Origin of the sequence: Mesorhizobium sp. BE184, from assembly GCF_031457045.1 — a bacterium.
GTDB lineage: Bacteria > Pseudomonadota > Alphaproteobacteria > Rhizobiales > Rhizobiaceae > Mesorhizobium.
The window spans coordinates 1,179,241-1,234,696 of the sequence record NZ_JAVDVU010000001.1 but is presented as its reverse complement, the minus strand read 5'-3'; the positions used below and the strand labels follow the sequence as shown (position 1 = coordinate 1,234,696).

Genomic DNA, 55,456 nt, shown 5'->3' with positions numbered 1-55,456 from the left:
TTCCGGGTCGCATTCCGACTGCGAATCCGCAGTGCCCGCCGGGTTATAGCGGAGGCATGAGGGCGGTGCGACGAAAATACCGGTGGAAAGCCCGCCTATCCAGAGGCAGCGCTTGCGGGTCCTGCTTCTCGGCCCTATAGCAGCGCTTTGACATGACCGACACCGCGTCTCTGCCAATCTACCGCCACCGACATCTGCTCGGCATCCGCGATCTTTCCCCATCCGACATCGAACTTCTGCTGGAACGGGCCGACCGCGCGGTCGCCAATTCCCTGCAGGTCGAGAAGAAGACATCGACCCTGCGCGGCCGCACGCAGATCAATCTCTTCTATGAGGCGTCGACGCGCACGCAGTCGTCGTTCGAACTGGCCGGCAAGCGGCTGGGCGCCGACGTCATGAACATGTCGGTCGCCAGTTCCTCGGTGAAAAAAGGCGAAACGCTCATCGACACGGCGATGACGCTGAATGCCATGCACCCTGACATCCTCGTCATCCGCCACCAGTCGGCCGGCGCTGCGGCGCTTCTGGCGCAGAAGGTCGGGTGCGCGGTGGTCAATGCCGGCGACGGCACGCATGAGCATCCGACGCAGGCGCTGCTCGACGCGCTGACCATCCGGCGCGCAAAGGGGCCGCTGTCGAAACTGATCGTGGCGATCTGCGGCGACATCCTGCATTCGCGCGTCGCGCGCTCCAACATCCTCCTGCTCAATGCGCTCGGCGCGCAGGTGCGGGTCGTCGCGCCCTCGACGCTGCTGCCGACCGGCATCGAGCAGATGGGCGTCATCGTCCATCGCTCGATGGCGGAAGGGCTGAAGGACGCCGACGTGGTGATGATGCTGCGCCTGCAGCGCGAGCGCATGGCCGGCGCCTTCGTGCCTTCGGTGCGCGAATATTTCCGCTATTTCGGCCTCGACGCCGAAAAGCTCAGATACGCCAAGCCGGACGCGCTGGTGATGCATCCCGGCCCGATGAACCGCGGTGTGGAGATCGCCTCCGAGATCGCCGATGGCCCGCAAAGCGTCATCCAGGAACAGGTTGAGATGGGAGTCGCGGTGCGCATGGCCGTGATGGAAGCCCTGCTCGACTCACGGCGCGGTACGGAGGAGCGCAGCTGATGACAGCCACCGTCTTCCACCGCGCCCGCATCGTCGATCCTTCGCGCGGCCTCGATGAAACCGGCACCGTCATCGTCGATGGCGGCAAAATCCTCGCGTCTGGTGCCTCCGCATTCAACCAGGGCACGCCCGAGAGCGCCACGGTCGTCGATTGCGCCGGCAAGGCACTGCTGCCCGGTCTGGTCGACAGCCGCGTCTTCATCGGCGAACCAGGTGGCGAGCATCGCGAGACCATCGCGTCGGCAAGCGTCGCGGCCGCGGCGGGCGGCGTCACCTCCATCGTCATGATGCCTGATACAGATCCCGCGATCGACAATGTCGCGCTGGTCGAGTTCGTGCTGCGGACCGCGAAGGACACGGCAATCGTCAATGTGTTTCCGGCAGCGGCCATCACCAAGCAACTCGCCGGCCGCGAAATGACCGAGTTCGGCCTGCTGCGCGAGGCGGGCGCCGTCGGCTTTACCGATGGGCGGCACACCATCGCCAGTTCGCTGGTGATGCGCCGGGCGCTGACCTATGCGCGCGACTTCGGCGCCGTCATCGCGCATGAGACGCAGGATGCCGACCTTGCCTCGTCGGGCGTGATGAACGAAGGGCTTTACGCAAGCTGGCTCGGCCTTGCCGGCATTCCGCGCGAGGCCGAGGCCATCCCGCTGGAACGCGACCTGATGCTGGCGCGGCTGACCGGCGGCGCCTACCACGCCGCCAAGATATCGACCGCTCTTTCCATTGAAGCGATCCGGCGCGCCAAGGCCGATGGCGCCAGGGTCACGGCGGGCGTCGCCATCCACAATCTGGCGCTGAACGAGAACGATGTCGGCGAATACCGGACCTTTTTCCGGCTGATGCCGCCGCTGCGCGCCGAGGAAGACAGGCTTGCCATGATCGAGGCGCTGAAGGACGGTACGCTCGACGTCATCGTTTCCTCGCACGACCCGCAGGACGTCGATACCAAGCGCCTGCCCTTTGCCGATGCCGAGGCCGGCGCGATCGGACTTGAGACGCTGCTGGGCGTGGCGCTGCGGCTCTATCACAATGGCGACGCGCCCCTTCTGCGGCTGGTCGAAACCCTGTCCACCGCCCCTGCCCGGCTGTATGGGCTGGAGGGCGGCACGCTCAAACCCGGATCGCCGGCCGATATCGTTCTGGTCGATCTGGACGAGCCGTGGATTGTCAGCGAAAGTGCCATCCGCTCGCGTTCGAAGAACACCTGTTTCGAGGGAGCGCGGCTGCAAGGCCGGGTCTTGCAAACGATGGTCGCCGGCCACACTGTATTTTCGGTCTAGCCGGCTTCCAAGACCGGCAGCGCCTTGGGGGGATAATGTCGCTCTTTCCGGTTCTAGCCCTGGTTTTCGGCTATCTCTGTGGGTCGATCCCATTCGGCCTGCTGCTGACGCGTTTTGCCGGCCTGGGCGACGTGCGCCAGATCGGCTCCGGCAATATCGGCGCCACCAACGTGCTGCGCACGGGCAACAAGGGATTGGCCGCGGCCACCCTCATCCTCGACGCTCTCAAGGGAACCGTGCCGGCGCTGATCGCCCTGCGCTACGGCGCGGAGACGGGTGCGCTCGCCGGATTCGGCGCGTTTCTGGGCCACCTTTTCCCGGTCTGGCTCGGCTTCAAGGGCGGCAAGGGCGTCGCCACCTATCTCGGCGTGCTGATCGGGCTTGTCTGGCCGGTCGCGCTGGGCTTCATGGCGGTCTGGATCGCCGTAGCGCTTGTATCCCGCTATTCCTCGCTTGCCGCGCTCACGGCCTGTGTCGTGGTGCCGGTCGCGCTCTATTTGTTCGGCTGGCATGAATACGCCGCCTATTTCGCCGTCATGAGCGTGCTGATCTTCTACAAGCACAAGACCAACATAGCGCGGCTGACGGCCGGCACCGAAGGCCGGATCGGGGCCAAGGGCTGATGGTTGCCAGCGCCTCGCCGCTGCTCAGCGACCGGCAACGGCTCAACTGGCTGCGCCTGATCCGCACCGCCAATGTAGGCCCGGCCAGCTTTCGCGATCTCATCAATCGTTTCGGCTCGGCCGAGGCCGCGCTGGAAATCCTGCCGGAACTGATGATCTCCGGCGGCGCCAGCCGGCTGCCGCGCATTCCGGCCGTCAGCGAGATCGAAGCGGAATTGGAACTGGCCCGGAAAGCCGGAGCACGATTCGTCTGCATCGGCGAACCGGACTATCCGGCGCCGCTGAAGGAAATCGACAATCCGCCGCCGGTGCTGGCCGTCAAAGGCGACGGCGCGGTGCTGCGGATGCCGGCCATATCCATCGTTGGCTCCCGCAACGCTTCGCTCACCGGCATGAAGATGGCGCGGATGCTTGCCGCAGAACTCGGCCGCGACGGCTATGCGGTGGTCTCGGGTCTTGCGCGCGGCATCGACACGGCCGTGCATCAGGGCAGCCTCGACACCGGCACCATCGGGATTTTGGCTGGTGGGGTCGATCAGCCCTACCCGCCCGAGAACATCGAGCTTTGCACGGAAATCGCCCGCCGTGGCGGCGCCATTGTTTCGGAAATGCCGTTCGGCTGGCAGCCGAGGGCGCAGGATTTTCCCCGTCGCAACCGGCTGGTCGCCGGCATGGCCATGGGCCTCGTGGTGGTCGAGGCGGCGCAGCGGTCAGGGTCGCTCATCAGCGCCAGGCTGGCCGGCGAAATGGGTCGGCTTGTCTTTGCCGTGCCGGGCTCGCCGCTGGACCCGCGCGCCGGCGGCACCAACGGCCTGCTCAAGGACGGCGCCATTCTGGTGACGGAAACCGCCGACATCACCGGCGCCATCCAACCCATGGCCGGCTCGCAACCTTCGTTCCGGGCTTCGCTGGAAGAACCGCCGGATTTTTCCGCGATCCAGCCACCTGGCGACACCGAACGGGACCGCGTGGTCGAGGCGCTGGGACCTGCGCCGGTCGCCATCGACGACATCATCGTCCATACCAGCCTGCATCCCGCGCAGGTGTTCATGGTGCTTCTGGAACTGGATCTTGCCGGACGCCTGGAGCGCCATTCGGGCGGACAGGTATCCCTGCTCTTCAATGCCGGGTGACGCAATCAACAGGAAATGGTGAGCCGGGTGGGGATCGAACCCACGACCACATGATTAAAAGTCACGTGCTCTACCGCTGAGCTACCGGCCCATCCCTGATGTTTGCCACGAAGGGAAATCTTCCCGCGCCTCAACATCGTTGCATCGATGCCAGTACGCATCTGGCGGCGCTGCGTTCGGGAAAACAGCCCCCGAAAATTGCGCCGGAACATAGGGAGAGTGCGGGGGCCGGTCAACCGGAAAAACCCATAAAGTCCTGTGTATTGCGCTTATGGGCGGGCGCGCCCGCAATCGGTATCTTCCAGCATTTAGCGGCCTGTCTCGACCGCGGGCATCGGCCGTATGCGCGGAACAAATTCCCGTCCTGGCCGTTTCTAGCGCAAAGGGACTTCCATCAACCCCTTCCGAGGAGAATCTCCATGACAAAGTTCATGTCTACGCTACTGGCGACGACACTGTCTGTTTCGTTCGCCTTCGCAGCAGCGGTGCCGGTCAATGCCGCGCCTGTCATGCCGACAGTCAATGCGCCCGCGGCGTCATCCGATGTCCAGCAGGTGCAGGAACGGCGGCTCCTTCGCCGTCATATCATTCGCCGCGGCAACGGCACCGTCATAAGACGTGACGTCATCCGACGCGGCGACGGTCACTACTGGCGCGGCCATCGCGGATACCGCTACCATCGCCCGGGATACCGTCGCCACGGGGACTTGTGGTTCCCGCTTGCCGCCTTTGCCACGGGCGCCATAATCTCCGGCGCGATCGCCAACGACCGGCCCCCGGCCTATCGCGGCGGCAGCGCGCACGTGCAGTGGTGCTATGACCGCTACCGGTCGTACCGGGCATCCGACAACACGTTCCAGCCATATAACGGTCCGCGTCAGCAGTGCTATTCGCCCTACTGACAGCGCACTGTCGAGCAATCCCGATCTGGAAAGAACCCGCGCTTGACCGCGCGGGTTCTTTCATGCGCTGAGGGTGCGGCGCACCGCGTCATGCCAACCCTTCAGCTTGGCCGAGCGCGTCGCCTTGTCCATGTCCGGCTCGAAGCGCCGGTCGAGCGACCACGCCCTGGCGAACTCCGCCATTTTCGGCCAGACACCGGCCTGCGAGCCCGCGAGCCAGGCCGCACCCAACGCGGTGGTCTCGAGAATTGTCGGCCTGTCGACGGGCGCGTCCAGCACATCGGCAAGGCGCTGCATCGTCCAGTCCGAAGCGACCATGCCGCCATCGACCCGCAGAACGGTCCTGGCGGCTCCGGACTTCCAGTCCTTGCGCATCGCGTCGAGCAGATCGCGGGTCTGGTAGGCGACCGATTCCAGCGCCGCGCGCGCGAATTCGGCCGGGCCGGAATTGCGCGTCAGGCCGAAGATCGCGCCCCGCGCCTCCGCATCCCAATGCGGCGCGCCGAGGCCGACAAAGGCCGGCACCAGATAGACATTCTGCGTCGGATCGGCCTGCGCGGCGAGTTCGCCGCTTTTCGCCGCCTTGTCGATCATCCTGGCTCCGTCGCGGAGCCATTGTACGGCCGCGCCGGCAATAAAGATCGACCCCTCGAGCGCATAGGTGGTCTTGCCGCCCAGCCGATAGGCAATGGTCGTCAGCAGGCGGTTTTTCGAACGCACGATGTCGGCGCCCGTGTTGAGGATGGCGAAGCAGCCGGTGCCGTAGGTCGATTTCATCATTCCCGGCTTGAAGCAGGCCTGGCCTATGGTGGCCGCCTGCTGATCGCCGGCGACCCCGAGGATTTTTATCTCGGCGCCGAACAGGTTTTTCTCCGTGATTCCAAAATCATCGGCGCAATCTTTGACTTCCGGCAGCAGCGATGCGGGAATGCGAAGAATCTTGAGCAGTTCCTCGTCCCAGGCATTGGTCGCGATGTTGTACACCAGCGTTCGCGAGGCGTTGGTGGCATCGGTGGCGTGAACCTTGCCGCCCGTCAGCCGCCAGATGAGGAATGTGTCGATCGTTCCGGCAAGCAGTTCGCCCTTCTCGGCGCGCTTGCGGGCGCCCTTGACCTTGTCCAGGAGCCAGGCGATCTTGGTGCCGGAAAAATACGGGTCGAGCAGCAGGCCGGTCTTCTTGCTGAACTTCGGTTCCAGACCCTGCTTCTTCAGCCTGGCGCAGAGCGAGGCCGTGCGGCGGTCCTGCCAGACGATGGCGTTGTGGATGGGCGTGCCGGTGGCCTTGTCCCAGATCACCACCGTTTCACGCTGGTTGGTGATGCCGATGGCGGCGATATCCGAGGCGCTGCGCTTTGCCGATTTCAGCGCGGCCTTCACCGTTGCGACGACGCTCGACCAGATTTCCTCCGGATCGTGCTCCACCCATCCCGAAGCCGGATAGTGCTGGGTGAACTCCTTTTGACCGGAGCCTGCCGGCTTCATCTGGCCGTCGAAGACGATGGCGCGTGAGGATGTGGTGCCCTGGTCTATCGCGAGGATGTAGCCGCTCATGGTGTCTCCCTGTTCCATATGAATGAGGGAGACGGCCATGTGCCGCCTCCCCCATGTCACGACGTCGCCACTTTGGCGCGGCGGACCTTACTTCTGCCAGCTCTTGACCAGTTCGTCGTAGTTGACGGTCATCGGCTTTTCTTTCTCGTTCTCGATCTTCAACTGCGGGGCAAGGTTGCCTTTGGAAACGGCGTCCTTGTTCCAGTATTCGAGATCGTGCTCCTCGGCCATCTTCGGACCGATGTCGCCCTGGACGCCGGCGCGTTCCAGGCGCTCCATGACCTTCTCCTGCTCGGCGCAGAGGGAGTCCATGGCTTCCTGGGCCGTCTTGGCGCCCGACGAAGCGTCGCCGATCGCCTGCCACCACAACTGGGCGAGCTTCGGATAGTCCGGCACGTTGGTGCCGGTCGGCGACCACTGCTTGCGGGCCGGCGAGCGATAGAACTCGACGAGGCCGCCGAGCTTGGGTGCGCGGTCGGTGAAGCTCTGATGGTCGATCGTCGACTGACGGATGAAGGTCAGACCCATATGGCTCTTCTTCACGTCGACAGTCTTGGAGGTCACGAACTGCGCATAGAGCCAGGCGGCCTTGGCGCGGTCGTCCGGCGTCGATTTCATCAGCGTCCAGGAGCCAACATCCTGGTAGCCAAGCTTCATGCCGTCCTTCCAGTAAACGCCGTGCGGCGACGGAGCGAAGCGCCACTTCGGCGTACCGTCCTCGTTGACCACCGGCAGACCCGGCTTGACGAAATCGGCCGTGAAGGCGGTGTAGGTGAACATCTGCTGGGCTACTTCGCCCTGCGATGGCACCGGCCCCGATTCGGAGAAGGTCATGCCTTGCGCCGCGGCTGGAGCGTAGGCCTTCAGCCAGTCGAGGTATTTCTGGATCGCATAGACCGAGGCCGGGCCGTTGGTGTCGCCGCCGCGGGCGACGCAGGAGCCGACCGGGCGCGAATTCTCGTCGACCTTGATGCCCCATTCATCGACTGGAAGGCCGTTGGGCAGGCCCTTGTCGCCGTTGCCGGCCATGGAAAGCCACGCGTCGGTGAAGCGCCAGCCGAGCGACGGGTCCTTCTTGCCGTAGTCCATGTGGCCATAGACCTTCTTGCCGCCCACCTCGCGGCCGGTGAAGAACTCGGCAATGTCCTCATAGGCCGACCAGTTGACCGGCACGCCGAGGTCGTAGCCGTATTTCGCCTTGAAATCGGCCTTGTTCTTTTCGTCGTTGAACCAGTCGTAACGGAACCAGTAGAGGTTCGCGAACTGCTGGTCGGGCAACTGGTAGAGCTTCTTGTCCGGCGCGGTGGTGAAAGACGTGCCGATGAAATCGGCGAGGTCGAGACCGGGATTGGTGACATCCTTGCCCTCGTTCGCCATCCAGTCGGTCAGATTTCGAACCTGCTGGTAGCGCCAATGCGTGCCGATCAGGTCGGAATCGTTGACCCAGCCGTCATACAGGTTCTCACCCGTCTGCATCTGGGTCTGGATCTTTTCGACAACGTCGCCTTCCTGGATCAGATCGTGCTTGAGTTTGATGCCGGTGATGGCGGAAAACGCCGGCGCGAGCACTTCGGATTCATAAGAATGCGTGGTGATGGTTTCCGACACCACCTTGATTTCCATGCCGGCGAAAGGCTTCGCGGCATCGATGAACCATTGCATTTCCTTTTCCTGGTCGGCGCGGGAGAGCGAGGATTGATCCCCGATCTCCTTGTCCAGGAAAGCCTTGGCTTCGTCCATGCCGGCATAGGCGTTAGTGGCGCCCAAAAGCAGGACAAGTGCGGTGGTCGATGTTAAAAATTGACGTCGCATGAGTCTCCTCCACATTGGTTTCAAGTGCGATGCGGAGCGGTCGCCTGCACGCGACCGCTCCAACGAATTCTCCCCCTATACGTAGCGAAATACGCCAATGGCGTAGACCACGGAGAGAGCGAGAGCCCACCACAGGCTGGGTCCGACAAGACCCAGCCAAGCGAGATGGATAAAGGCGCTGCCAAGCAGCGATATGAAAAGCCGGTCGCCGCGCGTCGTCTCGAAGCGCAGGACGCCAACGCGCGGATTGCCGCCGGGCGAGGCGTACTCCCAGACGGCCATCAGCGACAGCAGCGCGAAAATGGTCAGGAAAAACATCCCGGTCGGGAAGGTCCATGCCATCCAGCCGCCCTTGAGCAGGGGCGCGGTCCAGTCGCGCACTCCATCCTTGGCGGGAACGGCAGAAGCAAGCAGCCCCGCCAGAACGGCGTAGAAGACAAGCACGGAAATGAAGGGGACAGGCCAGCGGCGAGACCTAGTCATGGCGTCTCCTGTCATGCTGCCCTTCCAGAGGGGGTGCTTTCAATGCACTGGCAGCTAATGCCGAGCAGATGCCGGCAAGATGATTCAGGGCATGCCAAGGCAAACCGAGTGAAAGTGGTGAGTCGGAATCGCTCGATTCTGATCGCAGGTCTGTGAGATCGTCTTTTGCATCCGACAAGACAAGGTCCGGCTTCTCGATCGAGAAGACCTCAGTCGGAAACACGGACCAGTAAAATGGCCGATCTATATCAATCGTCTCGATCCCCGACGCCAAAACTTTGTCGAAAACTGACAGCGCGAGGTTACGCACCTCTTTCACGGAAATTGTCTGACGTCCGTCCATCAAACCCTCCCCAGGGCAAAGCCCTTGGCGATGTAGTTGCGCACGAACCAGATCACCAGCGCGCCGGGGATCAGAGTCAGCACACCGGCGGCGGCCAGCAGCCCCCAATCCATGCCGGAGGCCGACACGGTGCGGGTCATCACGGCTGCGATCGGCTTGGCGTCGGTCGTCGTCAGCGTGCGGGCCAGAAGCAGTTCCACCCACGAGAACATGAAGCAGAAGAAGCAGGCGACGCCGATGCCGCTGGCGATCAACGGCATGAATATCCTGATGAAGAAGCGCGGGAACGAATAGCCGTCGATATAGGCGGTCTCGTCGATCTCCTTCGGCACGCCGGACATGAAGCCTTCGAGGATCCACACCGCCAGAGGCACGTTGAACAGGCAGTGCGCCAGCGCCACGGCGATATGCGTGTCGATCAGCCCGAATGCCGAATAGAGCTGGAAGAACGGCAGCGCGAAAACCGCGGGCGGCGCCATGCGGTTGGTCAGCAGCCAGAAGAACAGGTGCTTGTCGCCGAGGAAGCGATAACGCGAGAACGCATAGGCCGCCGGCAGCGCCACGGCGACGGAAATCACCATGTTCATGACCACATAGGTGATCGAGTTGATGTAGCCCGAATACCAGGACGCATCGGTGAAGATGACCGCGTAATTGCGCAGCGTCGGCGCGTGCGGGTACAGCGTCATCGACGATATGATCTCGGTGTTCGTCTTGAAGCTCATGTTGATGAGCCAGTAGATCGGCAGCAGCAGGAAGACGATGTAGATCGTCGGCACCAGCCACCACCAGCGCGACTGGCCGCCGCGTTTGCGCATGCGCCGGGCGATGATGTCGGCGCCCGCGGCCGCAGGCGTCCCGGCCGCCGGTATCATGCCGGCGCGGCCACTGTCGGTCCTGTGTTCGACGCCCGACATTCTCAGCGCTCCGCGTCGTAGTTGGTCATCACGGTGTAGAACACCCATGACAACAGCAGGATAATGAGGAAGTAGACGATCGACATCGCCGCCGCCGGACCGAGGTCGAACTGTCCGAGCGCCGTCTTGACCAGGTCGATGGAGAGGAACGTCGTCGAATTGCCCGGCCCGCCGCCGGTGACGACGAAGGGTTCGGTGTAGATCATGAAACTGTCCATGAAGCGCAGCAGCACGGCGATCAAAAGCACGCGCTGCATTTTCGGCAGCTGGATGTAGCGGAAGACCGACCAGCGCGACGCGCCGTCGATCTTGGCGGCCTGGTAGAACGCGTCCGGTATCGACACGAGGCCGGCGTAGCACAGAAGGACGACGAGGCTCGTCCAGTGCCAGACATCCATGACGATGACCGTGACCCAGGCATCGAGCGAGTCGCGGACATAGTTGTAGTCGATGCCGATCGCGTTGACGTAGTAGCCCATGAGGCCGATGTCGCTGCGGCCGAAAACCTGCCAGATGGTGCCGACGACATTCCACGGAATGAGCAAGGGCAAGGCCATCAGCACGAGGCAGACCGGCACGCCCCAGCCGCTGCGCGGCATGTTGAGCGCGATGAAGATGCCGAGCGGCACTTCGATGGCCAGGATGATGAAGGAGAAGACAAGGTTGCGTCCCATCGCCGCCCAGAAGCGGTCGGAATGCAGCACTTCCTCGAACCATTCGGTGCCGGCCCAGAAGAAGACGTTGTTGCCGAACGTATCCTGGACCGAGTAGTTGACCACCGTCATCAGCGGGATGACGGCGGAAAACGCCACCAGCACCAGAACCGGCAGGACGAGGAACCAGGCCTTGTTGTTCCAGGGTTTGTCCACGGTCATGCGCCTCCGCTGCGGTCGAGATCGACACGCCAGGAGTCGGCGTAGATGTTGATGCCGGCGGGATCGAAACGGATGCGCGGCTCGGCCGGAACCTCGTCGTCCTCGCCGAGAATGGCTGCGATGTCCCGGCCTTCCAGCGTCGCATGGACCACTTTGTGCCGCCCGACATCCTCGACCTTGCTGACCGACACCGCCATGCCGTCCCTGCCAAGGCGGACATATTCGGGGCGGATGCCGAGTTCCATCGCGCCCGTTGCCTCTTTCGGCGCTCCAGGCAGTTCGATGGCCTGTTCTCCGAGCCGGGCGGTGTGGCCATCGACCGATACCGGCATGAAGTTCATGCCGGGCGAGCCGATGAAGTAGCCGACAAAAGTATGCCTGGGCCGTTCGAACAGTTCCGCCGGCGTGCCGATCTGGACGATCTCGCCGTCATACATGACCACGACATTGTCGGCGAAGGTCAGGGCCTCGGTCTGGTCATGGGTGACATAGACCATCGTGTAGCCGAAGCGCCGGTGCAACTGCTTCAGCTGCGAGCGCAGCACCCATTTCATGTGCGGGTCGATCACGGTCAGCGGTTCGTCGAACAGGATGGCGTTGACATCGGACCGCACCAGTCCACGGCCGAGCGAAATCTTCTGCTTCTGGTCGGCGGTGAGGCCCCGCGCCTTGCGGTTGGCCCAGTCCGTCAGGTCGATCATCTCCAGCGTCTCGCGGACTTTGCGGTCGACCTCGGCTTCCGGCACGCTGCGATTGCGCAGCGGGAACGCCAGATTGTCGTAGACGGTCATGGTGTCGTAGATGACCGGAAACTGGAACACCTGCGCGATGTTGCGTTCCTGGGTGGAAAGGCGCGTCACGTCGCGGCCGTCGAACAGAAGCTGGCCGTGTGAAGGATAGAGCAGGCCTGAAATGATGTTGAGCAAGGTGGTCTTGCCGCAGCCGGAGGGACCCAGCAGCGCATAGGCCCCGCCATCCTCGAAGGTGTGATGCACTTCCTTGAGCGCGAAATCCGAATCCTTCGCCGGGTTCGGCAGGTAGGAGTGACGGATGTGGTTGACTTCGATGAGCGCCATCGCCCTCTCCTCACGCCGCCAGTTTCGGCGCGGTCATCGCCCGGCCGACATCGTCGAAAACCATGATATGGCGCGTGTCGATGAAGACCTCGACCTGTTCGTCCGGTTCGAGCTTGTGGATGCCATGGGCCAGCATCACCCATCGCGCATCGGCGAAATTCAGATGCACGAAGCTTTCCGAACCGGTGATCTCGGTGATCGAAACTTTCGTCTGCACCGGAACAGCCGCGGCATTGCGCCGTTCGAACGACAGATGGTGCGGCTGGAAGCCGATCGTATAGGGGCCGTCAGCGATGCCGGCGAGGCTTTCCGGTACCGGCAGCTTCACGCCGCCTTCGAGCAGGAAGCTGTTGCCTTTCTTGGCCAGCACGATCGTGTTCAACGGCGGATCGGCAAACGTTTTGGCCGTCACGAGATCGACCGGACTGCGGAAAACGTCGATCGTCGGCCCGAACTGCGTCACCCGTCCCTGCGACAGCGTCGCCGTATTGCCGCCGAGCAGAAGCGCTTCATGCGGTTCGGTGGTCGCATAGACGAAGATGGTTCCGGCCTCGGCGAAGATGCGTGGCAGTTCCTCGCGCAGTTCCTCGCGCAGCTTGTAGTCGAGGTTGGCCAACGGCTCGTCGAGGAGAACCAGGCTCGCATTCTTGACGATGGCCCGCGCCAGCGCCGTGCGTTGCTGCTGGCCGCCGGAGAGGCTGAGCGGCGTGCGGTCGAGATAAGGCGTCAGCTTGAGCAGCGCCGCCGCCTTGCTCACTTCGCTGTCTATCGTGCCGCGGTCGATGCCGGCGACACGCAGCGGCGACGCGATGTTGTCATAGACGGTCATCGCCGGGTAGTTGATGAACTGCTGGTAGACCATGGCGACGTTGCGCTTCTGCACCGGACGACCGGTCACATCCTGGCCGTCGAAGAAGATCGAACCGGAGGTGGGGACATCAAGGCCTGCCATCAGCCGCATCAGGCTGGTCTTGCCTGACAGCGTCGGGCCGAGAAGGACATTCAGGGAGCCATGCCGAAAGGTCAACGACACATCCGAGATGTGGGTTGCGGCGCCGACGACCTTTGTCACATTCCTCAGTTCAAGCATGCCGTTCCTCCCCTGGTCCCGGCGCCCGTTTCTATTCTGCCGCTTCCGTCTTCTGACCGCCAGTCTTGCGCATATAGTCAGTCAAAGCCGTCACTTGCTCCCCGGTCAGGTGGAGCCCGCGCTTTGTCCGCCGCCACAGCACGTCCTCCGCCGTGACGGCCCATTCGTTTTCGATGAGATAGCGAACCTCGGCTTCGTAGAGGTCGCCGCCGAAATCGCGGCCAAGATCGGCGATGGACTTCGCCAGGCCGAGCAGATTGTGCGCACGCGTGCCGTAAAGGCGGGTCAGGCGCCGGGCCAGACGGGCGTCGAGAAAGGGATAAGCCTTCTTCAGCTTCGCCACCTGGGCATCGAAGCCGGTGGCCGGAAAGTCGCCACCGGGCAGCGGCGCGGCTTGCGTCCATGGCTTGCCGCGGGCTCCCAGAAACTCCTCAATCTTCTCCAGCATCGATTCCGACAGCCGGCGATAGGTGGTGATCTTGCCGCCAAAGGCATTGAGCAGTGGCGGTTCGCCGTGGCCGCCCTCAGCCTTGAGCACGTAGTCGCGCGTGGCTTCCTGTGCCTTCGAAGCACCGTCGTCATAGAGCGGACGCACCGCCGAATAGGTCCAGACAATATCTTCGCGGCGCACCGGCTCGGCGAAATATTCGCTCGCGGCGGCGCAGAGATAATCGATCTCGGCATCGCTGATACGCACATCGTGCGGGTCGCCGGGATAATCCTGGTCTGTGGTGCCGATCAGGGTGAAGTCTTCCTCATAAGGGATGGCGAAGATGATGCGGCCATCCTTGTTCTGGAAGAAATAGGCGCGCGAATCCTCGAATTTCTTGCGTATGACGATATGGCTGCCCTGCACGAGCCGGACGTTGTGGATGTCGTTTTGCCCGAGCGTCGCCGACAGCACATGATCCACCCACGGCCCGGCGGCGTTGACCAGCACGCGCGCCCTCACCTGCCCGGTCTCGCCCGTCTGCAAATCCTGAAGCGACAGCAGCCAGACATCGCCTTCGCGGTGGGCGCCGACGACCTTGGTGCGTGTGCGGATGGTGGCTCCGCGATCCGCTGCATCGCGGGCATTGAGCGTAACCAGGCGCGCATCGTTCACCCAGCCGTCCGAATATTCGAAAGCCTTGGCGAACAGCGGTTTGAGCGGCTTTCCCGCGGGGTCGCGCCTCATGTCCAGCGTGCGGGTCGGCGGCAGCAGCTTGCGGCCGCCGAGATGGTCGTAGAGGAACAGGCCGAGCCGGACCATCCAGGCGGGGCGAGGCCCGCCCTTGTGGAAGGGCAGAACGAAGCGCATCGGCCAGATAATGTGCGGCGCGTTGCGCCACAGCACCTCGCGCTCCATCAGCGCTTCCCGAACAAGGCGGAATTCAAAGAATTCGAGGTAACGCAGGCCGCCGTGAATGAGCTTGGTCGATCCCGACGAGGTGCCGCTGGCCAGATCGTTCATTTCGGCCAGAAAAACGGAAAAGCCACGCCCCACGGCGTCGCGGGCTATACCGCAACCGTTTATGCCGCCTCCGATGACAAAAATGTCATGGACCGGGGATGTGGCCAAGACGTCCTCCCTCGATTTCGCGATGCAGCATTTCCTGCATTTTCGAAACCATTTCGACGATAATTCGAAAAGAGAACGAATGTCAAACGCAAACTCAAAGCGTCACGCCGGGTGCTCCGAAGTGTGTCAGGAGCGCTGCGTTTCGATGAGTTCGACCTCCGATTCCTGGCAGATCTTGCGCACGGATGCGATGTTGCATTTGTCGGTGATGAACGTGTCGACCTGGCTCAGATGGCCGATGCGAACCGGCGCGGTGCGCTCGAACTTGGTCTGGTCCGACACCAGAATCACATGCCGGGCATTGGCGATGATCGCCTGCGCAACCTTCACTTCGCGGAAGTCGAAATCGAGGATGGCGCCGTCATGGTCGATAGCGGATGCGCCGATGACGGCATAGTCGACCTTGAACTGCTTGATGAAGTCGACGGCGGCCTCGCCGACAATGCCGCCATCCGAACCGCGAACGACGCCGCCCGCGATGACCACTTCGATCGAAGGATACACCCGCATCCTGTTGGCGACATTGATGTTATTGGTGATGACCATCAGGCCGGCATGATCCAGCAACGCCTTGCCAACGGCCTCTGTCGTGGTGCCGATATTGATGAAGAGTGAGGCGTTGTCGGGAATGAGCCGCGCAGCGGCGAGACCGATCGCTTCCTTCTCGTCGGCGGCGATCTTGCGGCGCGCCTCATACTCCATGTTTTCGATGCCCGACGGAAACAAAGCCCCGCCGTGGACGCGCGTCAGGAGCCGCTGATCGCAAAGATCGTTAAGGTCCTTGCGGATGGTCTGCGGTGTGACGCTGAAATGCGTCGCCAGGTCCTCCACCAGCACGCGCCCATTGTCCTTGGCCATCTGAATGATCTCGGAATGGCGCGGCGACAGAAACATGACAAATCCTCCCGTTTTCGTTTTTCTTTAGCTTAACCGAAAACGAAACCTCTGAAAAGAGCGAGAGCCGGCTAATGGAAAATGCCTGTTTGCAAATGTGAACTTGACGGGGGCTGATATTTCGACCGGTTCGCCGGTCGCGAAACGGTGCGCGCCTCCCGCTTAACCGCGTCTATTCGGAGAAATCCGGAAGGTTCTGGAAAGCGGCCTTCAGAGCGTTCGACCAGCCCTCCGAAATCGTGCGGTAGTAGGCATCGTCCTGAGCGAACCGTTTCCTGATACCGACCTTGAATGTGTCCTTTTCGTAGAACAGCAGGTCGATCGGCAGGCCGACCGACAGGTTCGACTTCAGCGTCGAATCGAAAGACACGACCAGCAGCTTGACCGTCTCGGCAAAGCTCATGGTCCTGTCATAGGCGCGGATGATGATCGGTTTGCCGTATTTGGTCTCACCGATCTGGAAGAAGGGCGTATCGTCGGTGGATTCAATGAAATTTCCCTCGGGATAGATCATGAACAGGCGCGGTTCGCTGCCACGGATTTGTCCGCCGAGGATGAAGGACGCGTTGAAATAGGCGTCCGCGGTTTCGCCGACCGGTATGGACTTGGCGATAACTTCCTTCACGATGTCGCCCACCATGCACGCGGTCTGGTACATCGAGGCGGTTTCCAGCAATGCCTGATGCCGGTCCACAACGGCTTTGCTGCGCTCGTCGAGCAGGCTGACAACGGCCTGCGTCGTCGCAAGATTGCCGGCGGACATGAGGACGATCACCCGCTCGCCGGGCTCTTCCCAGACATGCATCTTGCGAAAGGTCGAGATGGAATCCATCCCGGCATTGGTGCGCGTGTCCGACATGAACACGAGTCCGCGATCGATTTTGAGGCCGACGCAATAGGTCATGGAATCGGTTTCCCGCGTGAGTTTGCGGATTACTGCTCTACCGTGATGGTGACCGCAAGCTGTTCCTGCCCCTGCCCCAGCCTAATCCCCGACACAGGCATGGCGTCCCGGTAGTCGCGACCGGTTGCGATCCGCACATAGCGCTCGTCCGGCGAAATGCAATTGGACGTATCGAAGGCGACCCATCCCAGCCCCTGCACATGCGCTTCCGCCCAGGCGTGGCTGGCGACCTGCGTGGCAACGCCATCGAGCATCAGATAGCCGCTGACGTAGCGGGCGGGAAACCCCAGCAGTCGCGCCGATGCGATGAAGATGTGGCTGTGATCCTGACACACGCCTGCTTCCAGAGCCACGGCCTCTTCGGCGGTCGTTTCGGAGTTGGTGTCGCCGAGCGTGTATTTCACCCGCTCGCTGATCGCGTTCATCAGCCGGTGAAGCGGCTCGACATCCGTGCCTTCGCCCACGGAAGCAGCGAGATCGCGAATGCGTTTGCCGGGCGCGGTCAGCGGCGTTTCGGATGTGAAGAGCCATAGAGGCGCGAAACCCTGATGCGGGCCAAAAACGCCCGCCTTGTTGAAGGTCTCGACCTCGCCGGCTGTTTCTATGGCGATAATGCTCGATCCGCTCTCGACGCTCAGCAGGCGCGTGTCGTTGCCAAAATGGTCGAGAAAGCGGACTTCCTCGCGCGCACCTTCCACGTTCAGCGCCCATTTGCCCACTGTTTGCAGCGCACTGCTGGCAGGGAAGAGCCGCAGCCGCTGCAAGGCATACGGCACCGGCATTTCGTAGCTATATTCGGTCCTGTGGCTGATTTTCAGGCGCATCTCAGTAGAACCGGTAGTTCTGTGCGATTTCGTCGCCCACGCGGGTATTGTCCCGGATGAAATCCACCAGGAACTCGTGCAAGCCGGTGTCGAATATATCCTTGATCGAGCCGGTCCTCAGCATCGCGTGGGTTCGCTCCGCCGTCTGATGGCAGGCGTGGCGTTCGCCGTAGTCGTCGCTCAGGAATTTCAGATGTTCGGCGATGAAACGGTAGCAGAATGTCAGCGAGCGGGGCATCCGCACATTGAGGATCAGATAGTCGGCAATGTTGGTCGGCTTGTAGTCCGCATCGTAGACCCAACGGTACGAGCGATGCGCCGAGACCGATCGCAGGATCGATTCCCACTGGTAGTTGTCGAGCGTCGACCCCACCCACGAGATCGACGGCAGCAGGACGTAATATTTGACGTCGAGGATGCGGGCCGTGTTGTCGGCGCGCTCGACATAGGTACCAAGCTGGGAGAAGTCGAAAATCTCGTTGCGCAGCATGGTCCCGTAGAACGAGCCGCGGATAATCGCCGTCTCGCGCTTGATGGCGTCCAGAACCGTCGGCAGGTCGCGTTCGTCGATGGGTTTTGCCAGGATGCGCTTCAGCGACATCCAGGCGTCGTTGATGCTCTCCCAGGTCTCGCGGGTCAGCGCCGTTCTCACCATGCGCGCGTTGTGGCGGGCGGTTTCGATCGACGACATGACGCTGGACGGGTTCGACGTATCGCGCAGCAGGAAATCAGAGGCGTGGCCGACGGTGTAGTCCTTGTATTTCTGCGCAAAGGCCTGTTCGGAACCGGCGCTGAGGAGAACGGAGTGCCATTCTTCCGAGGTGCTTTGCGTCCGCGTCAGCGCCATGCGCAATCCTGCGTCGACAAGGCGCGCCATGTTCTCGGCCCGCTCGATGTAGCGGTTCATCCAGTAGAGCCCGTTGGCTGTGCGGCCTAGAAGCATTGGAAATCTCGGCAGTGGGCAGTCGGCAATCGGCAATCGTTACTATTTGTCCTTGCGGATCCCGCAGGAAATTCTGGACCAAAGCCCCATCGTGCCGATTGCCGATTGCCGATTGCCGACTGCCTATCAATCATCCAGCACCCACGTATCCTTCGTCCCGCCGCCCTGCGATGAATTGACGACCAGCGATCCCTCCTTCAGCGCCACGCGGGTCAAGCCGCCCGGCACGATCTGGATACGGTCAGACACCAGCACGTAAGGCCGCAGATCGACATGGCGCGGCGCCAGGCCTTTCTCGGTGAGGATCGGGCAGGTGGAAAGCGCCAGGGTTGGCTGGGCGATGTAGTTCCACGGTCTTGCCGCCAGTTTCCTGGCGAAATCCGCGCATTCTTTTTTTGTGGCCGTGGGGCCGACGAGCATGCCGTAGCCTCCGGAACCATGCACCTCCTTGACCACCAACTCGGCAATGTGCTCCAGCACGTATTTCAGGCTGTCAGGCTCCGAGCAGCGCCAGGTGGGGATGTTGCCGAGGATCGCCTTGCGGCCGGTATAGAACTCGATGATTTCCGGCATGTAGGAATAGATCGCCTTGTCGTCGGCGATGCCTGTTCCCGGTGCGTTGGCGATGGTGATGTTGCCGGCGCGGTAGACGTCCATGATGCCGGGCACGCCGAGCGCCGAATCCGGCCGGAACGTCAACGGATCGAGGAAAGCGTCATCGACGCGGCGATAGAGCACGTCGATCTGCTTGTAGCCTTCGGTGGTGCGCATGGTGACATGCCCATCGACCACGCGCAGGTCCGATCCTTCAACCAGCTGGACGCCCATCTGGTCGGCGAGGAATGCGTGCTCGAAATAGGCGGAATTGTAGCTGCCCGGCGTCAGCACCGCGATGGTCGGCGCGCCCTTGGCGCTTTGCGGCCGGACAGCCGCCAGCGATTGCCTGAGCAACTGCGGATAGTTCTCGACGGGGCGCACCTTGATCTTCTGGAACAGCTCCGGGAAGAGCTGCATCATCGTTTCCCGGTTCTCCAGCATGTAGGAGACGCCGGAGGGCGTGCGGGCATTGTCCTCCAGCACGTAGAATTCGTTTTCGTTGATGCGGACAATGTCGACGCCGATGATGTGCGTATAAACGCCGGTAGGCGGACGCACGCCGATCATCTCCGGCAGGAACGCCGCGTTTCTGGCGATCAACTCTTTCGGCACACGCCCGGCGCGCAGGATTTCCTGGCGATGGTAGATATCGTCGAGGAAGGCGTTCAGGGCCTGGACGCGCTGCTCGATGCCCTGTGTCAGCCTGCGCCATTCACTGCCGGAAATGATGCGCGGTACGATGTCGAACGGAATAAGCCGTTCGCTGGCTTCCAGCTCTCCGTAGACGGCAAAGGTGATGCCGGTCTTGCGGAAGACCCTTTCGGCGTCCTCCTTCTTCTGGGTCAGTCTGGCGGGGTCTTGTTCTTTCAACCAGCGATCATACGCCGAATAGGGCCTTCGCGGTCCCGATTCCTCTGGAAGCATTTCGTCGAAAGCGACCAATCGCGTACTCCCCTATGCCGCCATTTGACATGACCTCGACGGGGAAAATCAAGCGTAATCGACCATTTAGGGCCATCGCACCGGCGACTGGCGAAAATTGCCTAAAATTTGGGCGGCCTGTCCGCATCGGGGTCAGTTCGTGCTTTCGGGCGGTGCAGAGCGAGAAGCGGCAACAACAGGCAGTCATGTCGTCCGGCGCCGGTGCACTTTCGCCGGAGGGAGGTCGGTCATGTTGCCCGGGCCTTCGCGACCGCATCTTTCAACTCCGCCAGCGGCAGGCCACGCTTGTACAACGTGCCGCCAACAACCAGAGCGGGCGTGCCCCTGAGCTGGAAATCGGTAGCCTGCGCGTCATTGCGGGCAAGCACGGCGCCGATGAGACCACGCTTGCCCTCGGCTGCCTGACGCAGGGTTCCGGCATCCATACCTGCCGATGCGACGATGGCGTCGGTGCGGCGGCTTGAGAGCTGGTGCTGGTTTTCCATCAGCGCGGCGACGACCGCGCCATAATTCTGCCCGGCTGCAAGCGTCAGCGAGGCTGCGTCGCGCGACGCTTCGCCGAAAATCGGCCAGTCCTTCATGACCAGCCGGACGTTGTCATCCTCGGTCAGCAGCTTCCGCAATTCCTGAAAGCAGAGTTTGCAGATCGGGCACTGGTAATCGACGAACTCAACGATTGTGACATTGCCGTACGGGTTGCCAAGTGCGGGAATGTCCGGATCGAAAGCGACCTGATCGATGGTGATCCCGGCCCTCGCCCAACCAGGCATCGAGGCTGCGACGGCAAGGCCGATGGCGCCAGACATCAGCCTGCGGCGGCCGACTACGAGATCGGACATGGTTCGTCCCCTGAATTGTCTTCCCCGCAATCAGGATGAAAGCATAGCCTTAAGGTGGGCTTAATCGCGTATTGCCGGAGCTATAGTGTGAAACCGGACCGGCCGCGGGTACGTATCAGATAGTGGATACAATCAGGATTTCGGTTCGATGCTGAAAAGCCGTGCTTTACGCCTCGTCCTGTTCGCGCTCGCCGGTCTGGTCATGGCGTTTTCGGCCATGGCGGGCGAAGCCGAAATCAAATCGGCCCAAAAGACCATCGACAGCCAGCTGAAAGCTTTCCAGCAGGACAATGGCGCGCTGGCCTACAGTTTCGCAGCGCCGAACATCACCCGCATGTACCCGACGCCCGAGGCTTTCATCGGCATGGTGACGAACGGCTATCCGCCGGTGCGCAAGCCGCAGAGTTTTGCCTTCGGCAAGTCGCAGGAGACAGGACCGACATCGGTCGTCCAGCAGGTGATGATCGTCGGTCCCGACGGCAAGGACTATGAAGCCGTCTACATGCTGGAGCTACAGCCGGACGGCGTCTATCGCATCACCAGTTGCAGCCTGCGGGCGGCGGTCTCCACCAGCGTCTGAAATCAGAGCGCCGGAATATCGCCGCGCGCCCAGCCCTCGCTGATTTCCGCCGCCTGTGCCTCGAAATTCCTGGCTTCGATGGCGCCGCGTATGTCCTGCATGAGCGATTGGTAATATGCCAGATTGTTCCAGGTCAGCAGCATGGCGCCGAGCGCCTCCTGCGAACGGACCAGATGATGCAGGTAGGCGCGCGAATAGTCCCGCGACGCCGGGCAATCGCTTTCCTCGTCCAGCGGACGCGGGTCTTCGGCGTGGCGGGCGTTCTTAAGATTGACCTTGCCGCGCCGTGTGTAGGCAAGCCCGTGGCGCCCTGCCCGCGTCGGCATCACGCAGTCGAACATGTCGATGCCCCGCGCCACGGATTTCAGGATGTCATCCGGCGTGCCGACGCCCATCAGGTAGCGCGGCTTGTCCGCCGGCAGTTCGGGACAGGTGATGTCCAGCATGTCGAGCATCACCGCCTGCGGCTCGCCGACGGCAAGGCCGCCAACGGCGTAGCCCTTCAGATCCAAGGCTGACAGCGCCTGCGCCGAGCGGACGCGTAACGCGGCGATGTCGCCGCCCTGGACAATGCCGAACATCGCCTTGCCGGGCTGGACGCCGAATGCGGTCTTGCACCGTTCGGCCCAACGCAGCGACAACTCCATGGCGCGCTCGATTTCCTCCGGCGTCGCCGGCAGCGCCGTGCATTCGTCGAGCTGCATCTGGATGTCGGAATCGAGCAGGCCCTGGATTTCGATCGAGCGCTCGGGCGTCATCTCGTAGGCGACGCCATCGATATGCGAACGGAAAGTGACGCCCTTTTCCGTCAGCTTGCGCAAGTTCGACAGCGACATGACCTGGAAGCCGCCGCTGTCGGTCAGGATCGGACCCTGCCAGCGGCCGAACTCGTGCAGGCCGCCGAGCCGGGCGACGCGTTCCGCGCCCGGCCGCAGCATCAAATGGTAGGTATTGCCGAGGATGATGTCGGAACCCAGGTCGCGGACCTGGTCCATATACATGGCCTTGACCGTGCCGCCGGTTCCCACCGGCATGAAGGCCGGCGTGCGGACGGCGCCGCGCGGCATGGAGATTTCGCCGCGCCTTGCCTTGCCATCGGTGGCGAGCAGGCGAAAAGTGAAGTCCGGCGTCATTGCTGGTCAGTCCTGTAAAGCAAGCTTGCGTCCCCGTAGGAGTAGAATCTGTAGCCGCCTTCGATGGCGTGCCGATAGGTATCTTGCATCGTCTCCAGGCCGCAAAACGCAGACACCAGCATGAACAGGGTCGAGCGCGGCAGATGGAAATTCGTCATCAGCATGTCGGCAACCTTGAACCGGTAGCCGGGCGTGATGAAAATGTCGGTCGGCCCTGACCATTCAGCGACCCTGCCATCCGAACGCGCCGCGCTTTCCAGCAGCCGAAGCGAGGTCGTGCCGACGCAGACAATGCGTGAGCCGCGCGCCTTCGCGTCGTTCAGCGCCGCCGCCACGTTGGCGGACACGGTGCCCGTCTCGGCGTGCATCTTGTGGTCCGCCGTGTCGTCGGCCTTGACCGGCAGGAAGGTGCCTGCCCCGACATGCAGCGTCACGAACCGGCGTTCGATGCCCCTGGCGTCGAGGGCGGCGAAAAGCTCCGGCGTGAAATGCAGACCGGCGGTGGGCGCGGCGACAGCGCCTTCCTCGCGCGCATAGACGGTCTGGTAGTCGCTGCGATCGCGTTCGTCGTCGTCGCGCTTGGAGGCGATGTAGGGCGGCAGCGGAATATGCCCGACCGCGTGCAGCGCCTCGTCCAGAAACGCACCCGAAAGATCGAAGCCGAGCAGCACCTCGCCGCCCTCGCCTTTTTCGATCACCGTCGCGTCGAGTTGGCCGAGAAAGCAGGAGTTGCCGTCATGGCCGAAATGGATGCGGTCGCCGGCGGCGACGCGCTTTCCCGGCCGCATGAAGGCCCGCCATTGCTCTGGCGCCACCCGCATGTGGAGCGTCGCCTCGACCTGGGCCACCGCGTCGCCGCGGCGACGGACCCCCTTCAGCTGCGCCGGTATGACCTTGGTATCATTGAAGACGAGCACGTCCCCGGCTTCGAGAAGCGAGGGCAAGTCACGCACCACGCCGTCCTTCAGCCCCTCACCCGGCTTTACCACCAGAAGGCGCGCACTGTCGCGCGGCTCGGCCGGGCGAAGCGCGATCCTCTCTTCCGGCAGGTCGAAATCGAACAGATCCACTTTCATGCCAGCGGCAATAGCCCGAACTCTGCCCGTCTGCCACCGCATTCTGACCTCACGGCCAGCTGGAAACCGTTGTGTGTCAGCAGAAGTCAGCTTTCTGCTCGCACCGATTGCGAAACGCAATCGGTTTCGTTAAGCCAGCATTGGAACACAAGGCTGGAGCCAACTATGTCCAAGGTACGCGTTTGCGGATTCGCCATTTCACTCGACGGTTTTGGCGCCGGACCCGAACAGAGCCTGCAGAACCCGCTCGGCAAACGCGGCGAGGAACTGCATCAATGGTTCTTCCCGACGAAAACCTTCCGCGCCATGGTTGGCAAGGAAGGCGGAACGACCGGCATCGACGAACAATACGGGGCCGCTGCCATGTCGGGTTTCGGCGCGTTCATCCTCGGCCGCAACATGTTCGGACCGATCCGCGACGAATGGCCGGACGATGTGTGGAAAGGCTGGTGGGGTAACAATCCGCCCTACCATGCGCCGACCTTCATCCTGACGCATTATCCACGCGCGCCGATCGTGATGGAGGGCGGCACGACGTTCTATTTCGTGACGGAAGGCATCGAGGCGGCGCTGGAGCAGGCGAAGGCCGCCGCTGGCAAGCTCGACGTCAAGATCGGCGGCGGCGTCTCGACCGTGCAGCAATATCTGCGCGTCGGCGCCATCGACACCATGCATCTGGCGGTATCGCCTGTCGTGATCGGCCGTGGCGAAGCGCTTTTTGCCGGCATCGACCTGCCGGCGCTCGGCTATGCGGTGACGGACCGGACGGAAGGCGAGTTGGCGACGCATATCGTCATATCGAAGGGCTGAGTGTCCGGTCAGTAAAGCCGCACGAGCAGCGCGCCGATCAACAGAAGCGCCGCGCCGGCCAGCCGGCCGAGCGAGATTTCGCGCACCGCCATGCCGAGGAAGCCGATGCGGTCCAGCACCATGCCGGCGGTCAGTTGCCCGGCGACGAGAAACGCCATCAGCGCGGCCGCGCCGATCTTCGGCGTGAGGATGGTCGAAAGCGTCACATAGAAAGCGCCAAGCACGCCGCCGGCGACAAACAGCCACGGCGCCGGCGCCTTCCAGTCCAGCGATATGCCCTGGAAGCGCACCAGCGCCACCGTGATGATGCCCAGCACGATGGCGCCCGATAGAAACGAGAAGGCGGCGGCGGCCACGGGCAGGCCGAGGCCGCGCGCCAGTTGCGAGTTGATCGGCGCCTGGATGGCGATGAATGCGCCCGACAATATGCCGAGCAGCGACCAGACAAGCCCCATCATCGCTCTGCCCCGTTCTGCTTACTTCACGTCCGCCGCGACCTTGAGCGACACGATCTTGTCGGGGTCCTGCACCGGCTCGCCGCGCTTGATCTTGTCGACATTGTCCATGCCTTCGATGACCTGGCCCCAGACCGTGTACTGGCGATTCAGGAAGGCGGCGTCGTCGAAGCAGATGAAGAACTGCGAGTTGGCCGAATTCGGATTCTGCGAACGGGCCATCGAGCATGTGCCGCGGCCGTGATTGGCGTTGGAGAACTCAGCCTTCAGGTCCGGCTTGTCGGAACCGCCCATGCCTGCGCGGGAAGGAGCAAATGAAGACGACGAGGAATTGCCGAACTTCACGTCGCCGGTCTGCGCCATGAAGCCGTCGATGACGCGGTGGAAGACGACGCCGTCATAAGCGCCTTCGCGGGCCAGTTCCTTGATGCGGGCGACATGGCCGGGCGCCAGGTCGGGAAGCATTTCGATGACGACGTTGCCCTGGGTCGTCTCCATGATGAGCGCGTTTTCGCGATCCTTGATGTCGGCCATATCGAGTTCCTTTCAAAAATTGATCGGCAGTGGGGAATTAGGCAGTCGGCAGTAGGCAGTAGGCAGTCGAGAGAGTAGCAAGTGGAAAAAGGCAGCGTTTTCTTCTAAACGAAGAGCTCTCCAACTGCCGATTGCCGACTGCCGATCTCCCGTTATTTGTCGGAAGCGATGCGCACCTTGATCATGCGGTCGGGGTCGGAAACAACCCCGTTTTGCGCCGAATCGCCTTTTTTGATCTTGTCGACGAGATCCATGCCGCTCTCGACCTCGCCAATGATCGTGTACTGGCCATCGAGCGAATCCGCTGTGTCGAACATGATGAAGAACTGCGAATTGGCCGAGTTCGGGTCCTGCGAACGGGCCATGCCCAGCACGCCGCGGACGAAATGCTCCTTGGAGAATTCGGCCGGCAGGTCGGGCAGGTCCGAGCCGCCGGTGCCGACGGCGTCGGCGCTGTAGCCGTCCTTCATGTCGCCGTAACGCACGTCGCCGGTCTGCGCCATGAAGCCGTCGATGACGCGGTGGAACGCGACGTTGTTGTAGGCGCCCTCGCGCACCAGCTTCTTGATCTGCTCGACATGCTTGGGCGCAAGATCGGGCCGCAGAGCGACGGTCACGTCGCCGTCCTTCAGTGTGATGACCATCGTGTTGTCGGGCTCCGCCGCGAAGGCGGCAGCACCGGCGAACATGCCGGCAAGAAGGACGAGACAGGCGGCGAGCCTTTTGAAAAGCATGGATTTTCTCCGAAATTATCTGGCGAATTTGGCCGTGAGCGCGCCGGCCACCACCGCCGGCACGAAGGGGCGGATATCGCCTCCCATCGAGGCTATCTGGCGGACAAGTGTGGCGGTAATGGTTCGCACCGAGGGGCTGGCGGGCAGGAAAACAGTCTGCAATTCCGGCGCCATGGTCTCGTTCATGCCGGCCATCTGCATCTCGTAGTCGAGGTCGGTGCCGTCGCGCAGGCCGCGGATCATGATCGATGCGCCATGCTTCTTCGCCGCATCGATCACCAGCCCGTCGAAGGAAACGACCCTGATGCGCGCGCCATCCTTTCCGAGTTCCGACTTCGCGGCGGCCTCGATGAGCTTCACCCGATCCTCGAACGAAAACAGCGGCTTCTTGCCGGGATGCATGCCGATCGCCGCATAGATCGTGTCGGCGACGGCGAGCGACGCCTTCAGCACATCCAGGTGACCGTTGGTCAGCGGGTCGAAGGAGCCGGCATAGAGGGCGATGCGATCAGTCATGCAGCCTGCTTCTAGCTGCCCCTTCGGTCAAAGGCAATTCCGCCCGCAACGCTCTCGTGAACCTTTCGGCAACCATGAACGACAGATGAACGGGCCGATCACGAAGCTTTCACTCACAGTTCACTACCTTGCCTCTTCATTAGATGAAACCAAAGCCCCATCTGATCGTTGTAAGGCGCAGGAGAACCAAAATGATGATCTTCATGCTAGCTGCCGCAATGACTGTCGCCATGCTGATCGCTACCGTCTTCGGTCTGCATCAGGAAGCCGAACGTGTGAAACTGCACGCCCGCCGGACGGACCGCTTCGGCCCGCGCCGCTACTGACCCGCCCCGTTCGCCGCGCCGCCTAAACGCGCAGGCGCTTGATCATATCCACGACCGTCCATCCCGGACGCACCGGATTGGGCCGGCGGCCAGTTTCGACAAACCCAAGCGACCGGTAGAGCGCAATGTTCCGCTCCATCCGCGCATTGGTATACAGCCGAACTTCGCTGAGCCCCGCTTTCGCTGCCTGTTCCTCGGCAAAGCCCAGAAGCCGGACACCCAGCCCCAAACCCTGGCTCGATGGTGCGACCGCGACGCTGAACACCATCACATGATCCGGATGGGTTTCCAGCACGATGAGACCCGAAAGTCCGCCCGCAGCCCCCTCTGGGCCGTCATCGAGCAGCCAGATTTCCTCGCGGTCGATGCGCGGACGATAATCCTCCGTCACCGGCAAAGGCGGCGCGCCGAGAAGCGCGGTGTAAGGGCTGTAGGCCGCCCGCGTCAGCTCTTCAATCGCCGCAAGGTCGGCGGCCAGGGCCAGGCGCGGCGCGGAAACAGTCAAGCCTCCGGGCCGCCATCCGTTGCCCCGGCCGAACCGTCGCCGGGTCCTTCGCCGCCAGCGTTCGTCTCGCCGGCTTCGCCGGCCGGCAAGGCATCTTCGTCCTCGCCCTGCGGTTCGGAGATACGCTCGACCGAGACCACTTTCTCGCCTTTCGCAGTGTTGAAGATGGTCACGCCCTTGGTAGCGCGGCTGGCGAATCGAATGCCGTGGACCGGCACGCGAATGACCGTGCCGCCATCCGAAACCAGCATGATCTGGTCATCGTTGGCGACCGGGAAGGTTGCGACCAGCCGGCCGATTTCATCGACTTTCGACACGTCCGTGGCGCGGATGCCCTTGCCGCCGCGGCCGGTCAGCCTGAAATCATAGGACGACGACCGTTTGCCGTAGCCGAACTCGGTGACGGTCAAAACGAACTGCTCGTGCGCCTTCAGTTCCGCGTAGCGCTCCGGTGACAGGTCGCCGATTTCACCCACGTCCTCATTGGTCAACGCGATCTCTTCTTCGCCGCCCGTCTCGACTTCCATGCCGGCAGCCAAAGCCGCGGCCTTGCGTTCGGCAACGGCCTGCTTGAGATACCCGGCGCGTTCGGCCGGATCGGCTTCCACGTGCTCGATGATGGCCATCGAGATGACCCGGTCGCCTTCAGCCATCGAGATGCCGCGCACGCCAACCGAATTGCGGCTCTGGAAGACGCGCACATCGTCGACACGGAACCGGATGCATTGGCCGGAACTCGCTGTCAGAAGCACATCGTCATTGTCGGTGCAGGTTTCGACGCCGAGGATCTCGTCGCCTTCCTCCTCCAGCTTCATGGCGATCTTGCCATTGCGGTTGACCTGGACGAATTCGCTCAGCTTGTTGCGGCGCACCGTGCCGCGCGTGGTGGCGAACATGACGTCGAGTTCGCCCCAGCTCGCCTCGTCCTCGGGCAGCGGCATGATGGTGGTGATGCGCTCGCCCTGCTGCAATTGCAGCAGGTTGATCAGCGCCTTGCCGCGCGACTGCGGATTGCCGATCGGCAGGCGCCAGACCTTTTCCTTGTAGACGATGCCGCGCGAGGAGAAGAACAGCACCGGCGTATGCGTGTTGGCGACGAACAGCCGGGTGACGAAATCCTCGTCCTTGGTCGACATGCCCGAGCGGCCCTTGCCGCCGCGGCGCTGCGCCCGGTAGAGCGACAGCGGCACGCGCTTGATGTAGCCCGAATGGCTCACGGTGACGACCATGTCCTCGCGCTGGATCAGGTCTTCGTCGTCCATGTCGGCCGCGCCGTCGAGCAGTTCGGTGCGCCGCGGCGTGCCGAACTCGTCCCGCACGGCTGCCAGTTCGTCCTTGACGATCTGCTGGATGCGCGCCCGCGAGGACAATATGTCAAGGTAATCAGAGATTTCCGCGCCGATCTTGTTCAATTCGTCGGCGATTTCATCGCGGCCAAGCGCCGTGAGGCGCGACAGCTGCAGCGCGAGAATAGCGCGCGCCTGCTCCTCGGAAAGATTGTAGGTGCCGTCGTCGTTGATGCGGTGGCGCGGATCGTCGATCAGCCGGATCAGGGACTCGACATCCGCCGCCGGCCAGCGCCGGGTCATCAACTGCTCCCGCGCGGTGGTGGGATCCGGCGCGCCGCGGATCAGCTTGATGACCTCGTCGATGTTGGCGACGGCGATGGCGAGACCGACCAGGATATGGGCGCGGTCGCGAACCTTGCGCAGCAGGAATTTGGTGCGGCGGCTGATCACCTCTTCGCGGAAGGATACGAAGGCCTTCAGCATGTCGAGCAGCGTCATGACTTCGGGCTTGCCGCCGTTCAGCGCCACGACGTTGGCGCCGAATGAAGTCTGAAGCGGCGTATAGCGGTAAAGCTGGTTCAGGATGACGTCGGCGACGGCGTCGCGCTTCAGCTCGATGACGACGCGGTAGCCCTGCCGGTCGCTTTCGTCGCGGATGTCGGAAATGCCTTCGATGCGCTTGTCGCGCACCAGTTCGGCCATCTTCTCGATCATCGACGATTTGTTCACCTGATAGGGAACTTCGGTGATGACGATGGCTTCCCGGTCGTTGGCTCGTTGCTCGATTTCGACGCGCCCGCGCATCAGGATCGAGCCGCGGCCCGTCGCATAGGCGCTCTCGATGCCCGCGCGCCCGATCACCAGGCCGCCGGTCGGAAAGTCCGGACCGGGGATGATCTCCATCAGCCGCGGCAGGCCGATCGCCGGGTCGTCGATCAGCGCGATGGCGCCGTTGCAGACTTCGGACAAATTGTGCGGCGGAATGTTCGTCGCCATGCCGACGGCGATGCCGCCGGAGCCATTGACCAGAAGATTGGGAAAACGCGCCGGCAAGACTTTCGGTTCGCTGCCCGACGCATCGTAGGTGTCCTGGAAGTCGACGGTCTCCTTGTCGATGTCCTCGAGCAGCTCATGCGCGACCTTGGTCAGGCGCGATTCCGTGTAGCGCATCGCCGCCGGCGGGTCGCCGTCGATGGAGCCGAAATTGCCCTGCCCGTCGATGAGCGGCACGCGCAGCGACCAGTCCTGCGCCATGCGCACCAGGGCGTCATAGATCGAGGCGTCGCCATGCGGATGGTACTTACCCATCACGTCGGCGACCGGACGGGCCGACTTCACATATTTGCGGTTCCAGTGATAGCCGCTCTCATGCGCCGCATAGAGGATGCGCCGGTGAACGGGCTTCAGCCCGTCGCGGACGTCCGGCAGCGCGCGCGACACGATCACGCTCATCGCGTAATCGAGATAGGAGCGCTGCATCTCCTCGATGATCGAGATCGGCTCGATGCCGGAAGGACCCTGCGGCCCGAGCGGTGTCTTCTGGTCGTTCAAAATGCGTCACACGAAAGAGGGAATCACAGGCCTTTTATATAGGAAGCCGCTGGATTTCTCCAATGGCGCGGCAGCTTTTCCAGAACTGATTTTCCACGAAGATTCAAATGGATGGGCGATTTTCGAGCGGACGCTGCGGCAACCTATCGCGATTGGCGCAGGCGCCGGAGCCGATTGGCGCGCGGCGTTCGACGTGACTGGACTGGCGCGCAAGCCGCGATCACGCTAGCCTGACCGCCAGAGGGTCTGGCCCATGTCCAGTTTCGACAGTCTTTTCAATGCTTTCGTGACCATTCTCGTGACGATCGATCCACCGGGTCTGGCGCCGCTTTTCCTGGCGATCACGCGCGGCATGAACCGCGACGAGCGCCGGCAGGTCTCCATTCGCGCCTCGGTGATCGGCTTTCTCGTGCTGGCGCTGTTCGCGCTGGCGGGTGCGTCGATCCTGTCGGTATTCGGCATCACCCTGCCCGCTTTCCGGGTGGCGGGCGGCTTCCTGCTGTTCTTCATCGCCTTCGAGATGGTTTTCGAGCGGCGTCAGGACCGCAAGGAGAAGATCGGCGACGTCGCCATTACCCGCGACCACATCCACAACCTCGCCGCCTTTCCGCTGGCGATCCCGCTGATCGCCGGACCCGGCGCGATTTCCGCCACGGTGCTGCTTTCCGGTTCGTTTCAGGGCGTTGCCGCGCAGATGGCGCTGGTCGGCATCATTTTCCTGTGCCTGGCCATCACCTATGCGGTGTTCCTGCTGGCCGAGCGCGTCGATGGCATACTCGGTCAGACCGGCCGCTCCATCCTGACGCGGCTGCTGGGCGTCATCCTCGCGGCGCTGGCGGTGCAGTTCGTCGCCGACGGCGTGAAGGCGCTGATGGCGGGGTGATATGCCTCTACCGGGACCAGCCTGTCCGGGGACCTACTTCGCCGACGTGTCGACCACCTCGAAATCATGGGTAATCGCAGCGGTCCTGGCCATCATCGCCGAGGCGGAGCAGTATTTGTCGATCGACAGATCGACCGCGCGCCTGACCTTGTCGAGGGAAAGCGCCCGTCCGCTGACGATGAAATGCATGTGGATGCGCGTGAACACCTTCGGGTCGATTTCGGCCCGGTCGGCGTCGAGCTCGACCACGCAATCCTCGACCGCCTCGCGGCCTTTTTCGAGGATATGCACGACATCATAGGCTGAACAGCCGCCGGTGCCGATCAGCACGAGTTCCATCGGGCTCGGTCCCGGCGTCGCACCGCCGGGCGCTGACGCCGTACCGAGGACCAGCTTGTGGCCGGAGCCCGACTCGCCGACGAAAGTCCGTTCCTCGACCCACTTGACCCGTGCCTTCACCGAATATCCCTCAAGCCAGGCGCCACCAGGTTAAGCGACTGCGCCACCCTTATGGAGACCGCAAACGGTCCCGCGCAGCGTCGATCAGAACGGGATTTCGTCGTCCAGATCGCGCGAGCCACCACCGCCACTGCGATTGCCGCCGCCGCCCGAACCGCGGCCACCGAAATCGTCGCCGCCGCCGGGACCCGACTGGCCGAAGCTGTCACGACCGCCGCCGGAATAGCCGCCGACCTGACCGCCCTCGCCCTGGCCGCGCGAATCCAGCATCTGCAGTTCGCCGCGGAATTTCTGCAGCACGATCTCGGTTGTATAGCGTTCGACGCCGTCCTTTTCCCATTTGCGGGTCTGCAGCGCGCCTTCGAGATAAACCTTCATGCCCTTCTTCAGGTACTGCTCGGCGACCTTGGCCAGATTGTCATTGAAGATGACGATGCTGTGCCACTCGGTCTTTTCCTTGCGTTCGCCCGAATTCTTGTCGCGCCAGCTTTCCGAGGTCGCAATCCGCAGATTGACCACCGGTTCGCCTGAGTTCAGCCGGCGGATTTCCGGGTCGGCGCCGAGATTGCCCACCAGAATGACCTTATTGACGCTGCCCGCCATCACACTTCTCCACGCTCATCCGAAATCGATTTGATCCACGCACCTTACAGGCTGCGCGCAGCGCGTGCCTGCCAGGAGGCAGTTTTACCCACAATGTTTTTGTTCCCTTTATGTTCTATTCAATCCGCACCTGCTTTGTCAAGGAAATGTCAGCAGAGTCAAAGGCCAGTCCGTTAGGAAGCGATACAAGCTGTTCTCGCCGCTTGCCAAACGAATAAGTTTGCACTTATGCTTCTGCCATGATCGAAGCAGAGATATTCCGCGCCCTGGCCGACCCGACCCGGCGCGCGCTGTTCGAGCGGCTGGCCGGCGGCGAGATGACCGTATCGCAGCTGCGCGATGGCACGTCGGTGACGCAGCCGGCCGTATCGCAGCATCTGGCCGTGCTGCGCGGCGCCGGGCTGGTTCAGGAACGCCGCGCCGGCCGCAACGCCTACTACCGGGCTGATCCGGACGGGCTTGGGCCGCTGCTCGGCTGGATCGAGCGCTACCGCGCCTTCTGGCCGGCGCATGTGGAAAAACTGAAGACGATGCTGAAGGAGATGGATCAATGACCGAGAAGCCCGCCGCGCCGATCGTTGTCGAATGCGACCTGGCCGAGCCGCCGGAAAAGGTCTGGCGGGCGCTCACCGTGCCCGAGCTTTTGGCTGCGTGGCTGCTGCCCAATGACATGGATCCCGCCATCGAGGCCGGCAGCCGCTTCCAACTGCGTCCCGGCGCGGCGCCGATAGAATGCGAGGTTCTTGAGGCCGATCCCTGCCGATTGCTGCGCTATTCCTGGCGTGAACGGGACGACCGTGAAAACGGCGACGCCTCCGGCATCGACAGCACCGTCAGTTTCGAGCTTGCCCGTTCCGCCTCCGGCGGCACCCGCCTGCGCATCGTGCATGGCGACTTCGCCGCCATTCCCGCGGTCGCGCTGGCCGGCGTTCCGACTTGCCGTCTCACCCTCTCGGGCAAGCCACGGCCACGGCCGGCTCCAGCCAACACGATCATGCTTTTGCGCGCGGCCTGAGCGCCGCCAACGAACGGAGAACCGACAATGAGCGGCCTTGCCAACCTGGTGCCGATGGTGATCGAGCAATCGAGCCGTGGCGAACGCGCCTTCGACATTTTCTCGCGGCTGCTGCGCGAGCGCATCATCTTCATCAACGGCCAGATCGAAGACGGCATGGCGGCGCTGGTGTGCGCGCAAATACTGTCGCTGGAGGCGGACAATCCCGACAAGGAAATCTCCCTCTACATCAACTCGCCCGGCGGTGTGGTCACCAGCGGCTTCGCCATCTACGACACCATGCGCTATGTGCGCTGCCCGATCTCGACCGTCTGCATGGGCTTTGCCGCGTCGATGGGATCGTTCCTGCTGATGGCGGGCACGCCGGGGCGGCGCATCGCCCTGCCCAACGCGCAGATCGTCGTGCACCAGCCGCTGGGCGGTTTCCAGGGCCAGGCCTCGGACATCGAGCGCCACGCCGAAAATATCCTCAAGATCAAGCGCCGCATGATCCGGCTCTATTCGGAGCATTGCGGCCGCACGCTGGAGGAGGTGGAGCGCACGCTCGACCGTGATTATTTCATGACCGCCGAGGAGGCCCGGGCATGGGGCGTCGTTGACCATGTCTATGACACACGCAAGGCCGCGGCGTAGGCGGCGTTTCTATCTTCGTTCGCCAGCCAGACCAGCTCCTGTTGCGGAAGCCACTGGCCCTGAACCGCTCGAACCGTTATGCTTTACCGATGAGCGCAACAATCCTTACCGCGCGCGCCTGCGCGTTTGTGCTGGCGGCTTTTGTCGCCGGTTACGCCCATGCGGGCGAGAAGCCGGTGTCCGGTACTTTGCCCGGGGTCGAGGGCGATTATCGCATCGTCAAGCCGGCTGAACCGGAGCCGGACTTACAGCCTGCCGAAGATGGCCGGTACAAGGTTGGCAATTTCGATGTGCGCATATCCGGTTTCGTCCGCGCAGAGGCTGGCTTCGGCAACGAGTTCGAGCTGAAGAAGAAATAAGACCGCCGCTCGCGATCGAGCCGTCAACCTCCTGCCAATGATGTGCGGGGCCTGCGTAAAAGCCCATTGCTGCAACGAAAACGGCCCCGCCGCTGCATTTGCAAAGCGGTCGGGGCCTTATGAGATCAACTCATTTTTGCCGGGAGTGTTTTACCGGCGTTATTTTTCGGATGCGCCGCGGGTTCAGCCGCTGATCCGACTATCGTTTCTCAATGTGGGGGATTTCGACGAACCGACATGGCCTAGCCGGTCGGCGTGGCAATTTCAGGTTCGCCGCGGCTCCAGCGAAACGTGGAGCCGGCTGGGACTGTCCGGTGGGGTCATACCTCGCTCCCTTGCTCGTTGCTCTTGTGTCGTTGGAGGCGCCTATTCGTAGCCTGCGGCGTCTCGCAGACGGCCTGTTGCGGCTCGAAGATCGCCCTGCTGGCGATCGGCCTCATCGACGGAAATAAATCTGGACCCGCGCCGAAGCCGGGTCAAGTGTCGAGCGACGGATGGGAGAAAAAGTGATCGGTCGCGTCAGGCGTCCGGGACGGACTTCCTGCCAACACGCTGTCAGCAAGTCGTTCGACCTTTGTTCTTTTTGCTTGCCGCATCCCGCCAAAGGCGGTTAAACGCGCTGGGGCGGTTGCGGCATCTCGACGTAGCGGCAAAACTACCTACATCAGGGGAACGGCGGCATCCGCCAATCCGGCAATCAGATATCGAGGCGGCGGACCGGCATGGCCGACCACAAATACATTTCCATTCGCGGCGCGCGCGAACACAATCTCAAGAATGTCGACCTCGACCTGCCGCGGGATTCGCTGGTGGTGATGACCGGGCTTTCCGGTTCGGGCAAGTCGTCGCTTGCCTTCGACACGATCTACGCCGAAGGCCAGCGCCGCTATGTCGAGAGCCTCTCGGCCTATGCGCGCCAGTTCCTCGAGATGATGCAGAAGCCGGACGTCGACCAGATCGACGGGCTGTCGCCGGCCATTTCCATCGAGCAGAAGACCACCTCGAAGAATCCGCGCTCGACCGTCGGCACGGTCACCGAGATCTACGACTACATGCGCCTGCTGTTCGCGCGCGTCGGCGTTCCCTATTCGCCCGCCACCGGCCTGCCCATCGAAAGCCAGACGGTCAGCCAGATGGTCGACCGCGTGCTGGCGCTGGACGAAGGCACGCGCCTGTTCATCATGGCGCCCATCGTGCGCGGCCGCAAAGGCGAGTACCGCAAGGAATTGCTGGAACTGCAGAAGAAAGGCTTCCAGCGCGTCAAGGTCGACGGCGCCTTCTACGAGATCGCCGACGTTCCGGCGCTGGACAAGAAATACAAGCACGACATCGACGTTGTGGTGGACCGTATCGTGGTGCGCGGCGACCTTGCCACGCGGCTGGCGGATTCGATCGAGACGGCGCTGAAGCTGGCCGAGGGCCTGGCGGTGGCCGAGTTCGCCGACAGGCCGCTCGACGCCAGCCAGACCGGCGAGGACGCGGTCAACAAATCCGCCAACGAGACGCATGAGCGCCTGCTGTTCTCGGAAAAGTTCGCCTGTCCGGTGTCCGGGTTTACGATTGCGGAAATCGAGCCGCGGCTGTTCTCCTTCAACAACCCCGCCGGCGCCTGCCCGACCTGCGACGGGCTGGGCAGCCAGCGCGCCATCGACCCGATGCTGATCGTCCCCGACGAGAACCTGTCGCTGCGCGACGGCGCCATCGCGCCATGGGCGAAGTCGTCCTCGCCCTATTACGCGCAGACGCTGGAGGCGCTGGGCAAGGCCTATGGCTTCAAGCCCGGCGACAAGTTCAGGGACCTCGGCGCCGAGGCGAAAGAGGCAATCCTGCGCGGCACCGGCGCGCGCGAGGTGGCGTTCCAGTATGATGACGGCCTGCGCTCCTACAAGACGACCAAGACGTTCGAGGGCGTCATCCCCAACCTGGAGCGGCGCTGGAAGGAAACCGAATCCGCATGGATGCGCGAGGAGATCGAGCGCTTCATGTCGGCCACCCCCTGCCCGGCCTGCAACGGCTACCGGCTGAAGCCGGAAGCGCTGGCGGTGAAGATCGCCGGCAAGCACATCGGCGAGGTGACCGAACAGTCGATCCGCAAGGCCGACAAATGGTTCACCGAGCTGCCGTCGCAGATGAACGACAAGCAGAACGAAATCGCCGTGCGGGTGCTCAAGGAAATCCGCGAGCGGCTGCGGTTCCTCAACGATGTCGGGCTTGATTACCTGACGCTGGCGCGCAATTCCGGCACGCTGTCGGGCGGCGAGAGCCAGCGCATCCGCCTCGCCAGCCAGATCGGTTCCGGCCTCACCGGCGTGCTCTACGTGCTGGACGAGCCATCCATCGGCCTGCACCAGCGCGACAATGCCCGCCTGCTCGATACGCTGAAGCACCTGCGCGACATCGGCAACACCGTCATCGTCGTCGAGCATGACGAGGACGCCATCCTGCATGCCGACTATGTGGTCGACATAGGCCCCGCCGCCGGCATCCATGGCGGCGAGGTGATCGCCAGGGGCACGCCGAACGAGATCATGGCCAACCCCAATTCGATCACCGGCAAGTATCTGTCGGGCGAACTGGAAATCGCCACGCCGGCGGCGCGCCGTCCCGGCAAGAAGGGCAAGCGCATCAGGATCGTCGGCGCGCGCGGCAACAATCTGAAAAACGTCACCGCCGAGATTCCGCTCGGCACCTTCACCGCCGTCACCGGCGTGTCGGGCGGCGGCAAGTCGACCTTCCTGATCGAGACGCTGTTCAAGGCCGCCTCGCGCCGCATCATGGGCAGCAGAGAGCATCCGGCCGACCACGACCGCATCGAGGGCCTGGAATTCCTCGACAAGGTCATCGACATCGACCAGTCGCCGATCGGCCGCACCCCTCGCTCCAACCCCGCCACCTACACCGGCGCCTTCACGCCCATCCGCGACTGGTTCGCCGGCCTGCCGGAGGCCAAGGCGCGCGGCTACCAGCCGGGCCGTTTCTCGTTCAACGTCAAGGGCGGCCGCTGCGAGGCCTGCCAGGGCGACGGCGTCATCAAGATCGAGATGCATTTCCTGCCGGACGTCTACGTCACCTGCGACGTCTGCCACGGCAAGCGCTACAACCGCGAGACGCTGGACGTCACCTTCAAGACCAAGTCGATCGCCGACGTGCTCGACATGACGGTGGAGGAAGGCGTCGATTTCTTCGCCGCGGTGCCCGGCGTGCGCGACAAGCTGCAGACGCTGAAGGATGTCGGCCTTGGCTACATCCATATCGGCCAGCAGGCCAACACGCTGTCGGGCGGCGAGGCGCAGCGCATCAAGCTGGCCAAGGAGCTGTCGCGCAAGGCGACCGGCAAGACGCTCTACATCCTCGACGAGCCGACCACCGGCCTGCACTTCCACGACGTCGCCAAGCTGCTGGAAGTGCTGCAGGAACTGGTCGACCAGGGCAACACGGTGGTCGTCATCGAGCACAATCTCGAAGTCATCAAGACCGCCGACTGGGTGCTCGACCTCGGCCCCGAAGGCGGCGACGGCGGCGGCGAACTGGTGGCGAGCGGGACGCCGGAAGAGATTGTCGCGGAAAAGCGCAGCTATACCGGGCAGTTCTTGAAGGAACTGCTGGAGCGCCGGCCGGGGGCGAAGCGAAGGGTGGCGGCGGAGTAGGTCGCGTTCCTGTGGATCGCGATATTCCACTCTTGTTCTCTTTATGTACTTTATATATTCTGTGACCACAGTTTGCGGGGCAAAACTATGGCGCAATTTAAGTACGCACAGTATCTCCAGAAAAGCGATCATGCCGAATACGACGCAGAACATCCTCCAGGTACCATAGCTGCGAACTCAGGCATTTACCGATGCAAGCACTGCGGTGACGAAATCGCTGCAAACAAAGGAAATCCGTTACCACCCCAGAATCATCACCAGCATAATCCGCCCGCACCTATTCGCTGGACCCTACTTGTGTTCGCGCAGCAGAAGTGAGGATGGAATGTGGATAGCTGTCACGAAACGGTTTTCCGAATTCAACGACAATATTGTTCTGACAGATAGTCAGATCGACGATGGCGACAGCAAATGTCGTGGAATCACGTCTGCACTGAATTCGAAATATTGGAGCAGCGATAGTGAGGACGTTCACAAGCTAGTAGTAGGTTCGTGGGGAAAAAGCACCGCAGTGCGGCCACCTTATGATGTCGATATGTTTTTTGTGTTGCCCAACACGGAGTATTTCAGGGTTGATGCCCTTGGAGGAAATAAGCAATCCACCTTATTGCAGGAAGTGAAGACTGCTCTTGAACCATTTTATCCGCAGACGACGATGCGTGGCGATGGCCAGGTCGTACAAGTGAAGTTCAACACACTAATGATCGAGGTGGTGCCAGCGTTCGAACTAGATGACACGCATTACAGAATCTGTGACACAAATGATGGCGGTTCTTGGAAAGACGTTGATCCCGTAGGTGAGATCTCGCGTTTAAATCAATCCAATACGGCGAGCAGCTACAACACAAAGAAACTCGTTCGGATGTTTAAAATCTGGCGGGATGAGTGTGGCGTCCCACTGAAATCCTACGTGCTCGAGACACTAACTGCAGATTTTCTGAACACATCGAAGTGGGCAAATTGCTCATACTTCTATTACGATTGGCTCGTTCGAGATTTCTTCGAATATCTGATCGGGTTATCTAATACTTATATTTGGACGCTAGATGGGCATCTTCACTGGCTTGATGACAGTTGGAAGAGCCGGGCGGAAAGTGCATGGGATCGAGCCAGAAAAGCATGCGATTTTGAGACAATCGACCTGGTCGATGCGGCCGGTGAAGAATGGCAAAAGATTTTCGGATATTGGATTGCAAAGTCGCCATGACATCTCGGCTAAAAAGCATCTTAGAGGAATGTGAAGATCAGCAGGAGAACTGCAGTTACACCTCAACGTCGCTTACAATTTGGCTAAGAGTTGTCCGAAGAAGGAAAGCGTTTTTCATCGTAGTTCCCATCGTACTGGGAGGCTTCGCAGGCTGGTCATTTTTGCAAGAAGGCGAATGGTCATGGATCGCTCCTTTTCTTGCAATCGTCGCGGGCTTTTTTCCTGCGATCATCGAGTCACTAAAAATGGATTCTCAGATCGCGGATATCGGAAGACTCGCTGGAACATTTAAGGCGTTGCGCGATGATTTTCGCAAGTTGCGCAAAATTGTAGCTCCAATCGACGAGCAAGAGGCTTTGTCGAAATTGGGTGAGTTGATGGAGCGACTTAATACTGCCCGGAGCGAACCGCTTATCGCACCTGAGTGGGCATTCGAGATAGCTCGCCACAAAATAATGCGTGGCGATTACTCGAATTTGAATGACAACTCTGATTCAAAAAGCAGTAAAAAGTCTCGCACTTTGTTGAGCTGGATTTGGTCCCAGGTTCCGGGTGATCCATTGAGCCGGCGAATTGGCCTTGTCCTATCCTACTTTAGATCTTGGTTGCCGTTCTAAGGCGTGACTAGATCGTACGATTCTTTTGCCTGGGTGCCGCTGATGGACCCTCACCCCTTTAACCGCTCCGCCATCTTCGTCCGCCAGTCATTACCCTTCGCCTTCCAGCGCTCCAGCACGTCCGGCGGCAAACGCACCGTGACCGCCACCAACTTGTCGGCCTTGCGCGCCGGCCGAGCTTCTTTCTGGCCTCTTTCACAGCTTCGAAAAACTCGGCGGGCAAGACTGCTTTCGCCGGCGCAACGAGGCGATTTCTTCCTTAGTCAGCGGCAGGCTGTCCACTGCGTCCCAATCCGCCTTTGTTTAGCACCGCCCCGGCTTGAATGTTTTTGCGCCATCAGATCAGTTTCCTTTCTTGACGCTTTTGCGAGCCGTCACGCCTTTATCTCCCCCTCCTTGCGGGGGAGAAAGCAAATCAGCACCTTAGCGAAGCTAAGTGCTAGATTTTGCAAGAGAGGGGCTTTGGAGCGTGATGAACTTGCCCCTCACTTACGATTTCTAACACTTAGGCCGTGAAGAACTCGCCGAAGATGTTGAAATCGCTTTCTCTCCCGCAAGGGGAGAGATAACCAGCCGCGCCGCTCGACAATTTCCCATCCACGCCCCTCCCCGCTCCCCCATACTCCTCCTCCCCGGAGGACTCCCCCATGCCCACCGCCGCCATCATCACCCGCCACCACGCCACGCTGCGCCGTCTGCTGGCGCTGATGCTCGTCTATATCGGGCTGGCCGACGACACGGGTCAGGCGATGCGTTTCATCACCGGCACGGCGGATGCGCAGGATGCCGGCGGCGACAGCGCCGCGGTCCGGGCGTTCCGCAAGCTCTGCGATCCCTCGACCATCTCGCGGCGCATCCACACCATGGTCCGGCATATTCTGCTCCCCGCCGAGGCGGCGGCGCGGCGGCTGATCGTCGTCATCGCCGCCGACCTGCCGACGCCGGCGCTGCGGCCCTGGGAGTTGAAGCGTGGCCGCCCGGTCGCCCGCGCGATCAGGCCGGTCGCCCTGCCGCGCACTTATGTGGCCGGAATCATGGCCCCGCTCTTCGCCGCGCCTTCGCCGCCCGTATCGACGGCGCCGAAGCCGCCGGTGCGCATGCCGCGCTTTTCCTTGCTCGATCCCATGAAGCGCTTCCACCGCAGGCGCTATGCGCAAATCGCCTGCCCGCCGCGCGCCAGCGATCCGGGCCGATGGCGGCGGCCCCTGCCCGTGCGTCTCGAGCCGACGCCCTATGACCGATTGCCCGACCAGCGCCTGATGCGCCGCGTCTGCGCGCTGGCCGCCGCGCTCGACGATCTGCCGAAACAGGCGCGGCGCTTCGCCCGCTGGCGGGCCTTGCGGGACTATCGCCTCACCCTCCCCCTTGCGGGGAGGGTCCCGCCGCAGGCGCGGGGTGGTCCCCGCGAACGCTTTTCCGGCCTTTATCCGCTGCGCGTCGGCCGTCCGCCCGGCGCGCCGCCGCTCAGCCTGCCCAGGCATCGCTGGAGCGCGGCGCAGGGCGTCGTCCTCGAAACGCACGGCCTCGCATGGCGCGCCCTTCCCGACACGTCATGAGGCGCGAGTCCTCCCCTGCAAAGGGAGGTTGCCAAACATGATGAAGCAGGGCTGTCGTGCCTCCCTTGCTCGCGCCGGGGAGGTTTCCGGCGCTGCGGACCCGCGGGCGGATAAAGCCCGGCATCAGCCCAGCACCACCTCGCCCATCGGCACATCGTGCGCCTGCGGATAGATGGTGGGGATGCGCTGCATTTCGTAGCCGACGCCGATGACCAGGGGCTTGCGCGGCATTGAAGCCAGCGTGCGGTCGAAGAAGCCGCCGCCATAGCCGAGGCGGTACTTGTCCGGATCGATGCCGACGACCGGCGCGATGACGACGTCCGGCAAAACGGGATCGCCCTGCGCCGGTATCGGGATGTTCCACACGCCCTTGTCCAGCTTCTCGCCCTGCTTCCAGGCGCGGAAGATCAGCGGCCGGCCTTTCTCCACCACGATCGGCAGCGCCGTGCGCCCGCCCCGCGCCTTCACCGTTTCGGCCCAGGGCCGCAAATCCGGCTCGCCACGGAACGGCCAATAGAAGCTGATCATCCTGCCGGCGACATCGCCGATGGTGGCGTCGAGGCCGGCGGCGATCCGGGCGGACATGGCGGCGCGCGCATCGGCCGGAATGGCAAGGCGCGCCGCGATCAGCCGGTCCCGCTCGGCCTTGCGCCAGCGGCGTATGTCGGTCCAGTCGGCGGGCGGGGCCCGGAAGGCCGGATCGAGTTCATGCATGAAACATGGCGGCGACGCATATTGCGCCGGCCCTTCGTCGTCCCGATCGTCGCCCATGATGGCACCTCATCGCATCGTCCGGTTCAGCCTATACCGGGCGCGCCGGCATCGCATGCGCATTCACGACATCGCAGGACGGGGCGCGGGGAGCCGGCCGGCATTGCTGCAGCGCACAAAAGCACCTACATCTAAGGAGCATTGGCATCTGGATTGATGCCCCTCCCGGAGGTGATGCAATGAACGCAGCCAGCCACCACATCGTCGTCATCGGCGCGGGGTTCGGCGGCCTCGAATTCACCCGCGCGCTGGCCGGCGCTCCGGTCCGGGTGACGCTCATCGACCGGCGCAACCATCATCTGTTCCAGCCGCTGCTCTACCAGGTCGCCACCACCTCGCTGGCGACATCGGAGATCGCCTGGCCGGTGCGGCACCTGCTGCGCCGGCGCAAGGATGTCACCACCCTGCTCGGCACCGTCACCGGCGTCGACAGCGAGGCAAGACGGGTGCTGCTCGAGGATGGCGAGACCGTCGCCTACGACACGCTGGTGCTGGCGACCGGCGCGCGCCACGCCTATTTCGGTCATGACGAGTGGGAGCCGTTTGCGCCGGGCCTGAAGACGCTGGAGGACGCGACCGCGATCCGCAGGCGGATCCTGCTGGCGTTCGAACAGGCTGAACGGGAGACCGACCCGGCCAAAAGGCAGGCGCTGATGACGCTGGTCATCATCGGCGGCGGGCCGACCGGCGTCGAGCTGGCCGGCACCATCGCCGAACTGGCGCGCGACACGCTCGCCGGCGAATTCCGCAACATCGATACGAGCGCCGCCCGGGTCGTGCTGATCGAGGCGGGTGAGCGCCTGCTTTCCGGTTTTCGGCCGGAACTGTCGGCCTACGCCAAGGCGGCGCTGGAGCGGCTGGGCGTTACGGTCGAGCTCAACCGCCCGGTGTCGGAATGCGATGCCGAGGGCGTGGTGTTCGGTGGGCAACGCTTGCCGGCGCAAACCATCATCTGGGCGGCCGGCGTCGCCGCCTCGCCGGCGGCGGAATGGCTCGGCGTCGCCGCCGATCGCGCCGGGCGCATCATGGTCGAACCCGACCTGACGGTGCCCGGCCACGCCGACATCTTCGCCGTCGGCGACACGGCGCATGTCGCCTGGAAAGAAGGCCGGCTCGTGCCCGGCGTCGCGCCTGCGGCCAAGCAACAGGGCCGGCATGTGGCGAAAACCGTGCTGGCGCGGCTGGCCGGCGACGACGCGCCTAAACCGTTCCAGTACCGGCATGACGGCGACCTGGCGACGATCGGCAAGCGCGCCGCCGCCATCGACTTCGGCTGGATCAAGCTCACCGGCCGGCTCGCCTGGTGGATATGGGGCATCGCCCATATCTACTTCCTCATCGGCCTGAGAAACCGGCTGACGGTCTCGCTGAGCTGGTTGTGGATTTACGTGACGGGACAGCGCAGCGCCCGCCTCATCACACAGGGCGACAGCGACAAGGTCAGCAACGCGAAGAAGCAGGCGGAGAGGTAGCCGGATCGGCGTCGCGCACTCGCCCGCTGTGCAGGCGGCAAACGGTCATCCGCCTGTCATCCCTTCGTGATGCGTTCCTGCTGGACTTGGCCGAAGTTTGGCGCGAGAGTCGCAATGCCGGCTAAGCAATTTATACGGGAGAACGCAAATCATGTCCGAGATGCTCATTTCGCGCCGATCGCTGCTGGCGGGCGCCGCCGCGACGGGCGCGCTGATCGTGCTGCACCCGTTCTCGGCGCGCGCGCAGGCCAACCAGGCGCATCTGCGCATCATGGAAACCACCGACATCCATGTGAACGTGCTTCCCTATGATTACTACGCCGACAAGCCGAACGACACGATGGGCCTGTCGCGCACGGCTTCCATCATCGACGCGGTGCGCAAGGAAGCAACCAACGCCATGCTGATCGACAATGGCGACCTGCTGCAGGGCAGCCCGATGGGCGACTACATCGCCTATGAGAAGGGCATGAAGGATGGCGATCTGCATCCGGTCATGAAGGGCATGAACCTGCTCGGCTACGAATGCTCGACGCTCGGCAACCACGAATTCAACTACGGCCTGTCCTTCCTCGACAAGGTGCTGGCCGGCGCGAATTTTCCGTTCGTGTGCGCGAACCTGATCCGCGGCACCGAACTGGCCTCGAACCCGCGCGACGACAAGCTCTACCTCAAGCCCTATGTGATCCTCGACAGGAAGATCAAGGACGGGACCGGGCAGGAACAGCCGATCCGGATCGGCATCATCGGTTTCGTGCCGCCGCAGATCATGGTCTGGGATTTGAAGAACCTCGAAGGCAATGTGATGACGCGCGACATCGTCGAGGCGGCCAAGGCCTGGGTGCCGCAGATCAAGGAGGAAGGCGCCGATATCGTCATCGCGCTCTCCCACTCCGGCATCGACGTCAAGCAGGGCGACAAGATGGAGAACGCCTCCTTCTTCGTCGCCGGCGTAGAAGGCATCGACGCGGTCTTCACCGGCCACCAGCATCTCGTCTTCCCCGGCAAGAAGGATTTCCGGGGCCTCGAGGGCGTCGATACGGAAAAGGGAACGCTGCAGGGCAAGCCGGCGGTGATGGGCGGGTTCTGGGGCTCGCATATGGGCCTGGTCGATCTGTTGCTGGAGCGCGACGGCGGCAAATGGCGCGTGGTCTCGGCCACCTCCGAAGCGCGGCCGATCTACGAGCGCGTCGACAACAAGAACAAGGCGACGGTCGAGGACGACCAGCGCGTCGTCGATGCGTTGAAGGAAGACCATGAGGCGACGCTTGAATATGTGCGGCGTCCGGTCGGCAAGACGTCAGCGCCGCTCTATTCCTATTTCGCGCTGGTCGCCGACGATCCTTCCGTACAGATCGTCAGCCAGGCGCAGACCTGGTACGTCAAGGACCTGCTGAAGGAATCGCAGTGGAAGGACCTGCCGGTGCTTTCGGCGGCGGCGCCATTCAAGGCCGGCGGGCGCGGCGGGCCGGATTACTACACGGACGTTCCCGCCGGCGACATCGCCATCAAGAACGTCGCGGACCTCTATCTCTATCCGAACACGGTGCGCGCCGTGGAGATCACCGGCGCGCAGGTGAAGGAATGGTTGGAGATGTCTGCCGGCATCTTCAACAAGGTGGAGCCCGGCAAGGCCGACCAGCCGCTGATGAACGGCGATTTCCCATCCTACAATTTCGATGTCATCGATGGGGTGACCTACAAGATCGACCTGTCGCAGCCGCCGAAATACGATTCCAAGGGCGGCGTCGCCAATGCCGACGCAAACCGCATCAAGGATTTGATGTTCAACGGCAAACCGATTGATCCGGCACAGAAATTCGTCGTCGCCACCAACAATTACCGGGCCGGCGGCGGCGGCAATTTCCCGGAGATCAACGACAGCAAGATCATCTATGAAGCGCCGGACACCAACCGCGACGTGATCGTGCGCTATATCGTCGATCAAGGCACCATCAACCCGTCAGCCGACGCCAATTGGTCGTTCGCGCCTTTGCCGGGCGCCAGCGTGCTGTTCGAGACCGGCGCCAAAGGCAAGGATTTCATCGCATCGGTGAAATCGCTGAAGATTGAACCGGCCGGCGACGGCGACGGTGGTTTCGCCAAATACCGCATCACGCTGTAGCACTGGACAGTGTCTTTTCCCCGGGAACGGGAGAAGACGCTAAGCCTTGTAGATCACCTGCCGCACGTCGATGTAGCTGGCCCGGAAGCCGGCTTCGCAATAGTGCAAATAGAACTCCCACAGCTTCTTGAAGCGCTCGTCGAAGCCGAGCGGGACGAGCCTTTCCCATGACGCCCAGAAGCGCTGGCGCCATTCGGCCAGCGTGCGGGCATAGTCCTGCGGAAACACCCGTTCGCGCAGATGCGCCAGGCCGTGTTCGGCCCCGAGCGATTTCAGGATGGACGGCGTCGGCAGCATCCCGCCGGGGAAGACGTAGCGCTGGATGAAATCCGGCCTTGCACGATAGGTCTTGAACGCCGCCTCGTTGATGGTGATGATCTGGAATCCGGCGGTGCCGCCCGGTTTCAGGCAATCCTTCACCTTGCGGAAGAAGACCGGCCAGTATTTCTCACCCACGGCCTCGAACATCTCGATGGACGCGATGCGGTCGTACCGGCCGGTCTCGTCGCGGTAATCCTGCAGCTTGATCTCGACCTTGTCGGCCAGCCCTGCCTTGTGGATGCGCTCCCTGGCGAAGTCGTGCTGTTCCCGGCTGATGGTCAGCCCGGTCACATGGCAGCCCACTTCCCGCGCGGCGAATTCGGCGAAGCCGCCCCAGCCGCAGCCGATCTCGAGCACGCGGTCGTTTGCGCTCATGCCGATATCCTTGGCGAGCGCCCGGTATTTGGCCGCCTGCGCGCTTTCCAGGTCGTTCGCGCCCTTGGCGTAGAGCGCCGAGGAATAGGTCATGCTCGGGTCCAGCCATTCCCTGTAGAAGGCGTTGCCGAGGTCGTAGTGGGCGGAAATGTTACGCTTGGAACCGGTGCGCGTGTTCTCGTTCAGCCAATGGCGGATGCGCTGTACGGTGTTGATCAGCCAGCTGGCTCCGCCGGCGATGTTCTCGCCCGTCTCGGTGTTGATCACGAACAGTTCCAGGAACGAGGTCACGTCAGAACTTTCCCAGTCGCCATCCATGTAGGATTCGGCGACGCCGATCGTGCCGCCCGAAAATGCGCGGGAGGGAAGCCGCCAGTTGTTCAGCACCAGCTCCGCGTCCGGGCCCGGCCCGTTGCCGCCAAGAAGAACCCATCGGCCATCCGGCAAACGCACCTTGAGCGACCCGTGGGGCAGCCCCATCGTCGCCTTAAGCACCATGCTCGCCTTGGCCGGCAGGCCTTTGACGAATTCGGCGAAGTTCAACTCATCCAGCCTGACGGCGTGGTCGATCGCCATGCTGCCGGAATGTCCGCTCCCTTGTGTCTGAACCATTGTCGTAGCCCGCGTCTCCTGGGCAGCGGAGCGACCGCGTGCCTGCTTCCTACTGCGTTCATTCCCCAGGTTCGACCGCCGCGCCATGGTCGCGATAGCTGACCGTTTCAGGCGCCGGCGGACTCGAACGAAAACGCGCGCCCTTCAACCAGAGCTTCAGCGCTTCCCAGTGAATTCCCGCCACAATCTTCCATGTCATCAGCGGAAACTTCAAGAGGCACGCAGCAAGCCGGGCTGTGCCAAGCGGCTGTGCCTCGCCGGTGAAGGTCGCGACCAGCAGCGGCTCGCCCTTTTCGGTCTCGTTGATGCGCAGTCTCACGGCCTTTCCGGGCGGCAGGATGTGGAAATGATAGCGGGCGCCCATGTCGATGAATGGCGAAACGTGGAATATCTTTGTGCGCGTTTGCCGTACGCCGGCCGAATCGACGTCGCCGGGCTCTACGGGCGCGACATAGGTGTGCCGCTGGCCGAAAGTATTGCGCACGGCATAGATCATCGCGACCAGCGCGCCGCCTTCGCCGTAGCAGAAATACACCGAGATCGGATTGAAGGCGTAGCCAAACATGCGCGGATAGGCGAGCAGCAAGATGCGCATCGCCGGCCGCTTCAGGCCCGCTCCCGCCAGCAGCCGATCGACGAAACTGCGCAGGGTTTCGCCATCATGCTCGACATGGTCGCTTTCAAAGAACGATGTCAGCCCCGGCCGATTGACCTTGAGCAATGGAGTCATCCTCGACAGTTCCGCCAGCCGGTCTATGTCGACCAGCAGCGAAAAGACCGAGTAGACGAAGCGGTGGCCGAAGGGCTTCAGCCGCGCATGCATGACCTCGCCCGGATAGAGCACGCCGGCTGCTTCGGGCGGCGGCCCGTTCGCTTCCATCGTGGTTATGCGTTCCCTTGCGGTCATCGGTCGAAGCCTGCCCTACTCCGCCGCCAGCGCCGGCAGATCGGCACTGACTGCATGTGCGCGCCACGGCACCGTTGCGCCCAAAGCGAGGGCTGCGTTGAGCCCGGAGCGCAGACCATCCTCATGGAAGCCGTGGCCCGTCCATGCGCCGGCAAACCAGGTTCCGCGCGTGCCCTGTATATCGTCAAGTCGCGCCTGGGCCGAGATGCTGCGTGAATCGAACTGCGGATGATCAAGCGACCATTCGCCGAAGACCAGGTCTCCGCGCGGTTCGATGATCGGGTTGAGGGAGACGAAAACAGGTTTGGCCGCATCCAGCCCCTGCAGGCGGTTCATCCAGTACGTGACCGACACTTCCGGCTCCTCCTGCTCGTGCGAGGTGCGCAGGTAGTTCCAGGCGGCCCAGGCCGCGCGGCGTTTCGGCATGAGTCTCGGGTCGCGATGCAGCACGACGCGGTTCGGCCGGTAGGGGATCGCGGAGAGGATCGCCTCTTCGGCGCTCGATGCATCGCCGAGCAGCGCCAGCGCCTGATCGCTGTGACACGCGACAATCACACTGTCGTAGCGCTCGGGCGGGTTGTCCCCGGCCCAGACCGTCACGCCAAAGGCATCGCGGACAATCGTGCGAACAGGACAGGACAGCCGAAGGCGGTCGCCAAGCGGCGCCAGGAGCTTGTCGAGATAGGTCCGCGAGCCGCCCGTGACCGTGCGCCATGTCGGCCGGCGCTCATGGATGAGGCGGTGGTTGTCCAGGAAGGTGACGAAGCTCTCCGCCGGATATTCCAGCATCTGCGCCCTTGGCGTCGACCAGATCGCCGCCGCCATCGGGACCAGATAGTTGTCGCGGAACGCGGCCGAGTAGCCCTTGCGGGCGAGATAATCGCCGATCGTGGAATGGGCGAGAAAGCCGGAATCGCGGTCTGCGACGCATTCCCGGTTGAAACGCAGGATTTCGCGCAGCATCCACAGGAAGCCGGGCGAGAAGACATTCCGCTTCTGGGCGAAGATGGTGCGCAGGGTCGAACCGCACCATTCGAGCCTCCCGCCGTCAAGCGAAAGCGAAAAGCCCATGTCGCTGGCATGGCTGGCGACGCCGAGATGCGCGAAGAGCGCCGTCAGGTCGCGATAGTTCAATTCGTTGTAGACGATGAAGCCGATATCGACCGGCAGGCGGACGCCGTCATAGTCGACGTCGACGGTGGCGGTATGCCCGCCCGGTCTGTCGGAAGCCTCGTACACGGTTACATCCGCGACGGGGTTCAGCGCCCAGGCCGCCGCCGCTCCCGATACTCCCGATCCGATGACAGCAATCTTCTTCCCGCCGGCAGCGCCACGGTTGATGGGCACGATGTTCATTCATTCCCCTGTCACATTGACTTGTAGGCACGGAGCGCGCGCTCGCGCGCTTCCTTGTGGTCAATGACAGGTACGGGATAATCTGACCCGAGTTTCACGCCGGCCTGCGCCAGAATGTCTTTTGGCGCCTCCCACGGACGATGGATGTATTTTGCCGGCATTTTCTCCAGCGCCGGAATGAAGCGGCGGACGTAAGTGCCGTCCGGGTCGAACTTTTCGCCCTGCAGGATCGGGTTGAAAATACGGAAGTAGGGAGACGCGTCCGCGCCGGAACCGGCGACCCATTGCCAGTTGGCTGGATTGCTGGCGGGATCGGCATCGACCAGAGTGTCCCAGAACCATTTTTCGCCTTCGCGCCAGTCGATCAGGCAGTCCTTGATGAGGAAGGACGCGGCAATCATGCGGACGCGATTGTGCATCACGCCGGTGGTCCACAATTCGCGCATACCGGCATCGACGGTGGGGTAGCCGGTCTGGCCTCGCTGCCACGCGTGCAGGTTTTTCGGATCGCCCGACCATGAGAATCCGTCAAAGGCTGAATTGAAGTTTTTGTTGCGCAGGTCGGGGTTGTGAAAAAGCAGATGATAGCAGAACTCGCGCCAGCCAAGTTCCTTGCGAAACTTTTCGCGGTCATCATGTCCACCAGTCGCCTTTTTGCGCTTGAGCGCCGCCAGGATCTGGAAAGGCGTGATCTCGCCATGGGCGAGATGCGGAGACAATCCCGACGTCACATCGGCGGACGGCCTGTCCCTGCCCTCGGCATAATCCTCAAGCTCTGTTTCGAGGAATTCGTTCAGACGAGACCATGCCCCATCTTCCCCGGGACTCCAGCGTTCGCGGAAGCCGCCGGCCCAATCCGGCCTTTTCGGCAGCAGGTTCCAGTCGTCCAGTTTCTCGGATTTCGGCGTTCGGCCGCTGCAAACCAGTTTGTCCGGCGCGTCCACCGGATCACGCGGCTCCGGACCCGAGCAGAGCGCCTTCCAGAAAGGCGTGTAGACCTTGTAGAAACCGCCGGCTCCCGTTTTCAGGCGGGACGGTTCATGCAGGAGGCATCCATCAAAACTTTCGGCAGTCAGGCCGTGTTCACGCAAGCTCTTCTTCAGGCCTGCATCCGCGGCGGCGGACGGTGGATCGTAGCGGCGATTCCACAACACCGTGTCGGCGCCGGTCTCTTTGAGAAGTGATGCGACGGTCTCGTGCATAGGGCCACGGCGCAAGCAGAGACCAGATCCCAGACCGGCGAGCTTTTCTGAAAGCCTTTGCAGTGAATGATGGAGCCACCAGCGCGCCGCGCCACCCGCAGGTCGCGACCCGTCCTTTTCGTCGCGAATGAAAACCGCCGTTACCGGCTTGCCGGATTGAACCGCCGCAGCCAGGGCCCGGTTGTCCGCCACGCGCAGATCGTTTCGAAAGAGTACGAGGACCGGCTTGGATCTATCCTTGGGTTCGTCCTTTGCCATGCGGTCTCTGCTCCGTCGGCACGCATGGCAATCTTGAACGCCGCGTGCAAATCCGTCCCCGTATAACGGACGCGATCGCCTTGCGGTTGCAACTGGATGGCGGGACAGAAATGCGCTAATCAATAATCATGCGCTACGTCATAGTCATCGCCGCCATTGCCTTCTTCATCATCTGGGACGGTCTCTACAATGAGGCGCGTTATACAAACCAGGGCGTCCGGGAACTCCGGCACATCGTCCGTTATGTTACGGGCTGACGGAACAATTTCCGAATAGCTCACGATGCGCCGCGACATCGTCGCCGATTGACGCATGGGACAGGCTGACCCAGAACACGCTCTGACGTGGTGCGGAAGTCCGCGTGGACATTCAGCAGCGACCGCGCGGCCAGGGAGGCTTCAGTGATCCGTCACATCGTGTTCTTCAGCGCGCGGCGAACAGACGACCTGGAAGCGATCCGCACCGGCCTGCTGGGTCTCGCCGAAATCCCGCATTCGAGCGCTTTCGAGGTCTCGCCCAACACCAGGGTAGACCCCCTATCGGATGAAATCGACCTCGTGGTCTATGCGGAGTTCGAAAACCAGGCGGCTCTTGCCGCCTACAAGGCTCATCCGCTCTATTCTGAAATCACAGCCAAGGTCCGGCCGCTCAGGGAATTGCGATTCTCCGCCGATATCGTCTCGGGCTGACGCCTGCGAGCGGCGCAGCCACGCAGTTGAACCTGCGCGCGGAGACATTCGGGCGTGATCGCCTGTCGAAAAACCCGAAAAATCTGGATTGTTGGCTCCCCGGGCCGGATTCGAACCAGCGACCAACCGGTTAACAGCCGGTTGCTCTACCACTGAGCTACCGGGGAACAGGGCTCATATGTGAACGGCGCAGCCTATAGCAAACCCGTTTCGGCTTTGCAAAGCAGCATTTCGGATTTTTTCGATCTGTCTGGGGGTGGCTTCTGGCAAAGAGCGCGCCGTGCCATCATATAGTCGCGTCACGGAAGCATCAGGCTATCGATCGGACATGACCGCAGAAGGCGACCAAATGATCGCGCAGCACGACAGCGCCCCGCCCCCGCCCCGGAAAATCTCCGTCTTCGGGCGGCAGTTCACCATGCCGCAATCACGATGGCTGCGGATCGTCATCGGCGTCGTCTTGATCATCTTCGGATGTCTGGGCTTTCTGCCGATTCTCGGTTTCTGGATGGTTCCGCTGGGGCTTCTGGTGCTTTCCTACGAATTCGCCTCGGTCCGCCGTCTCCGCCGCCGCTCGGTCGTGTGGTGGGAACGAAGGCGGCGGCGGCGCCAGACCTGAGCACCGGCTTTGGCTCTTTTGCACGTCGCCTGAATTAAGCCGGGCCAAGTTGCGAGAAAGCAGCCTTATTGCGTCGCGCCCGCTTGACGCAAAATTTCGGGCCACCTATTGAGTTTGCCTGAAACGCCGGGAGCAATGAGGCCTCGTGGCGGAGTGGTTACGCAGAGGACTGCAAATCCTTGCACCCCGGTTCGATTCCGGGCGAGGCCTCCAATCCCGGCTCCCGCGCACCAGCGCCGGAGGGTGTTTCATCGACAATCCGGCGCGGTCTGCGCCATGAGCGGGACGCCTTACATGAACGCAGATTTTTCCGCACGCCGCGTCAAGATGGTCGACGGACAGGTCCGCACGACCGACGTTACCGACGCCGCCCTGCTGGACGCCATGCTCGAAATCCCGCGTGAGGCTTTCATCGGCTCCGCCAGTCCGGATCTTGCCTATATCGACGAGGATATCCGTGTGGCCAGCAGCGATGCCGGGCCGCGTTATCTCATGGAGCCCTCGCCGATGGCCAAGCTCATCCAGCTTGCCGAGGTAACGCCGGCGGACAAGGTTCTCGATGTCGGCTGCGGCACGGGCTATTCGACTGCCGTTCTCTCCAGAATTGCCCAGTCCGTCATCGCGCTCGAAAGCGATTCGGCCTTGGCCCAGGCCGCGGGCGCAACGCTCGCCGCGCTCGGTTGCGCCAATGCCGAAATTGTCCAGGGACCGTTGCGCGACGGCCATGCCGCGGGCGCGCCTTACAATGTCATTTTCATTGGCGGCAGCGTCGACGAAGTGCCGGAAACGTTGTGTTCCCAGCTTGCTGAAGGCGGCCGGCTGGTTGCCGTCGAGGGGCATGGCCACACCGGTGTGGCACGTCTATTTTTAAAGACTACTGGCGTCGTGACCGGACGCCGTGCATTTAATGCGGCAATAAAGCCACTACCCGGATTTGAACGTAGCCACGTTTTTGAATTCTGAGTGGTTTGGCCTTGCGGCCAGCGTATTGTCATGTTGGCTAGAGCTTTGATTATCGTTGCTGAGACGACTCGGTTTCTGTCGGGCAGGCAACAGGAAACATGGATGCGCGACCTGGGCCGCCTTCTGTAGGGGCCGGTGTTGCGCCGTTTCTGTTAAAATGATGAGGGACGTGCCGTGAAGTCCGTGAACAAGAGTCTTTTTGTCGCCTTGCTTGTTTCAGCCGCTGCGTTTTCACCTGTTTCAGCTTCAGCTGAAAGCATTCTCGGTGCTCTCTCCAAGGCCTATCAAAACAATTCCCAGTTGAATTCGGCGCGCGCCGGCGTCCGCGTCACCGACGAGACCGTTGCCATCGCCAAGTCGGGCTATCGCCCTACCATCAACGGCTCCGCCAGCATCGATTACACGAACACCTCGCGCAACAATGCCAGCACCCGCACGACGACGGGCGCTTTCGGCGTGCAGATCAACCAGAGCCTGTTCGACGGCTTCCAGACGAAGAACAATGTTGCGGCAGCCCAGGCGCGTGTTCGCGCATCGAACGAGACCCTGCGCAACACCGAGCAGAACATCCTGTTCAATGCGGCCAGCGCCTACATGGATGTCATCCGCGACCGCCAGGTTGCAGCCCTAACCGAGCAGAATCTGAAGGCGCTGAGTGAGCAGGTGCGCGCCGCCCGCTCCCGCTTCGATGTCGGTGAAGGAACCCGCACAGATGTCGCCCAGACTGAAGCGTCGCGCTCCGCGGCGGTTGCGCAGGCCAGCGCCGCCAGGGCGCAGGCGCTGTCGAGCGCGGCCGTGTACCGGCAGATCGTCGGTGACGAACCGGGCAAGCTGTCGGCGGCTTCACCGCTGGGCAAGCTCCTGCCGGGCAGCCTGGAGGCAGCGATCAGCATCGCAGCCAATGAACATCCGGCAATCCTTGCCACTGAGCATCTGGTCGATGCCGCCGGCTTTTCGGTGAAATCGGCCGAAGGCGCGCTGCTGCCGCAGGTCTCGGCCTCCGCCGGCATTTCGCGCAACTACCGTGACAGCGACGGCCTCGCCGGCGTCTCCACCGGTCAGGACGGTTATTCCACGTCCGCCAACATCGGCGCCACGCTGACCGTGCCGATCTATCAGGGCGGCCGGGCTTCGGCGCAGGTGCGGCAGTCGAAGGAATCGCTTGGGCAGGCGCGTATCGAGGTCGATGTCAGCCGCGACAACGTCCGCGCCGCCGTCACCTCCGCCTGGACCCAGTACACGGCGGCCCGCGAAAGCGTCGACGCCAACCGTTCGCTGGTTTCGGCGGCGCAGCTTGCGTTGAACGGCGTCATCGAAGAGCGCAATGTTGGCCAGCGAACCACGCTCGACGTCCTGAACGCCCAGAACGACGTCACCGACGCGCAGATCAACCTGGCGACCGCCCAGCATGACGTCGTCGTTGCAAGCTATGCGATCCTCTCGGCCATGGGCCATCTTTCGGTCGAGCGTCTCGGCCTGCAGGTGGCGAAATACCATCCGGAAGAGCACTACAACGCGGTCAAGGACAAGTGGATCGGACTGCGTACGCCCGACGGCCGTTGAGCCGTCTGCAACCTGCCCGCCTTGTAATCTGTTGAAATCCAAAGCTTCCCCAGAATGGGGATTCTCGTCAGCCGCTGCGTCGGCTACGCTGGCGGCATGATTCGTATCCGGTTCGTGCCGGAGGGAAATCTGGATTACGGTCACAAAAGGCGGCGGATGTGACGATGGCAACGGCAAGCACTGCACAACGCGAACCTTCGATGGAAGAGATACTCGCTTCCATCCGCAGGATCATCGAAGACAGCGATACGGGTCGCAAACCGCCCGAGGACAGTTCTGACCTTCGGCAGGATCTCGAGCCGTCAGCGGTCATTTCGGAAGCCGAGACCTTCCGCAGCGAATTGCGCGGTTCGGTTGACGTCAGGAAATCGGTCACGCTTGCTGACGTGCAGGCGCAGATCGCCTCCGACCCTGCGCCTGCGGCGCGTTTTGACGCGGAGCCTGTTCCCTCTTCCGAGCCGAGAGCTTTCTCCGGCGGTTTCGACCGTTTTGGACAGGACGCGCCGGTCAACTCGTCCGAAGTCGATGACGGCGAAGAGAAACCCGTGGCCGAGACAGTCGCTGAATGGCGTCGCGACCTCGTTATCGAGAAGGCGCCTTCCAGCCATACCGAAACCCGTGGCGAGACCGACGCCTCGAACGCGGAGGCGTCGTCGGCATTCAATATTGAAGAGCGTGTCGATTCTGCGATCGAGGCACGGGCTAACCAGCCCCGGCACGTCGAGCCCGCTGCATCAGCAGGCGACGACCTTGCAAAACCGTCCCTTGTTTCCGAACAGACCAGCCGGCAGGTCGCCGCGTCCTTCGGAGAGCTTTCCGAGGCTTTCGCCAGCCGCAGCAAGAAGACTTTCGACGAGATGGCCGAAGACATGCTGCGGCCGATGCTGCAGGACTGGCTGGACAACAACCTGCCGACGCTAGTCGAGCGGCTGGTGCGCGAAGAGATCGAACGCGTGGCGCGCGGCACCTGAAGCACGTCGCGTGAGGTTCAGACCACGTGCTTCAAGTCTTGTCTTGATTCATGT

Annotated in this window: 56 protein-coding genes and 3 tRNA genes; 26 read left to right on the top strand and 33 right to left on the bottom strand. The window is 62.5% G+C overall.

All coding sequences use genetic code 11. The annotated features are described in order from the left end of the window. Positions 1-152: 152 nt before the first annotated feature. The 4 genes from J2X35_RS06110 to dprA are packed head-to-tail and all read left to right on the top strand — an operon-like array spanning position 153 to position 4,157. Positions 153-1,115 carry an aspartate carbamoyltransferase catalytic subunit gene (locus J2X35_RS06110; RefSeq protein WP_310182993.1) on the top strand — a complete coding sequence of 321 codons (963 nt, stop codon included), beginning with the start codon at positions 153-155 and terminating at the stop codon, positions 1,113-1,115. Then, positions 1,115-2,401, top strand: a complete 1,287-nt coding sequence (locus tag J2X35_RS06105) for a dihydroorotase (protein ID WP_310182991.1) — start codon at positions 1,115-1,117, stop codon at positions 2,399-2,401. The genes J2X35_RS06110 and J2X35_RS06105 overlap by 1 nt, the downstream gene beginning before the upstream one ends. Before the next feature lie 35 nt (positions 2,402-2,436). Further along, positions 2,437-3,024, top strand: coding sequence for a glycerol-3-phosphate 1-O-acyltransferase PlsY (gene plsY, locus J2X35_RS06100; protein ID WP_056109645.1), 588 nt, complete (start codon positions 2,437-2,439; stop codon positions 3,022-3,024). Beyond that, on the top strand, positions 3,024-4,157 hold the full coding sequence (dprA, locus tag J2X35_RS06095; RefSeq protein ID WP_405023181.1) for a DNA-processing protein DprA: 1,134 nt from the start codon (positions 3,024-3,026) through the stop codon (positions 4,155-4,157). Before plsY ends, dprA begins: the two co-directional genes overlap by 1 nt. A 16-nt stretch (positions 4,158-4,173) precedes the next feature. Here dprA and J2X35_RS06090 read toward each other — a convergent pair. Further along, positions 4,174-4,248, bottom strand: a tRNA-Lys gene (locus tag J2X35_RS06090). 328 nt (positions 4,249-4,576) lie between these two features. Here J2X35_RS06090 and J2X35_RS06085 point away from each other — a divergent pair. After that, on the top strand, positions 4,577-5,059 hold the full coding sequence (locus tag J2X35_RS06085) for a BA14K family protein (protein WP_056109643.1): 483 nt from the start codon (positions 4,577-4,579) through the stop codon (positions 5,057-5,059). Between the two features lie 60 nt (positions 5,060-5,119). On the opposite strand, the gene glpK is transcribed toward J2X35_RS06085, so the two are convergent. The 15 genes from glpK to J2X35_RS06010 form a co-directional block, all read right to left on the bottom strand. Continuing rightward, the gene (gene glpK, locus J2X35_RS06080) at positions 5,120-6,610 is read right to left on the bottom strand and encodes a glycerol kinase GlpK (RefSeq protein WP_056115509.1); all 1,491 of its coding nucleotides are present in this window, start codon (positions 6,608-6,610) and stop codon (positions 5,120-5,122) included. An 87-nt stretch (positions 6,611-6,697) separates the two neighbouring features. Next, on the bottom strand, positions 6,698-8,422 hold the full coding sequence (locus J2X35_RS06075) for an ABC transporter substrate-binding protein (RefSeq protein WP_056109641.1): 1,725 nt from the start codon (positions 8,420-8,422) through the stop codon (positions 6,698-6,700). Between the two features lie 75 nt (positions 8,423-8,497). Then, on the bottom strand, positions 8,498-8,764 hold the full coding sequence (locus J2X35_RS06070; RefSeq protein WP_056115507.1) for a DUF2160 domain-containing protein: 267 nt from the start codon (positions 8,762-8,764) through the stop codon (positions 8,498-8,500). A 133-nt stretch (positions 8,765-8,897) separates the two neighbouring features. After that, a complete protein-coding gene (locus tag J2X35_RS06065; RefSeq protein ID WP_310182989.1) occupies positions 8,898-9,248 on the bottom strand; it encodes a hypothetical protein in 351 nt (116 codons plus the stop codon). Continuing rightward, positions 9,248-10,123 carry a carbohydrate ABC transporter permease gene (locus J2X35_RS06060; protein WP_056115504.1) on the bottom strand — a complete coding sequence of 292 codons (876 nt, stop codon included), beginning with the start codon at positions 10,121-10,123 and terminating at the stop codon, positions 9,248-9,250. The genes J2X35_RS06065 and J2X35_RS06060 overlap by 1 nt, the downstream gene beginning before the upstream one ends. Positions 10,124-10,167: 44 nt before the next feature. After that, a complete protein-coding gene (locus tag J2X35_RS06055; protein WP_056109637.1) occupies positions 10,168-11,034 on the bottom strand; it encodes a carbohydrate ABC transporter permease in 867 nt (288 codons plus the stop codon). Positions 11,035-11,036: 2 nt separating this feature from the next. Further along, positions 11,037-12,116, bottom strand: a complete 1,080-nt coding sequence (locus J2X35_RS06050) for an ABC transporter ATP-binding protein (protein ID WP_310182987.1) — start codon at positions 12,114-12,116, stop codon at positions 11,037-11,039. 10 nt (positions 12,117-12,126) lie between these two features. Then, positions 12,127-13,206 carry an ABC transporter ATP-binding protein gene (locus J2X35_RS06045; protein WP_310182984.1) on the bottom strand — a complete coding sequence of 360 codons (1,080 nt, stop codon included), beginning with the start codon at positions 13,204-13,206 and terminating at the stop codon, positions 12,127-12,129. A 31-nt stretch (positions 13,207-13,237) separates the two neighbouring features. Further along, positions 13,238-14,767, bottom strand: a complete 1,530-nt coding sequence (glpD, locus tag J2X35_RS06040; protein WP_310182983.1) for a glycerol-3-phosphate dehydrogenase — start codon at positions 14,765-14,767, stop codon at positions 13,238-13,240. Between the two features lie 126 nt (positions 14,768-14,893). Continuing rightward, positions 14,894-15,661: a DeoR/GlpR family DNA-binding transcription regulator gene (locus tag J2X35_RS06035; RefSeq protein WP_056109629.1), complete on the bottom strand. Its 768-nt coding sequence runs from the start codon at positions 15,659-15,661 to the stop codon at positions 14,894-14,896. A gap of 172 nt (positions 15,662-15,833) precedes the next feature. Next, positions 15,834-16,565: a peptidase gene (locus tag J2X35_RS06030; RefSeq protein ID WP_056109627.1), complete on the bottom strand. Its 732-nt coding sequence runs from the start codon at positions 16,563-16,565 to the stop codon at positions 15,834-15,836. Between the two features lie 29 nt (positions 16,566-16,594). Then, positions 16,595-17,389 carry a transglutaminase family protein gene (locus J2X35_RS06025; RefSeq protein WP_310182980.1) on the bottom strand — a complete coding sequence of 265 codons (795 nt, stop codon included), beginning with the start codon at positions 17,387-17,389 and terminating at the stop codon, positions 16,595-16,597. 1 nt (position 17,390) lies between these two features. Then, on the bottom strand, positions 17,391-18,332 hold the full coding sequence (locus J2X35_RS06020) for an alpha-E domain-containing protein (RefSeq protein WP_056109623.1): 942 nt from the start codon (positions 18,330-18,332) through the stop codon (positions 17,391-17,393). Positions 18,333-18,458: 126 nt separating this feature from the next. Beyond that, positions 18,459-19,871 carry a circularly permuted type 2 ATP-grasp protein gene (locus J2X35_RS06015; protein ID WP_056109622.1) on the bottom strand — a complete coding sequence of 471 codons (1,413 nt, stop codon included), beginning with the start codon at positions 19,869-19,871 and terminating at the stop codon, positions 18,459-18,461. A gap of 227 nt (positions 19,872-20,098) precedes the next feature. Further along, entirely contained in the window at positions 20,099-20,710 is a 612-nt protein-coding gene (locus J2X35_RS06010; protein ID WP_056109620.1) for a thioredoxin domain-containing protein, read from the bottom strand. A gap of 148 nt (positions 20,711-20,858) precedes the next feature. Between J2X35_RS06010 and J2X35_RS06005 the strand changes: the two genes are divergently transcribed. Further along, complete coding sequence (locus J2X35_RS06005; RefSeq protein ID WP_310182976.1) at positions 20,859-21,290, top strand: DUF4864 domain-containing protein; 432 nt, start codon at positions 20,859-20,861, stop codon at positions 21,288-21,290. A 2-nt stretch (positions 21,291-21,292) separates the two neighbouring features. Here J2X35_RS06005 and tgt read toward each other — a convergent pair whose 3' ends face one another. Together tgt and queA are read right to left on the bottom strand one after the other, a co-directional pair. Beyond that, on the bottom strand, positions 21,293-22,423 hold the full coding sequence (gene tgt, locus J2X35_RS06000) for a tRNA guanosine(34) transglycosylase Tgt (protein WP_310182975.1): 1,131 nt from the start codon (positions 22,421-22,423) through the stop codon (positions 21,293-21,295). Continuing rightward, positions 22,420-23,499, bottom strand: coding sequence for a tRNA preQ1(34) S-adenosylmethionine ribosyltransferase-isomerase QueA (gene queA / locus J2X35_RS05995; RefSeq protein WP_310182974.1), 1,080 nt, complete (start codon positions 23,497-23,499; stop codon positions 22,420-22,422). The genes tgt and queA overlap by 4 nt, the downstream gene beginning before the upstream one ends. Positions 23,500-23,664: 165 nt before the next feature. Here queA and J2X35_RS05990 point away from each other — a divergent pair, with 165 nt between their 5' ends. Then, positions 23,665-24,309 (top strand): dihydrofolate reductase family protein, encoded by a 645-nt coding sequence (locus J2X35_RS05990; RefSeq protein WP_310182972.1) that lies wholly within the window; start codon positions 23,665-23,667, stop codon positions 24,307-24,309. Between the two features lie 8 nt (positions 24,310-24,317). Here J2X35_RS05990 and J2X35_RS05985 read toward each other — a convergent pair whose 3' ends face one another. The 4 genes from J2X35_RS05985 to coaD all read right to left on the bottom strand — a co-directional run bounded on the left by J2X35_RS05985 (position 24,318) and on the right by coaD (position 26,548). Then, positions 24,318-24,767, bottom strand: coding sequence for a DMT family transporter (locus J2X35_RS05985; protein WP_056109609.1), 450 nt, complete (start codon positions 24,765-24,767; stop codon positions 24,318-24,320). 18 nt (positions 24,768-24,785) lie between these two features. Then, complete coding sequence (locus J2X35_RS05980; RefSeq protein ID WP_056109607.1) at positions 24,786-25,298, bottom strand: peptidylprolyl isomerase; 513 nt, start codon at positions 25,296-25,298, stop codon at positions 24,786-24,788. A 152-nt stretch (positions 25,299-25,450) separates the two neighbouring features. Beyond that, positions 25,451-26,032, bottom strand: coding sequence for a peptidylprolyl isomerase (locus J2X35_RS05975; RefSeq protein ID WP_056109605.1), 582 nt, complete (start codon positions 26,030-26,032; stop codon positions 25,451-25,453). 15 nt (positions 26,033-26,047) lie between these two features. After that, positions 26,048-26,548: a pantetheine-phosphate adenylyltransferase gene (gene coaD, locus J2X35_RS05970; protein WP_310182970.1), complete on the bottom strand. Its 501-nt coding sequence runs from the start codon at positions 26,546-26,548 to the stop codon at positions 26,048-26,050. A gap of 191 nt (positions 26,549-26,739) precedes the next feature. Here coaD and J2X35_RS05965 point away from each other — a divergent pair, with 191 nt between their 5' ends. Next, on the top strand, positions 26,740-26,874 hold the full coding sequence (locus tag J2X35_RS05965; RefSeq protein WP_274533092.1) for a hypothetical protein: 135 nt from the start codon (positions 26,740-26,742) through the stop codon (positions 26,872-26,874). 22 nt (positions 26,875-26,896) lie between these two features. On the opposite strand, the gene J2X35_RS05960 is transcribed toward J2X35_RS05965, so the two are convergent. Together J2X35_RS05960 and gyrA are read right to left on the bottom strand one after the other, a co-directional pair. Then, a complete protein-coding gene (locus J2X35_RS05960; protein WP_310182968.1) occupies positions 26,897-27,379 on the bottom strand; it encodes a GNAT family N-acetyltransferase in 483 nt (160 codons plus the stop codon). Beyond that, positions 27,376-30,219 (bottom strand): DNA gyrase subunit A, encoded by a 2,844-nt coding sequence (gene gyrA / locus J2X35_RS05955; RefSeq protein ID WP_310182967.1) that lies wholly within the window; start codon positions 30,217-30,219, stop codon positions 27,376-27,378. Before gyrA ends, J2X35_RS05960 begins: the two co-directional genes overlap by 4 nt. Positions 30,220-30,472: 253 nt before the next feature. On the opposite strand from gyrA, the gene J2X35_RS05950 reads away from it, so the two are divergent. Next, positions 30,473-31,102 (top strand): MarC family protein, encoded by a 630-nt coding sequence (locus tag J2X35_RS05950; RefSeq protein WP_056109598.1) that lies wholly within the window; start codon positions 30,473-30,475, stop codon positions 31,100-31,102. A gap of 33 nt (positions 31,103-31,135) precedes the next feature. On the opposite strand, the gene J2X35_RS05945 is transcribed toward J2X35_RS05950, so the two are convergent. Continuing rightward, positions 31,136-31,561, bottom strand: coding sequence for an OsmC family protein (locus J2X35_RS05945; RefSeq protein WP_310182964.1), 426 nt, complete (start codon positions 31,559-31,561; stop codon positions 31,136-31,138). 84 nt (positions 31,562-31,645) lie between these two features. Beyond that, entirely contained in the window at positions 31,646-32,164 is a 519-nt protein-coding gene (gene ssb / locus J2X35_RS05940; protein ID WP_056109595.1) for a single-stranded DNA-binding protein, read from the bottom strand. 239 nt (positions 32,165-32,403) lie between these two features. Between ssb and J2X35_RS05935 the strand changes: the two genes are divergently transcribed. The 7 genes from J2X35_RS05935 to J2X35_RS05905 all read left to right on the top strand — a co-directional run bounded on the left by J2X35_RS05935 (position 32,404) and on the right by J2X35_RS05905 (position 39,642). Beyond that, a complete protein-coding gene (locus J2X35_RS05935) occupies positions 32,404-32,718 on the top strand; it encodes a metalloregulator ArsR/SmtB family transcription factor (protein ID WP_310182962.1) in 315 nt (104 codons plus the stop codon). After that, entirely contained in the window at positions 32,715-33,179 is a 465-nt protein-coding gene (locus J2X35_RS05930) for an SRPBCC domain-containing protein (protein WP_310182960.1), read from the top strand. Before J2X35_RS05935 ends, J2X35_RS05930 begins: the two co-directional genes overlap by 4 nt. Before the next feature lie 27 nt (positions 33,180-33,206). Beyond that, positions 33,207-33,812, top strand: coding sequence for an ATP-dependent Clp protease proteolytic subunit (locus tag J2X35_RS05925; RefSeq protein ID WP_310182959.1), 606 nt, complete (start codon positions 33,207-33,209; stop codon positions 33,810-33,812). A gap of 89 nt (positions 33,813-33,901) precedes the next feature. Beyond that, a complete protein-coding gene (locus J2X35_RS05920; RefSeq protein WP_310182958.1) occupies positions 33,902-34,171 on the top strand; it encodes a hypothetical protein in 270 nt (89 codons plus the stop codon). Between the two features lie 722 nt (positions 34,172-34,893). After that, positions 34,894-37,818 carry an excinuclease ABC subunit UvrA gene (gene uvrA / locus J2X35_RS05915; RefSeq protein ID WP_310182955.1) on the top strand — a complete coding sequence of 975 codons (2,925 nt, stop codon included), beginning with the start codon at positions 34,894-34,896 and terminating at the stop codon, positions 37,816-37,818. Positions 37,819-38,143: 325 nt separating this feature from the next. Then, the gene (locus J2X35_RS05910; protein ID WP_310182953.1) at positions 38,144-39,025 is read left to right on the top strand and encodes an SMODS domain-containing nucleotidyltransferase; all 882 of its coding nucleotides are present in this window, start codon (positions 38,144-38,146) and stop codon (positions 39,023-39,025) included. Next, complete coding sequence (locus J2X35_RS05905; RefSeq protein WP_310182952.1) at positions 38,983-39,642, top strand: hypothetical protein; 660 nt, start codon at positions 38,983-38,985, stop codon at positions 39,640-39,642. The genes J2X35_RS05910 and J2X35_RS05905 overlap by 43 nt, the downstream gene beginning before the upstream one ends. A gap of 50 nt (positions 39,643-39,692) precedes the next feature. On the opposite strand, the gene J2X35_RS05900 is transcribed toward J2X35_RS05905, so the two are convergent. Beyond that, positions 39,693-39,791, bottom strand: coding sequence for a BrnA antitoxin family protein (locus tag J2X35_RS05900; protein WP_405023180.1), 99 nt, complete (start codon positions 39,789-39,791; stop codon positions 39,693-39,695). A gap of 498 nt (positions 39,792-40,289) precedes the next feature. Here J2X35_RS05900 and J2X35_RS05895 point away from each other — a divergent pair, with 498 nt between their 5' ends. Beyond that, positions 40,290-41,198 carry a hypothetical protein gene (locus J2X35_RS05895; protein WP_310182946.1) on the top strand — a complete coding sequence of 303 codons (909 nt, stop codon included), beginning with the start codon at positions 40,290-40,292 and terminating at the stop codon, positions 41,196-41,198. A gap of 123 nt (positions 41,199-41,321) precedes the next feature. On the opposite strand, the gene J2X35_RS05890 is transcribed toward J2X35_RS05895, so the two are convergent. After that, the gene (locus J2X35_RS05890) at positions 41,322-41,969 is read right to left on the bottom strand and encodes a 5-formyltetrahydrofolate cyclo-ligase (protein ID WP_310182944.1); all 648 of its coding nucleotides are present in this window, start codon (positions 41,967-41,969) and stop codon (positions 41,322-41,324) included. 179 nt (positions 41,970-42,148) lie between these two features. Here J2X35_RS05890 and J2X35_RS05885 point away from each other — a divergent pair, with 179 nt between their 5' ends. Together J2X35_RS05885 and J2X35_RS05880 are read left to right on the top strand one after the other, a co-directional pair. Beyond that, positions 42,149-43,441: an NAD(P)/FAD-dependent oxidoreductase gene (locus tag J2X35_RS05885; protein ID WP_310182941.1), complete on the top strand. Its 1,293-nt coding sequence runs from the start codon at positions 42,149-42,151 to the stop codon at positions 43,439-43,441. Positions 43,442-43,592: 151 nt separating this feature from the next. After that, positions 43,593-45,566 carry a bifunctional 2',3'-cyclic-nucleotide 2'-phosphodiesterase/3'-nucleotidase gene (locus J2X35_RS05880; RefSeq protein WP_310182939.1) on the top strand — a complete coding sequence of 658 codons (1,974 nt, stop codon included), beginning with the start codon at positions 43,593-43,595 and terminating at the stop codon, positions 45,564-45,566. 39 nt (positions 45,567-45,605) lie between these two features. Here the strand turns inward: J2X35_RS05880 and J2X35_RS05875 are convergent, their stop codons facing one another. The 4 genes from J2X35_RS05875 to J2X35_RS05860 all read right to left on the bottom strand — a co-directional run bounded on the left by J2X35_RS05875 (position 45,606) and on the right by J2X35_RS05860 (position 50,597). Beyond that, the gene (locus J2X35_RS05875; RefSeq protein ID WP_310182937.1) at positions 45,606-46,838 is read right to left on the bottom strand and encodes a cyclopropane-fatty-acyl-phospholipid synthase family protein; all 1,233 of its coding nucleotides are present in this window, start codon (positions 46,836-46,838) and stop codon (positions 45,606-45,608) included. A gap of 94 nt (positions 46,839-46,932) precedes the next feature. Then, complete coding sequence (locus J2X35_RS05870; protein ID WP_056109573.1) at positions 46,933-47,781, bottom strand: DUF1365 domain-containing protein; 849 nt, start codon at positions 47,779-47,781, stop codon at positions 46,933-46,935. 15 nt (positions 47,782-47,796) lie between these two features. After that, on the bottom strand, positions 47,797-49,137 hold the full coding sequence (locus J2X35_RS05865; protein ID WP_310182935.1) for an FAD-dependent oxidoreductase: 1,341 nt from the start codon (positions 49,135-49,137) through the stop codon (positions 47,797-47,799). A gap of 11 nt (positions 49,138-49,148) precedes the next feature. Further along, a complete protein-coding gene (locus tag J2X35_RS05860) occupies positions 49,149-50,597 on the bottom strand; it encodes a deoxyribodipyrimidine photo-lyase (RefSeq protein WP_310182932.1) in 1,449 nt (482 codons plus the stop codon). 128 nt (positions 50,598-50,725) lie between these two features. Here J2X35_RS05860 and J2X35_RS05855 point away from each other — a divergent pair, with 128 nt between their 5' ends. Then, positions 50,726-50,854 carry a hypothetical protein gene (locus tag J2X35_RS05855; protein WP_274533091.1) on the top strand — a complete coding sequence of 43 codons (129 nt, stop codon included), beginning with the start codon at positions 50,726-50,728 and terminating at the stop codon, positions 50,852-50,854. 144 nt (positions 50,855-50,998) lie between these two features. Beyond that, complete coding sequence (locus tag J2X35_RS05850) at positions 50,999-51,286, top strand: Dabb family protein (protein ID WP_056109567.1); 288 nt, start codon at positions 50,999-51,001, stop codon at positions 51,284-51,286. 92 nt (positions 51,287-51,378) lie between these two features. On the opposite strand, the gene J2X35_RS05845 is transcribed toward J2X35_RS05850, so the two are convergent. Further along, positions 51,379-51,453 (bottom strand) — tRNA-Asn (locus J2X35_RS05845). Between the two features lie 182 nt (positions 51,454-51,635). On the opposite strand from J2X35_RS05845, the gene J2X35_RS05840 reads away from it, so the two are divergent. The 5 genes from J2X35_RS05840 (at position 51,636) to J2X35_RS05820 (ending at position 55,402) form a co-directional block, all read left to right on the top strand. Further along, positions 51,636-51,905 (top strand): PGPGW domain-containing protein, encoded by a 270-nt coding sequence (locus J2X35_RS05840; protein WP_056115496.1) that lies wholly within the window; start codon positions 51,636-51,638, stop codon positions 51,903-51,905. 139 nt (positions 51,906-52,044) lie between these two features. Continuing rightward, positions 52,045-52,118: transfer RNA gene (locus J2X35_RS05835), tRNA-Cys, on the top strand. 81 nt (positions 52,119-52,199) lie between these two features. Next, positions 52,200-52,868: a protein-L-isoaspartate O-methyltransferase gene (locus J2X35_RS05830; protein ID WP_310182928.1), complete on the top strand. Its 669-nt coding sequence runs from the start codon at positions 52,200-52,202 to the stop codon at positions 52,866-52,868. A gap of 174 nt (positions 52,869-53,042) precedes the next feature. Continuing rightward, positions 53,043-54,431, top strand: a complete 1,389-nt coding sequence (locus J2X35_RS05825) for a TolC family outer membrane protein (RefSeq protein WP_056109563.1) — start codon at positions 53,043-53,045, stop codon at positions 54,429-54,431. A gap of 200 nt (positions 54,432-54,631) precedes the next feature. After that, positions 54,632-55,402 carry a PopZ family protein gene (locus J2X35_RS05820; RefSeq protein WP_310182925.1) on the top strand — a complete coding sequence of 257 codons (771 nt, stop codon included), beginning with the start codon at positions 54,632-54,634 and terminating at the stop codon, positions 55,400-55,402. Positions 55,403-55,456: the final 54 nt, after the last annotated feature.

What these genes read in the sequence shown, in the direction of transcription:
- J2X35_RS05860 (WP_310182932.1), bottom strand. Translation starts at nt 50,597, where the DNA reads ATGGCAAAGGACGAACCCAAGGATAGATCCAAGCCGGTCCTCGTACTC.
- J2X35_RS05895 (WP_310182946.1), top strand. Translation starts at nt 40,290, where the DNA reads ATGCCCACCGCCGCCATCATCACCCGCCACCACGCCACGCTGCGCCGT.
- J2X35_RS06030 (WP_056109627.1), bottom strand. Translation starts at nt 16,565, where the DNA reads ATGACCTATTGCGTCGGCCTCAAAATCGATCGCGGACTCGTGTTCATG.
- J2X35_RS06010 (WP_056109620.1), bottom strand. Translation starts at nt 20,710, where the DNA reads ATGTCCGATCTCGTAGTCGGCCGCCGCAGGCTGATGTCTGGCGCCATC.
- J2X35_RS05820 (WP_310182925.1), top strand. Translation starts at nt 54,632, where the DNA reads ATGGAAGAGATACTCGCTTCCATCCGCAGGATCATCGAAGACAGCGAT.
- J2X35_RS06035 (WP_056109629.1), bottom strand. Translation starts at nt 15,661, where the DNA reads ATGTTTCTGTCGCCGCGCCATTCCGAGATCATTCAGATGGCCAAGGAC.
- J2X35_RS06070 (WP_056115507.1), bottom strand. Translation starts at nt 8,764, where the DNA reads ATGGCATGGACCTTCCCGACCGGGATGTTTTTCCTGACCATTTTCGCG.
- J2X35_RS05925 (WP_310182959.1), top strand. Translation starts at nt 33,207, where the DNA reads ATGAGCGGCCTTGCCAACCTGGTGCCGATGGTGATCGAGCAATCGAGC.
- J2X35_RS05855 (WP_274533091.1), top strand. Translation starts at nt 50,726, where the DNA reads ATGCGCTACGTCATAGTCATCGCCGCCATTGCCTTCTTCATCATCTGG.
- J2X35_RS05950 (WP_056109598.1), top strand. Translation starts at nt 30,473, where the DNA reads ATGTCCAGTTTCGACAGTCTTTTCAATGCTTTCGTGACCATTCTCGTG.
- J2X35_RS05865 (WP_310182935.1), bottom strand. Translation starts at nt 49,137, where the DNA reads ATGAACATCGTGCCCATCAACCGTGGCGCTGCCGGCGGGAAGAAGATT.
- J2X35_RS05930 (WP_310182960.1), top strand. Translation starts at nt 32,715, where the DNA reads ATGACCGAGAAGCCCGCCGCGCCGATCGTTGTCGAATGCGACCTGGCC.
- J2X35_RS05990 (WP_310182972.1), top strand. Translation starts at nt 23,665, where the DNA reads ATGTCCAAGGTACGCGTTTGCGGATTCGCCATTTCACTCGACGGTTTT.
- J2X35_RS05875 (WP_310182937.1), bottom strand. Translation starts at nt 46,838, where the DNA reads ATGGCGATCGACCACGCCGTCAGGCTGGATGAGTTGAACTTCGCCGAA.
- J2X35_RS05920 (WP_310182958.1), top strand. Translation starts at nt 33,902, where the DNA reads ATGAGCGCAACAATCCTTACCGCGCGCGCCTGCGCGTTTGTGCTGGCG.
- uvrA (WP_310182955.1), top strand. Translation starts at nt 34,894, where the DNA reads ATGGCCGACCACAAATACATTTCCATTCGCGGCGCGCGCGAACACAAT.
- coaD (WP_310182970.1), bottom strand. Translation starts at nt 26,548, where the DNA reads ATGACTGATCGCATCGCCCTCTATGCCGGCTCCTTCGACCCGCTGACC.
- J2X35_RS05980 (WP_056109607.1), bottom strand. Translation starts at nt 25,298, where the DNA reads ATGGCCGACATCAAGGATCGCGAAAACGCGCTCATCATGGAGACGACC.
- J2X35_RS05840 (WP_056115496.1), top strand. Translation starts at nt 51,636, where the DNA reads ATGATCGCGCAGCACGACAGCGCCCCGCCCCCGCCCCGGAAAATCTCC.
- J2X35_RS05935 (WP_310182962.1), top strand. Translation starts at nt 32,404, where the DNA reads ATGATCGAAGCAGAGATATTCCGCGCCCTGGCCGACCCGACCCGGCGC.
- plsY (WP_056109645.1), top strand. Translation starts at nt 2,437, where the DNA reads ATGTCGCTCTTTCCGGTTCTAGCCCTGGTTTTCGGCTATCTCTGTGGG.
- J2X35_RS05830 (WP_310182928.1), top strand. Translation starts at nt 52,200, where the DNA reads ATGAACGCAGATTTTTCCGCACGCCGCGTCAAGATGGTCGACGGACAG.
- glpK (WP_056115509.1), bottom strand. Translation starts at nt 6,610, where the DNA reads ATGAGCGGCTACATCCTCGCGATAGACCAGGGCACCACATCCTCACGC.
- J2X35_RS05885 (WP_310182941.1), top strand. Translation starts at nt 42,149, where the DNA reads ATGAACGCAGCCAGCCACCACATCGTCGTCATCGGCGCGGGGTTCGGC.
- J2X35_RS05890 (WP_310182944.1), bottom strand. Translation starts at nt 41,969, where the DNA reads ATGGGCGACGATCGGGACGACGAAGGGCCGGCGCAATATGCGTCGCCG.
- J2X35_RS06075 (WP_056109641.1), bottom strand. Translation starts at nt 8,422, where the DNA reads ATGCGACGTCAATTTTTAACATCGACCACCGCACTTGTCCTGCTTTTG.
- J2X35_RS06065 (WP_310182989.1), bottom strand. Translation starts at nt 9,248, where the DNA reads ATGGACGGACGTCAGACAATTTCCGTGAAAGAGGTGCGTAACCTCGCG.
- J2X35_RS05910 (WP_310182953.1), top strand. Translation starts at nt 38,144, where the DNA reads ATGTGGATAGCTGTCACGAAACGGTTTTCCGAATTCAACGACAATATT.
- J2X35_RS06020 (WP_056109623.1), bottom strand. Translation starts at nt 18,332, where the DNA reads ATGCTTCTAGGCCGCACAGCCAACGGGCTCTACTGGATGAACCGCTAC.
- J2X35_RS06110 (WP_310182993.1), top strand. Translation starts at nt 153, where the DNA reads ATGACCGACACCGCGTCTCTGCCAATCTACCGCCACCGACATCTGCTC.
- J2X35_RS06050 (WP_310182987.1), bottom strand. Translation starts at nt 12,116, where the DNA reads ATGGCGCTCATCGAAGTCAACCACATCCGTCACTCCTACCTGCCGAAC.
- J2X35_RS05975 (WP_056109605.1), bottom strand. Translation starts at nt 26,032, where the DNA reads ATGCTTTTCAAAAGGCTCGCCGCCTGTCTCGTCCTTCTTGCCGGCATG.
- ssb (WP_056109595.1), bottom strand. Translation starts at nt 32,164, where the DNA reads ATGGCGGGCAGCGTCAATAAGGTCATTCTGGTGGGCAATCTCGGCGCC.
- tgt (WP_310182975.1), bottom strand. Translation starts at nt 22,423, where the DNA reads ATGACGCCGGACTTCACTTTTCGCCTGCTCGCCACCGATGGCAAGGCA.
- J2X35_RS05880 (WP_310182939.1), top strand. Translation starts at nt 43,593, where the DNA reads ATGTCCGAGATGCTCATTTCGCGCCGATCGCTGCTGGCGGGCGCCGCC.
- J2X35_RS05905 (WP_310182952.1), top strand. Translation starts at nt 38,983, where the DNA reads ATGGCAAAAGATTTTCGGATATTGGATTGCAAAGTCGCCATGACATCT.
- J2X35_RS06105 (WP_310182991.1), top strand. Translation starts at nt 1,115, where the DNA reads ATGACAGCCACCGTCTTCCACCGCGCCCGCATCGTCGATCCTTCGCGC.
- J2X35_RS05965 (WP_274533092.1), top strand. Translation starts at nt 26,740, where the DNA reads ATGATGATCTTCATGCTAGCTGCCGCAATGACTGTCGCCATGCTGATC.
- dprA (WP_405023181.1), top strand. Translation starts at nt 3,024, where the DNA reads ATGGTTGCCAGCGCCTCGCCGCTGCTCAGCGACCGGCAACGGCTCAAC.
- J2X35_RS06005 (WP_310182976.1), top strand. Translation starts at nt 20,859, where the DNA reads ATGCTGAAAAGCCGTGCTTTACGCCTCGTCCTGTTCGCGCTCGCCGGT.
- J2X35_RS05985 (WP_056109609.1), bottom strand. Translation starts at nt 24,767, where the DNA reads ATGATGGGGCTTGTCTGGTCGCTGCTCGGCATATTGTCGGGCGCATTC.
- queA (WP_310182974.1), bottom strand. Translation starts at nt 23,499, where the DNA reads ATGAAAGTGGATCTGTTCGATTTCGACCTGCCGGAAGAGAGGATCGCG.
- J2X35_RS06060 (WP_056115504.1), bottom strand. Translation starts at nt 10,123, where the DNA reads ATGATACCGGCGGCCGGGACGCCTGCGGCCGCGGGCGCCGACATCATC.
- J2X35_RS06045 (WP_310182984.1), bottom strand. Translation starts at nt 13,206, where the DNA reads ATGCTTGAACTGAGGAATGTGACAAAGGTCGTCGGCGCCGCAACCCAC.
- J2X35_RS06025 (WP_310182980.1), bottom strand. Translation starts at nt 17,389, where the DNA reads ATGCGCCTGAAAATCAGCCACAGGACCGAATATAGCTACGAAATGCCG.
- J2X35_RS05870 (WP_056109573.1), bottom strand. Translation starts at nt 47,781, where the DNA reads ATGACCGCAAGGGAACGCATAACCACGATGGAAGCGAACGGGCCGCCG.
- J2X35_RS06085 (WP_056109643.1), top strand. Translation starts at nt 4,577, where the DNA reads ATGACAAAGTTCATGTCTACGCTACTGGCGACGACACTGTCTGTTTCG.